Source organism: Hyphomonas sp. KY3 (assembly GCF_017309975.1).
Lineage (GTDB): Bacteria > Pseudomonadota > Alphaproteobacteria > Caulobacterales > Hyphomonadaceae > Hyphomonas.
In genome coordinates this window covers 1,807,781-1,863,947 of record NZ_CP022271.1, presented here as the reverse complement: position 1 = coordinate 1,863,947, position 56,167 = coordinate 1,807,781, and the positions used below count along the sequence as shown (strand labels likewise).

The following is a 56,167-nucleotide window of genomic DNA, read 5'->3' as shown; positions in this document are numbered from 1 at the left end:
ATGAAACGTTTCACTGTATTGATCGCAATTGCGGCAGTGCTGGCCATTGGCGCTGGTCCTTGGGTTTGGAACACCTTCATCTCGCCGCGCCCTCAACTCGAACTGGATCCTCTGAAATATGCAGAGGATTCAAGCTGGTCTGCCCTCCCGGTGGAGGAGACGGCCCCTGTCTGGGTGGATGGTTGGGGTGTCGACGTGTTCCTCGTCAGTGAAGATTCGGCCCTCAAGGGCACCACGCAATCGGAATTGCAGAAACGTGAACTCAGAGGGCGTCGTCAGGCCCAGTCACTGAAAGACCCCCTCGGATTGATTGGTGAGGTCTATGCCCCCCTCTATCGAGACAATGCGACTCATGACGACCTGACCCGCGCTTTCGAGTCCTATCTCCGACGCGACAATCGTGGTCGTGCTTTGGTCATTGCTCATGACCGCCCATTGCCGGAATCTATCCTTGCCCGCCTGGAACAAGACTCGTCCCTGCGGGAACGCTTCGGCGGTTTTCTGTCCATTTCAGACACCAAGGATGGAATTCCCCCGTTGGCTGTTTCAGGCGAACCTGCATCTGTCGATGAACCGCTTCCCTATTGCAGCGATCGCCTGAACGATGCGGCGAGTTGCCAAATTGTCGTGCCGGCGCACAAGGAAAAAGGTCTATGGATTCTGACTAGCGAAGATACACCCGGAGGCGACCTCATTGCGACATTTCCAACCTGGCTCGACGAGAATGTCGGCAAGATGGCAGAGCCTCTCGGTGACTTCGAGGAGGTCGAGATCGTCGACATTCGTCGTCCCGGTGAGACCGATGATGAACGCGATGGTGAAGAGAACTAGGCTTCAGGCTTTACAGGAACAGCCTTCTTGAAGGCTGGCAATGCCAGGCACTTCTCCGCCATTGCCATCAAGGCCGGATATGCTGACAAATTCATGTCGTATCGCTGGGCATTGTAAATCTGCGGAATGAGCGTGATTTCCGCGAGCCCGGGCGTTTCGCCAAAGAGAAAGGCTTTCGGCGCCCACTTTGCGACCTGCAATTCCAGGGCATCGAAGCCCCGCCGGATCCAGTCATGATACCATGCGCGTACACCCGCATCATCAGCGCCATAATTGACCCTCAACTCTTTTAACACCGACAAGTTGTTCAATGGGTGGATGTCGCAGGCAATCGTGTCGGCAAATGCGCGGGCCTCGAGACGCTCGATCGGATCTGTCGGCAGAAGGGATGGTCCCGGCAATGCTTCTTCGATCCACTCCAGTATTGCCATGGACTGGCCGATGATTTGCCCATTGACCTCAATGGCCGGCACGCGCATTTGCGGATTCACTCCACGATAAGCGTCACCAAGCTGCTCATCTGCACCCGGAGCGATGTTCACCTGAATGGTCTCGTATGAGGCGCCCTTCAGATTCAGCGCAATTCGCAGCCGATAGGACGCCGAAGACCGCCAATACTCATAAACTCGGATCACTAGCAGAGCCCTTCCAGATCAAGCACACCCAACAAGGCCTCCCGGGCTTCTCGACACTCATTTGCGAACAAGGGATCGGCCAGATCCGCAGGGGCCAAACGGTCCCGATAAGTTCGTCGGACAACCTCCTGCAACTCGTCGATGGTTTCCTCATCCATCAACACGCCCTGGTGACAGGCATCGATCTCACCATCGGTCATGACAACCCGAAGTCTGAGACAGGCTGGACCGCCGCCATTCCGCATGGATTGTCGGACGTCGGCGTAGATAACCTTCCCGATTGGTCCATTGCTTTCGACAAGGCGTTCGCAATAGGCGCGCGTCGATTCAGTATTTTCCGTTTCTGTAGGCGCGACCAGCACGAGGCGATCTTCTTCGGGCATCTTCAAGAGCTGAGAATTGAATAGATAGGCGCGAATGGCGTCCTCAATGGGTACTTCTGCAAGTGGAACCATCACGGGCTTGAAGTCAAACAGGCCGGAAGACGCGCGTCGAATAGCATCCAGCGCGCCATTTCTGTCCTCGAATGCAAGTTCATGGAAGAACAGTGTATCCAACGCACCGACCGATACGACATCATTGTGGAACGCTCCGGCGTCGATTGCCGCACGGGACTGCCGAATGAAGACACAACGCTTGGATTTGAGCCCGTGCCCACGGGCGACCGATTCACTCGCCAACTTTGACTGACGCGATGGGAACCCGATCGTACTTTCACCTGCTTCGCGGCCATAGACGAATAGTTCTACCCCCTCTTCCCCATGAGACGAACATAGGCGGACATGATTGGCTGCGCCTTCATCCGAAAAATCTGGATGCATGGGAAGCGCACCATGGACCGCAAACTTCTCATCATTTGAAAAGATCGAGATCAGACTCGCGGTCGTGTCCGGATGTTCCTGCGCGCGGTGCAGCATGGTCGACAAGTTCGCCGTCGTCAGATGCAATCGGCCGTCTCTCGTATCTGCCGAAGGCGAGACAGTTGCGGCATTGGCGGTCCACATGCTCGAGGCTGAATACGCTGCCTTCAGCAGTCCGGGCGCCGTTCTCGAAGCCGCTTCAATGATCTGAGCATCCGTTCCTCCGAAGCCCGCCGAGACGAGAAGATCAAAGTTCGGTCGTGGCAGAGGCGGAAGCACACCCTGAACAAGACCGTGTGCGATCAGCATCCGCATCTTTTCCAGACCCTGCAAGGCGGCCTCTCGCGGATTGGCTATATCACCCGCATTCGCCGCGCTCGCAAGATTTCCGTCAGACAGACCTCCGTAATTATGACTGGGTCCGATCAGTCCGTCGAAGTTTACTTCGTGCGCCACGCTCACAATCCTTCGTTCTGTTCTACTTTGGGAAACCTTGCGCGGTCATCCGCGTGGCAGTCTGAGATACCTGGCTGGCTTGTGGCCAGGCACTGTAATCTGCAGCATAGTAGGCACCCGGACGGAAATTTCCTGAGAGACCGGGCCCACCAAAAGGCATCGCGCCGCTGGCACCGGCAGTCGGGCGATTCCGATTGAGTAAACCTGCCCGCATTTCCGAATGCGCCTGGATCCACAGCGCATCATCGTCGCTGATTAATCCGCCTGACAGGCCGTAGCGTGTTGCATTTGCACGTTCCAGAGCACTATTGAAGTCGGGTACACGAATAATCTGCATCAATGGACCAAACAATTCTTCATCCGGGATGTCCGTGGCATTCGTGACGTCAATCACACCTGCAGTCACAAAACCGCCGCCCCGATCCATCCGTTTCAGGCGGCGCAGGCTTTTCCCACCTTTCTTGGACAGCATCATCTGGAATTCGACTGCATTTGTGGCGGCTTGCTCGGAAACGAGTGGCCCCATGAAGATATCGTCTTCATCCCACGCTCCGATTTTTAACTCCTTGGCACGGGCTACAATGGCCTCAATCACAGCGTCCCCGAACGCCCCTTCCGGCAAGATCACCCGGCGCGCACAGGAACACCGCTGTCCAGTCGTAAGAAAAGCAGACTGAGCCGCGATGTCAGCGGCGGCGTCCACGTCTGCGGGGTCCCATATGATCAAGGGATTATTCCCACCCATCTCAAGCGCAAGAATGACTTCAGGGCGACCCGCAAAATGTTTGTGAAAGAACACGCCCGTATTGGCAGAACCCGTAAATAACAATCCGTTGATATCAGCGTTCAACAACGCTCCGCCCGTCTCACGACCACCCTGAACTATGTTTAGCACGCCAGCGGGCAGTCCTGCCGCAGCAAATGCATCCGCCATGATGGCTGCGACGCTGGGCGCAAGTTCGGAAGGTTTGAACACGCAAGTGTTGCCGGCCAAAAGCGCGGGCACAATATGTCCATTCGGCAAATGCCCGGGAAAATTGAATGGACCGTATACTGCCATTACCCCGTGCGCACGGTGAGTCAGGTGCATGGAACCAAATGCAGCTTCCTGGACTTTCCCGCCTGCGCGCTCCACCTGAGCTGCAATCGAAACAGCCACCTTGGCCTTCATAGTCGCAGCTTCACCGCGCGACTCCCAGAGGGCCTTACCCATATCCTTGCTGATGGCCTCGGCAATCGCATCGGTGCGCTTGCCAATCTCGTCCGCATAAGCCTCAAGGATTGCTGTGCGCTCGCTTTGCGGCATTCTAGACCATCCGTGAAATGCACGGCGTGCGCTTTCTATGGCATCATGTACGTCATCGGCCGTCGCGGAAGCACCTTCCCAAGCCACACCACCAGTTGCTGGACAGTAATTCTGGAATACGTCTCCGCTTCCACGCCTCCAGCTCCCGTCAATCCAGACGGCGTCGTTCATCACTAACTCCTCACCCAGATTCGGGTTCTTGCTCCAGGCTTGATCTGAAGCTTTTCAAAAGTGTCTGCAGTCGTGACCACAGTCTGATCGTCGCGCATTGCAATGGCAGCCTGGCACACGCGAAAGTCGGGCAACTCGTCGGTCGAAACCAGTCCTTGCTTGAATTCTGGTGCCCCTGCATCATTTGACACCTCCAGACGCACCTCCTGGCTCTCACGTATCGTCCGCAAGTGTCGCTTCTGCGTGGCGACCAATGGTCCACCATCAAATATGTCTACGGTGCGGTCGAATTCGAAGCCTTCCCACTGCAAGAGCTTGTACGCGCCTACGCCTTCAGAATGGCACCGCCCAATTACCTCACGTGCCTCTGGCGGCAACAGGTCCACGTAAATTGGGTATTTCGGCATCAAGTCACAGATGAACTGATTGTCCGTGGTCGCAGACAAGCGGTCAGCCTCGTCAAAGTCCATACGAAAGAAATGACGACCAAGGCACTCCCAGAAAGGCGAAACACCATTCTGATCAATCACGCCGCGGAGTTCCGCGAGCACATTGGTCCCGAAACGCGCGGGGTCGGTTGCCATCAACAAATAGCGTGATTGCGCAGCAAGACGACCTGCCCCACCCCCGCGATGATTTGCTTTCAGAAATAGCGTACCAACTTCCGTATACCCAACATATTCATTTGTCAGCACCAGTGCATCCATGTCGAACCGCATATTGCCAGCAGCTTGGCTGGCTTGAGACAGTGTGATGATCCGATAGTTGAAGAAAGGCTGGTCAATTCCTGTCCCAGCTTTTACCGCTGAACATCCGACCACCTCGCCCGTGTCGGCATCCTCCATCATCAGGAGGTACTTTCCATACTCGATCCGGTCCAGACGCCCTGCAAACGCCTTCTCGGACTTTGAGAGTCTCTTTTCCAGAATACTCTCGTCGACTGGTAGGCTGGTAAACCCTGGGCCTGACAGTTCAGCAAGTTCCATCAGAGCTGGCAGATCCTCCAGCTTCGACGGGCGCATGACATAGGGTGTAGACATTTTACTGACCCATGAGTGATTTGATCCGGCGTGCATCCAGACGGCCATCTGCGAGTCGATTCAACAAAAGCGCTGACAGCGTCGCCCGCTCAGCAAAACTATCCGTTACCACATATTCTTCATTGGAATGAATGCGACCACCGCGAACTCCGAGAGTATCGACATTTGGGACGCCAGCAGCAAAGATATTGTTGCCCTCGCACACGCCCCCCGTATCGACAAATTCCAGTTCGAGGCCGATTGCCTGCCCAGTCGCATGTACCGCATCGAACAGAGCCTGCTGCGCGGCATTTCTGGGTTTTGGAGGACGGTAAAAGCCCCCGTGAAGATGACCGCTGATGCCATCGCGCGCGATCGCACGTTCAAACAGCCTGCGAACTTCAGACGTCGTCCACTCAGCACTCTCTGCATCCGGCGCGCGCGCGCCAAACCGAACAACTGCGAGATCTGGCACGATATTGACGGCGGACCCACCGTCAATTGAGCCGACATTCAGGGTAACACCGTCGCGTGTGCCATTCATCGCCTCCAGCCCGAGCACCAATTCGGCTGCTGCCTCTATCGCGCTGCGCCCCTCTTCTTTCGCGCGGCCAGCATGCGCCGCTTTACCGTGCAGCACGATGTCAAAAACAGCCGACCCCTTGCGGCCGCCCGACATGGCGCCGGTCTCCATGGCGGGTTCATACGTCATACCGATCATCGCACCGGACTTGGCGGCCCGGGTCAGATATTCAGCACTCGCAAAATTTCCGATTTCTTCATCCGGCGTCAGAACGATCTTGTATCCTAGTCGGTCTCGCAAAGATCCGGCTTCAAACGCTTTCAGCGCTTCCAACATCACGCACAGGCCACCCTTCATGTCCGCCATGCCGGGACCATTGAGACGCCCGTCCCCCAAGTCGGTCACCCCCTCGAAAGTGTCTTCCGGAAACACCGTGTCATAGTGCCCGGACATAATGACCTGTAGGTCAGCTTCTGGCCGCGCGGTGACTTCAATGACAGGTCCTGTCATTTGAACTTCCGTCTTGCCGCTATCGGCCACGGCTTCGAAACCCTCAGTTTCGATGACATCAATATGGGCCTGCAGTTCTGAAAATGCTCCGGCCAGAACAGGCGCGAAGCTTTTAAGACCTGCTGTGTTCCAGCTACCCGTATTGATGTCAGACCAACTACAGGTGCGCTGCACCATGTCTTCGCTCGCGCTATTGAGACGCTCACGCGCGGCTTCATCTTCGCGGCTGAGTGATTGCAATGTATCCATGGTCTCTTGGTTTCACAGGAAACTAGGCCCGGCAAGTGGGATCAACACGGCCCCATACAAAAACGGCCCGGCAGATAACTGCCGGGCCGTTTGATGAAAGTGTCAGTGACTACTGAACAGTGATCACAACTTCCGAACGACGGTTCAGAGGCTCACGAACACCATCGCGGGTCGCTTTTGCAAGATCCGTTTCGCCCTTGGCTTCTTCGGTGATGATCGACGAATCGATACCACGGGAAGCGAGCGCACTTGCCACGATGTCAGCACGACGCTGGGACAGGCGCTGGTTGTATGCGCTTGCACCGGACGTATCCGTGTGGCCTGCGATCGAAACAGTGTTCGGTGCACAACCGGCTTCGCCATTAATGTTAGCGACCGCTTGGTCGATAACGGCAGCCGCCTGGCTCGTCAGATCCGCACGATCCCACTCGAAATACACCACGAATTCCTGGTTGAGGCTGGAGCACACAACTTCAGGGGCATCCGTCGTCGTCGTCGGTGGTGGCGGCGGTGGCGGAGGCGGTGGTGGAGGTGGTGGTGGCGGAGGAGGTGGTGGTGGCGGAGGCGGTGGTGGTGGTGGCGGTGGCGGTGCACCAAATGCGAAACGCATGCCTACAGTTGCCAGGTGAGCCTCGTAATCGGCATCATAGTTCGGGCCGCCATGAACGCCACCGAAGTCAAGACCTTCAGCAACTTTGTAGCGATAGCCCAGATCCAGCGTCAGCTGATCAGATACTTTGTAACCGAGGCCAAGCAGACCCTGGTAAGCAAAGCCCGTGTCGCTGTCGGAGAAACCGTTAGCAGCGGAAACGTCGGTACCGTTGGTGAAAACAAGGTTATTCGCTTTGGCATTCGCGCGCAGGACACCAAGACCCAAGCCGACATAGGGCTGGATCTCGCCTTCGCGGTTGAAGTCGTAAATGCCGTTCAGCATGAGTTCCATGGTCTGCAGGTTACCAGCTGTGGCTGGAACCGCACCGGATGGAGCGCCATTGTAGGAAGCAGCCGGAACGCTCAGGTCGTCATCGCCATAGCCGCCGACACCTTCAAGGCGGAAGCCGTTGTCGAAGCCGTAACCAAGACCGAGATCGAAACCGATGGTTTCATCAGCGTCGGACGTACCGCCCATCGTACCGACGACATCGCGGTCGGCAGGATCATGGTCGAATTGGCCCGAAAATCCGTAAGTTGCGTCGGCGCGGGCGTACCACCCGTCCTCAGCATGTGCGACAAAGCCGGCAGACGCAAATGCGGCCGCGGCTGTCGCGCACATAAGAGTTTTCTTCATACTCAATCCCCTTTTGTGTGCCGAATGACGGGATTGTCCTCGGCCGCAGGTTCATACGGGTCAAACCACGTATGGTTCCTGAATAAACTCATTTATCAGATACTTCGAGCCCTATTAGAGTCGCGTATCAGTTGAATAGCGGCATTTTTTATAACCGCGACCCAATTGCAACAGATTGTTGCCGACTCGTCAAACTTTTGGAACTTGCAAATTGCCAATGTTTTCAATGGTCGGGAACAATTGACAAGAAAAAATGGTACCGCCTCCCCGGCTCGAACGGGGGACCCCTAGATCCACAATCTAGTGCTCTAACCAACTGAGCTAAGGCGGCACGATGAGCGGGAAATACCGCTCAATTCGTTTTGTTTCAAGCAAAACCCGGTAGCGAACTGCGCTCTACCTGATTCGTCTGGCAAATCAGACTTTAGCGACTTGCTCGAACTCGAGATCGACCGGTGTTCCGCGGCCGAAAATGGAAACCGTGACCTTGAGGCGACCGTTTTCCTCATCGATTTCTTCAACAGAACCTTCAAAGCCCTGAAACGGGCCATCGTTGACCTGAACCTGTTCGCCGATTTCGAAGGAAATCTGCGGACGCGGACGCTCGGCAGCTGAATCGGTAGAGGAGCCAAGAATGCGATCAACTTCACGCTGGCGAACTGGAAGGGGTTTCTTGCCACCTTCTGCGCCGAGGAAGCCTGACACTTTCGGCGTGTCTTTTACGAGGTGATAGACATCATCCGTCATGACGGCCTTCATAAGGACATAGCCCGGGAAGTACCGGCGCTCGACGGTCTTCTTCTTACCGCGCGCGACTTCGACGACTTCTTCGGTCGGCACCTGCATGTCTTCAATCAGGTCTGCCAGTCCTTTGCGTTCCGCTTGTTCGAGAATGGTCGAAGCGACCTTCTTCTCGAAGTTGGAATAAGCATGGACAATGTACCATTTGGCTTCAGCCATGAGGCCTACGCGCTCCCTAATGAAATGTTGACGGGCCGTTCTGGTCTCAGAGGCCCGTTATCGCCTTAACGGCCAAATTGATGACGAAATCGGCTAAGAACAGAAAAAGGGCGATCAGGATAGACATGATAACGACAAAAATCGTCGCCTGGATCGTTTCCTGACGGGACGTCCACGTCACCTTGTTCCCTTCAGCACGAACCTGCCGAAAGAAGGTAATAGGACCTACGCGTTTCTTTTTCACCTTATCGGCCATTCCGACTCTCTCTTGAAAAGCGGGGAGTTAGCGGTTTTGAGCCGCCACGTCCACGGTTAAGTACACTGCTGGCATTGTCTAGGCTAGGTGGTGTCTTGTGCAGGTCCTGCAAGGGAACGCTTGAACTCAAAGCGGTTTGCCAAATTCGCGAGGCGGCAAACCCGGAACATCCACCCGAATCGCAAACAGGCTGCCTGATAAGGGTCGGGCATCCAGCTGCGGAAAGGACAAGCCGGATCGCGCGGTCGTTATGAACAGCGTCTTCAAGTCGTCATCTCCAAACGCCACGCTGGTTGGGCGTGTTGCTGCAAGAACGATAATCCGGTCAATCTCTCCATCCGGGGTCAGTCGAATGACTCGAGATGCATCCCACAGGCAGGTCCAAAGACAGCCTTCCGAATCAATGGCCGAACCATCTGGATAGCCCGCTAACTCGAAAGTATCAGATAAAACCTTTCGCCCGGACAGCTTGCCGGTCTCTAGATCATGATCAAAAGACAGAATTTCCTGTTCTGCAGAATCGCATGTGTAGAACTTCCGTCCGTCTGGAGAAAATTGGAACGTATTGGTAATTAGGACCGATGGCAGGCGTAGCGCGTCAACTGACCCATCCAGGCTGAATTTGTAGTAGCCACCCTTCGGTTCCTTTTCGGATTCGTCCATTGTACCGAACCATAGGGACCCGTCCGGCGCGATGCCGCCGTCATTCGTGCGATTTGTTTTCGGCTCCTCAGCCAGCACGGCAAGTCGATCATAGGCTTCGGTCGACGGGTCGTAGACTCCGATTTCCCGGTCACCGGCCATAAGTATGCTACCATCATACAGAGCAAGCGTACTGGCTTTTATGGGCAAGTCATAGCGTCGTGTATTGCCGGTTCTTGGATTGAATCTGTGCAGTTTCGCCCGCTTGATATCCACCCACCACAGGAAGCCTTCCGATGGGCTCCAGAGCGGCCCCTCACCTAGCGTGCATCCTGTCGGCGCAACACATTCGGGCGTCATGAACATCAGGCATCCTCGTTTTGGCAGATTACGCAAGTCCGACTCATCGTAGCGACTCGTTCGTCGACAAACCAGAAAGCTTTGCAATCGGCGGCGCACCTTGGTCTAAGGCGTCCTTGGCAGACTGAACCGGAGCCCAAGCGCCAGGCGCATGCGATGCCACACTGATGTACCCGCCCATTCAGGTCACGCGACATCGACAAATTGTCAATCAATCAGTCGATTCCGCAGGAGAGTCAGGCTAGTCGGTTTCAATGACCGACGACATCAATTCCTATTCGCCTGCTAGCGAAGCCATGGCTCGCTTGATCGACATCATGGCGAAACTTCGAGACAAGAACACGGGCTGTGCGTGGGATGTTGCGCAGAACTTCTCGACGATTGCACCTTATACGATTGAGGAAGCCTACGAGGTGGCCGATGCAATTCAGCGCGCCGATATGGATGAACTGAAGGAAGAACTGGGTGACCTGCTCTTTCAGGTCGTTTTCCACAGTCAGATGGCCAGAGAAGCTGGCGCCTTCGAGATCACGGATGTGGTCGAGGCGATCAATGCCAAAATGATTCGCCGCCATCCGCACGTGTTTGGCGATGAAAGCTCAAGAACCGAGGATCAACAGGTCGTCGCGTGGGAAGTGATCAAGGCGCAGGAACGCGCTGGCAAAGGACAACCCGAAGACCCCGCCAGCGCGTTGGATGGCGTTGCGCTCGCACTGCCAGCTCTGCTACGCGCCGAGAAACTCCAGAAGCGGGCAGCGCGAGTGGGTTTTGACTGGACCGAGGCTGACGACATCTTCGATAAGCTGGCTGAGGAAACCGGCGAGGTACGCGAAGCCATCGAAACCGGCGACCCGGACAAGATAGAAGACGAACTGGGCGATCTACTGTTCGTTGCGGCCAATCTCAGCCGCCGCCTCAATGTGGATCCGGAACAGGCCCTGCGACGCGCCAATGCCAAATTTGAACGCCGCTTCCGCGCCATGGAAGGACTCGCTGAACAGGATGGTCAGGACTTTGCAGCGCTCGATATCGACGCGCAGGAATCTCTATGGCAGCGCGTGAAACAGCAGGAGCGCGTCAGGCAGGATTAAAGTCTGGAAATTCGGAATAGAATTGACCCAGCCTGTCATTGGGCAGGCGCGCTGTCATCACAACGTTCCCGCTGTCCAATGTCGTCTCCGAAAGGACTTCCCCGTTGCGGTGCAACCAGGCCCGGGCCCGCCCGTCCTTTGTCCCCAGCTCCAACTCGATCTCGGTCGCGCCCTTCAACAGAACGGCCTCAATGAGATCGAGCAATTCGTTGATCCCTGTTCCCGTCAACGCCGAAACAAGCACAGCCGGTGTATCGAGTGGCCCACGCGCAGAGAAGGCGAGCGCCTCGGCACGATCATCCGGAAGCAGGTCGGCCTTGTTCCAGACCTCAATCATGGGCGGCAATGGCAGACCGGTCTCGGCCTCCAATTGCTCCAACACGATCATCACATCTTCGGCCTGTTCCAGATCTGCCCGGCTCGACCGGTCGCGCACATGGACCAGGAGGTCTGCCTGCATGGCCTCTTCCAGCGTCGCCTGGAAACTGTCGATCAGATGGGTCGGCAAATCTGTGATGAACCCGACCGTGTCGATCAGGGCCGCTTCGCCGAGGGTCGGCAGGTCAAACCTGCGGATCGTGGGGTCGAGCGTCGCGAACGGCATGTCCCGCGCGAATACGTCAGCGCCGGACATCTGGTTGAACAGGGTCGACTTGCCGGCATTGGTGTAGCCCACCAGCGCAATCACGGGCTTTCCGCTCCGCTTGCGCCCTGCCCTTTGCACGGCGCGCGTGCGCTTCACATCGTCCAGATCACGGCGCAGCCGTAGGATCTTGTCGTCCAGCATCCGCCGGTCTGCTTCGAGCTGGCTTTCACCGGGGCCAGACAGGAAGCCGCCACCGCCCCTCTGGCGCTCAAGGTGGGTCCAGGTCCGCACCAGTCGTGACCGCTCGTAAAGGAGACGGGCCAATTCGACCTGAAGACGGCCCTCCTTGGTCCGGGCGCGCAAGCCAAATATTTCGAGGATCAAGCCCGTCCGGTCGATGACCTTCACTTCAAGCTTTCGCTCGAGGTTGCGTTGCTGAACCGGTGTCAGGTCACCGTCAACGACGGCTACGGTGCAATCATTCTGGCGGAGGTCTTCGGCCAATCGATCAAGAATACCTCCCGACAGCAAGACCGATGAGTTTACCTTGCGAACATGTTCAGCACGCAGGAAGGCCAAATTACAGCCAAGCGCTTCCACGAGGCCTGCCGTTTCTTGCAGACGGTCTTCGGTGGGTCTGTTTGCAGGTGTAAACCAAGGGATAATCACGCCAGCCACCTCGGGCACTGGCGTGCGATCAATCATCCTGTCAGTCAAAATGGCCTAGTCCGCATCCATTTCCTCATCAAACAACTGCACCGGGGCGCTTGGAGCAATTGTAGAGATGGCGTGCTTGTAGACAAGCTGTGGTGGGCGTCCGTCACCACGAAGCAGAACACAGAAATTGTCAAACCAAGTCACCACACCCTGAAGTTTAACGCCATTGACCAAGAAGACTGTCAGGGGGGTCCGGGACTTCCGGACGGCATTCAGGAAGGTGTCTTGCAAATTCTGTTTTTTGTCGGCGGACATGACGGGAATCCAATCTGGCCTGTTCTTGTTATGTGTCGCGCTAACGGGATTACAGCTTCAGTGCAAGTGCGAACAGCCGTTACCCCCTCCAAAAGCTGAGGGAAAGGGCTGGAATCAGGGCTAAAACCTCCAATCGCCCGAGAATCATTGAAAAAATGATCAATGCTTGCGCAGGCCCAGTTAAGTCCACCGGATAGCTCCCCAGTACGGCTGCTGAATTGGTCAGACCGCCAATAGAGAGACGTATAGCCGGGATGAAATCCAGCCCCAGAAAGGCAAATCCGGACATGAGCAGGAATATCGAGAGTACGTAACCGATCAGATAAACCCAGACCCCTATCACGCTTCGTTCGTTCAATTCTCGATCCCGGAAACGAAATCCCAAGACCGACTGCCGATATCCGAGTTGACGGAATTCCTGACCAGCCCTTCGGGCCAGCACAATGAAACGCGCAATTTTGACTCCGCCCGCTGCAGACAGCGCCGACCCGCCGATCAAGGCCGGCAAAACCAGCACAGGGAGAGGAATGCGGTTGTAATCTGCAGGGTCAGACAGAGAGAGGCCGGACGTCGACAAAGCTGACAAAGCCCAAGACAATCCCTCGGTTACATTGAGATCGGACGCCACCGCAAAACCGACAAATACGAATAGCAATCCTACGAAAAGTGTAACTTCAGGGTCCGTAACCGCTTTGAGCGGCTTCCGGTCCTTCAGCGGCAACCAGATCGCCAGGCCCATGGCTCCAACTAGTAGACCAATGCCCAAAACGATAGATGGTCCTGTGTCCAGTGGTGCGCGCATGATGCCTTGTGGGTGCACCAGGCCAGTTGTCAGCGCACTCACCGAGTCGCCCAAGGCGCGTTCGGCCGGAACCCCCATGAAGACCAAAGCGGAGAACAGGGCGAGTATTGAAATTACCATCAATATGCTGACCACGCGGGCGACGCGCGGGACAGCATTGAAGAAGCTTGTTTCCGGCACGGTAAACAAGACGGTTCGATGAATGCCCGGACCGCCGAGATTGAGCGCAGCCAACACGCTGGCAGCTACCGTTATGGTGGCGAGTCCTCCCAATAGGTGCAGCATGCCGCGCCAGACAACCAGGCTGATTGGCCACTCATTGTTCTGGACAGAAATGACCGATTGTCCGGTGGTCGTAAGACAAGCAGTCGCCTCATGTATCGCGCTGAGAACGCTATCGTTTTCGACCCCCAGCATAAACGGCAAGCTAGTCGCCACCGGCGTGATAAACCACCACAGGATAACCGTTCCCAACGCATCGGAGGGTCGGGCCTTCCTATCCGGTTTGGGTGTGAGCAGCAGAACGCTGCTTGATACAACGACAATACACAGGACCATCGTGCCGAAGGCAAAGGTCTGGCTGTCTTCACCCGCTGCAATCGCCATGAAGATTGACGGAATGCTGGCGGCAGCGACGATCAGCAGTAAGAAAGCAAGAATGCGGACGACAGAAGCGTAGTACATGATTTAGAAAAAGTCCGGACTGACCCGGAAGTACTTTTCAACCTTTCGAACCATCTCTTCCTGATAGAATATGATCAGATGATCTTCGGCTTGGACTGTAACATCAGGTCCGGCAATGAATACTTCCTTGCCGCGTATGACAGCAGCAGCGGTCATGCCTTCCGGCAAATCATCATAGCCAAGCGGCTTGCCGATCAGCGACGACGACTCGAGCGTTATTCCCTCTGCAACTTCCGCTTTGCCATCTTCAATGGACTGAAGCCCAAGAATACGCCCCCGACGCATGCGCAGCAGGATCTGTGAGACCGTGAGGGCCCGCGGATCGAGAACAGCATCCACTCGCAGATCACGTGCCAGCCCAGCCAGCTCAGTCGCATTCACGAGTGCCAGAGTACGTTTTGCGCCCGCACGTTTGGCCAAATTGGAAATCAGCAAATTGGCCTTGTCGTCATTGGTAATCGCAACCACGAAGTCGGCTTTCGGCGCACCAGCTTCCGCAAGGATATCAGGGTTCAGCCCATCGCCCTGAATGACGATCGTTCGCTTGACCTCGGACACGACTTCATTAGCCCGTTCCACATTGTGCTCAATGAGGCGGATACGGTTCTTGCCTTCGCGCTCCAACGTGGTGGCAACATAGAGACCAACATTGCCCCCGCCAACAATCACGACATGCCCGGACTGCTCCGATTCCCGGTTGAAGATAGACGTCAGTCGGTCGGCATGTTCATCCAGAACGGCAACATAGGCACGATCTCCCACTTTCAGCACATCAGTTGCGCGAGGCGCGCGAACCGACTCGCCCCGCCCTATCCCGACAATTCTGGCTGACAGGTCGGGAAAAAGGCCCCGCAGCTGATCTACAGGTGTGTCCAATAGAGGGTTGCTGTCATCGATTTCCAGACCAAGCAGGCGTACTTTACCCTTGCCAAAGGTCGCACTCATCACTGCGCCCGGCGTGCGGAAACGCTGAAGGATTGCTTCACCGACTTCAACTTCGGGCGAAATGACCATATCGATCGGGAGGCCTTCCCGCGAAAAGACATTCTTCCACGCCGGATCGATATAGGATTGCTCTCGCACGCGCGCGATCTTGTATGGAACGGAAAAAAGCGTGTGGGCGATTTGGCAAATCACCATGTTGATTTCGTCGAAATGCGTCACCGCGATAATCATTTCGCAGTCAGCAGCGCCTGCCTTTTTCAACACATCGGGATGCGCGGCATGGCCCGTGAAGCCACGCACGTCCAAATCCGTAGACACCTGGTCCACCAAGTCCGGATTTTCATCGATGATCGTGATATCATGCTTTTCGCGAGCCAAGCGCCGAGCAATTCCGTGCCCCACGCGGCCCGCACCGCAAATCAGAACATGCATGGTCTACAGCCCCTCAACGGCCTCAGCCGTCCTGACGAGTAAGATTCGAGTTTACGCCTAAAGCCTTTAATTTTCTGTGCAAGGCCGAACGCTCCATACCGATGAACTCGGCAGTACGAGAAATATTGCCATTGAATCGGGTGATCTGAAGCGCAAGATACTCTCGCTCAAACTGTTCTCGCGCATCACGCAGAGACAATCCGACAAGCTCTGCCGATCCGCTTTTGCCAACATCCCCCGGAATACCGGACGATTCGCGCGGCAGCTCATCAACACTTACCGGACGGCTGGAGTCAGATGGCGACAGGATCAGGATTCTTTCCACCACATTACGCAACTGCCGGATATTGCCAGGCCAATCCATCGATTGAAGAACAGCCATGGCCTCCGCTGAAAACGTACGAGGCGTCAGGCCAGAAGAATCAGCGATCCGGTTGGTAAAGTATGTGACGAGGTCCCCAATATCGTCTCGCCGCTCTGCAAGCGACGGCACCCGCAACGGCACGACACTCAACCGATAGAACAGATCTTCACGAAAGCGGCCTTCCGAGATTTCATGACGAATATCCTTGGTGGTGGCCGACATGACACGAACATCTACGGTCACGTCCGACTTCCCGCCTACCCGTTGAAAGCGCTGCTCTGTCAGGACCCGCAAAATCTTGTTCTGGGTCCCCAGTGGCATGTCAGCCACCTCATCAAGCAACAGTGTACCGGTATGAGCTTTTTCAAAGAGGCCAATTCGGGTTGTCCGACCCTGGGAGTCCTCTTCGCCAAACAGGGCGCTCTCCATCTGGTCCGGCGCTATGGTGGCCGCGTTCACAACAATGAAGGGGCCATTTTCGCGCAAGGAATTACGATGGATGAGCCGCGCGGCAAGTTCCTTGCCGGACCCGGCTGGCCCGGAGATCATCACTCTGGAATTCGTTGGCGCTACCTTCTCAATCGAAGCTCGTAATGCCGAAGCCGCCTGACTGTCTCCGATCCATTCTTCATTGTCACCGGCTCTGTTCTTCAGCGCAGCATTCTCGTATTTCAGCGCCGCGGACTCGATTGCGCGCTCCACCATGTGCAATAGACGATCAGTCTTGAACGGCTTCTCGATGAAGTCATAGGCTCCACGCCGGATCGCCGCGACGGCTGTTTCGATGTTGCCGTGACCGCTTATTACGATGACTGGAAGAATTGGATCAATCGACTTCAGGTATTTGAGGAGCGACAGCCCATCCATTCCACTGCCCTGAAGCCAGACATCCAACACCACGAGCCGTGGCGTTCGTGCACGGACTTCCTCAAGAGCGCGTTCGGCGGTGTCGGCCGTACGGGCTGAATAGCCTTCATCTCCCAGCACACCCGCAATCAGTTCACGGATATCTGGTTCGTCATCAACCACAAGAATGTCCAAGGCCATAACGCAGGCTCCTCTACACTAGTCCGGCACGTGCCGGTGATTCATCTGTTTCTTCTTCGGGCGTCACTTCAAAAGCGTCGTGCACCCGCATCGCATTGTGTGGCAGCCAAACGCGCACTCGCGCCCCGCGCATCCCATCAAGCCTGTTCTGAAGCGAGATAGACCCACCATGATCAACTATGATCCGATTGACGATGGCCAGACCAAGTCCGGTCCCCTTTTCGCGCGTCGTGACGTATGGCTCCAGCAAGCGGTCGCGTGCGTCCTCTGGAAATCCGGGACCATTGTCTTCGATGGTAATATCAACGCCCTTGTCGGTATCCGAGAGCACAACTCGAATTTGGCCACGCACCTCAGCCTCTTCCGGCATGCCCTCGATCGCCTCTGCAGCGTTCTTGAGCAGATTGCCCAGCGCCTGACCGATCAGGCGTTCGTCGCCAAGATAGGGGACCTTTTCAAGCTCTGATTCAAACTCCACGACAATATCCGGCGTAACCATGCCTTGAGAAAAGCTGGTCGCTTTCAACAGGGACGTCATATCGAACTGGCTGGCATTCGGCTTCGGCATGCGAGCGAATGAAGAAAACTCCTCAACCATTCGACCTATGTCGCCTACCTGACGCAGAATTGTTTCGATGCACCGGTCAAATACGCCGTCAGTATCATCAATCTTGTCGGCATAACGCCTCCTCAGGCGTTCCGTGGACAGCATAATAGGCGTCAGTGGATTGCGAATCTCATGCGCGATGCGACGGGCGACATCTCGCCAGGCCAGCTGTCGCTGCGCATTCACAAGCCGCGTTGTATCATCGAAGGTCAAAACGCAGCCGCCTGCCGGATCTGGCGCTGTCTTGAGCCTGAAGTGTCGTATGGCACCGTTGCGATTGATGTCGATAGACGCATCGACCGGAGAGTTCTGCTGTAATGTATCGTGAGCATATCGAACGAAGTCAGGTGCCACCGCGCCCAGGCTCTCACCGTCTTCAATCGCATCAATCCCGAGCAGATCTCCGGCGGACCTGTTGGCAAGCGTGACAACCATATTGCCATCCATACGGATAACGCCCGCGCTGACTTCCGCTAGCAATGTCTCGACAAAGCGCCGACGGTCTTCTTCCACTTCGCGCGCCTGGATGAGCGCATTTCGCTGTTCTGACAATTGCTCTGTCATCGCATTGAACGACTGGCTCAGAGCATAGACCTCGTCCTTAGCACCCGTCACAGGAACGCGAACAGTGAGATCTCCGTCGCGAACGGTGTGAGCTGCAATTGCAAGGCGACCAATGGGGCCGGTCACCCGACCAGCTGCTTCGAGGCCCAGTCGACCAGCGAGCAGCAGAACCAACGCCGCGATTTGCGCGTAACCAATGGCAAAAATCGTCTGCAACCGACCACCCTGCCGCTTGGCATTATTGTATTGAATGATCTCGGCTTCGGCTTCGCGGAGACGCACGGCAGCGTTCCGATCAAAATTCTTCACCGCATAGATGTATCCATCCAGCGGTTCCGTAATATGGATCAGGGCTGTTGCGATGCCTCGATTTTCATAAAGCGTGGTCGCAATCTCGCCCCGGTCCGCCTCTTCAAAGGCAGGCGCCGGGGGCGGAATCAGGATCGCATCCTGCACGCTCTCCTGAGCAATCAGTTCGACACCATCGGCCCCCAAAATGGCGATGGTAAGGAAATCGCGAAAGGCGAGTTCCGAACGCAAGCCTTCCGAGAATGCGAGGGACGCTTCAGATGACAGGTTTCTGGCGGCTTCTGCGTCTGTGAGATTCGCCTCAACTTCACGCGCGAAGTTTTCAACATCAAGCGCGGCGAGGCGCACATCCACGTCAAACGTAGTCTCGAAATTATCGACATAGGTACGAAAGATTTCAGCGTTCTTTTCCATGACGGAATCGACGCGCTCTCCAAGCCAGTTATCCAGGCCTTGGGTAAAAATGGCTCCCAGAAAAACCGCGACGATGGCCGATGGAACAAGCGCGGAGAAACCGAACAGCATGACGAAACGGCGGGCCAGCCTGCCGCGTCCTTCACTCTCGCTGTTTGACTGGATCGTCAGGTACTCACGAACAATGATGGTCGCGAGCACAATAATGACGACAAAGTTCAGTCCGAGCAGCCAAGGTGTGGCGCCGGCGGTCGGATTGTCAGGATCGACTCCAGAGATGGCAATGAAGGTCGCAAACACGGCGACGAGAGCCGCAATGATAAAGAGACCTTCAAAGAGTGCCCAACTGGCCTTGGTGGCTTGCTGGCTCAGTACATTCGACAACGATACACCGCTCTACACATGGCCGCCCCGGCCCAGTTGCGCTTAAGTCACACATTCGTGCCTCAAAAGCAACAGTGGTGCAGTAAAGCCACAGTCGTCGATGCAGTCAATCACTCTTCTGCAATACCCAATGCATTGATCTTGGCTCGCAATGTGTTGCGGTTCATGCCCAGCAATTGTGCCGCCTTGACCTTGTTGCCCGCAGTCACTGAGAGAGCCAACCGGATCAGAGGCCGCTCAACCTGATCTATGACGTTGGAATACACGCTTGAATCCTCATGGTCACCGCTCGCTATGAGGTCGCCCATCACATAGCGGTGCAACAGGGTTTCGATGTCTTTTTCAAAGCCGGCACTCGATCCCTTCTGCTCGCTTGCGCCGGCGCGCAGCTCCCGCTCCACATCGCGCAATGTGATCGTCTCGTCGGGACAAAGCACCGCCAGCCGCAAGACGAGGTTTTCAAGTTCACGCACATTGCCCGGCCAATCATAGGCTGTGAGCAGATCAAGCGCTGATTTGTCGAGCGTCTTCGCGGCCAGACCCTGTCGCTGCGCCCGGATGAGAAAAGCCCGAGCGAGTTCAGGAATGTCCTCCTTGCGAAGCCGCAGGGGCGGCATGGTCAGCCGCACCACGTTCAATCGATAATAGAGGTCCTCGCGGAACTTGCCGTCATCAACCAGCCTACCGAGGTTTCTGCGGGTGGATGCAATGATCCGCGCGCCACTTGAATCTCGCATCAACTTCACAAGCTGCGTCTGCGCTTCAGCGGGAAGATCACCAATCTCGTCCAGATAAAGTGTGCCGCCTTTCTGGTGGACAGCGCCTTGTTCGCCATTGTGGCCAAATAGCTGACGATTGATTTCCGAAGCAGGTAGTGCCGCAAGATCCAAAGCGACGAAGTTTCCATTTTTCGCGTCACCAAGTTGATGGATTGCACGCGCCGCCAGTTCTTTGCCGGTCCCGCTCTCTCCCTCAATCAGCACAGTCAGATCGGTGTTCATCACTTTCGCGATGATCCGATAGACTTCCTGCATCGCGTCAGACCGCCCAATCAACGGTAGACCGGCGTCGCTGATGGCCTTTTGAGATTCAGGATTGATCGCGCGGGCCGAAACTTTCGGTTGTGATTTCAAGGCGCGCTGGACAAGCCCGGACAGCGTGTCGATGTCGAATGGCTTGGGCAGATAGTCAAACGCACCATGCTGCGCAGCCGAGGCTGCCGTCAGGATTGTATTCTGGCCACTCATGACGATGAAGGGCAGATCAGGCCTGGCGAGCTTCAGCGAAGGGAGCAGATCAAAAATGGAGGCGTCCCCAAGGAACACATCCGAGACGACCACGTCGCCCTCCCCGTTACGCACCCAGCGCTCCAAGGCCTCAGGGGAACTCGTCGCCCGGACCTCATAGCCCGCAGCCACGAGGGTCTGGTTCACAATCAATCGAATGCTTGCATCATCTTCTGCAAGCAGAACGGTTTTCTCAGCCATCGGTCTTTTCCCCAGTACCAAGCGGTAACAACACTGAAAAGCGCGTCGAGCCCGGCACGCTGTCTACACGAATCTGGCCGCCATGAGCGGTCACGACTTCCTTTACAATCGACAGTCCAAGCCCACGGGCCCCAGACTTGCTGCTTTGGAAAACTTCAAAAATGGTATTCTGGCGATTGCGGGCTATGCCCTTGCCGGTGTCTTCTACCGAAACCAGCATTGCGCGGCGAAGACCTGCACCCAGTCGCGCCTGGCGGAAAGAAAGACCGGCGGCATAGGAGGTTCTTACCGTCACCTTGCCCGGCGTGTCGCCGTCCATCGCGGCTTCCGCAGCATTGCGGATGAGATTTTGGAAAGCCTGCTGCAGATGATCAGAATCCCCGATCACTGGTGGAAGGGATGGATCAAAGTCCCGTTTGAATTCCACCTTGCTCCCCATCGCGGCACGTTCCGAGGCCAAAACGCGCTCCAGGAGAGCGTGGATATTGAAAGGCTCCATGTGCGGCGCTGAAAACAGCTCGAACGCCGAAAGGCGGTTCACCAGTCGCTCGATGCGCCGGGCCTCTTCCTTGATGATTGACAACAACTCGGACTGGCCATCGACCGATTGGCGTTCGAGCAATTGCGCGGCCCCGATAATGCCGCCGAGCGGGTTTTTCACTTCATGACCCAGAATGCGGCCGAAACCAGCAACACCGGCGGCAGACTCATTCACGTCCCGCGTCGCGGCTTCACACATCGCGATCATGAAACCATTGTCGTCAGTTGATCTGACCCAGATATCGCAGATCTGTCGCGACATAAGACCAGGGCCGGTGATCGGAGTCCCCGGCGCAGTAATATCGCCCACGGTTCGATGGGCCCGGTCAAGCAGTTCGAAGACCGGGGAGTCGTGATAGACTATCTCGCTGAGAGGTTTGCTGCGGAGGCCCCGACGAGACAGCTGCAACAGGCTTTCCGCTGCTGCGTTTACCTCAACAACTTTCCTGCGTGAATCAATCAGCAACAACGCAATAGGAGACAGATCTCCCAACCGCGGAGCTGACATGGCGACGTCGCTGGCCATCAGGCGGCCTCCATTTCTCTGGATCTTGAGTAGACGGCACGAAGCGCCGATTTCAGTTCTTCGAAATCGGCGATTTGACAGAGCCGTGAGCGAAGCCTCCGCCGCTCATCAGATTCGAGCGGAAGTTGGACAGCATCAATCGCCGCCGAAACGTGCTTGCGTACCGTGCGAAGACCGAGAAACTCTCCGTAGAGTTCAACACTATCCGAAACCTGCTCAAGCAGACTATCAATCTGCTCTGAAAGGCCAGGCATCTGAAAGGTTAGACCTTCGAGATGAGCGTTGATTTGACCCGGCAGCCAGGGACGCCCCATGGCGGCGCGACCAATCATGACGCCATGTGCCCCCGACTGAGCCAGTGCAACATCAGCATCTTCGGGCATCTCTATGTCGCCATTCACGATCACTGGCAGGGATACAGCCGCGACCGTGTCAGCAACCCGCGCCCAGTCGGCATTGCCTTTGTAGAATTGGCATCGCGTCCTGCCATGCACGGTGAGCATACAAATTCCCATCCGCTCAGCGGCGACCGCGATCTCCGGCGCGTTCAAGCTCTGGTCGTCCCAGCCAAGGCGCATTTTCAATGTCACGGGCAGGCCGTCTGCACCATCGAGGGCAGCTTGAATGATTTCGAGCGCCAGAGGCACATCCCGCATCAGGGCAGAACCTGACTGCGCGCCCGTCACCTGACGAGACGGACACCCCATATTGATATCGATCACGTCGACGCCGGTCTCACGCAACAGTTGCGCCCCCCTCAGCATCGCCTCAGGACGGCTGGCCGCGAGTTGGACGATCCAGTGCCCCTGGCCATCATGACGACATGTGCGACGCACCACATCCGGACGAGCTGCAGCGAGCATGTCACCGGCAACCATTTCTGACACGACAGCAGGTGCGCCAAAGCGACTTGCTTGACGACGCATCGGCGCATCTGTCGCGCCGGACATCGGCGCGAGCCATACTCGAGGTGCCCGAAAATTGGTCATTCTACTATCTTTCCGTTTTTTTAGACTTTCGCAAGTGCACAATATGCAAGCAGTTTTCCGCGAATGTCGCCACAATCACCTGTAGCCAACCTTTGCGACCTCCCATAAAAAGCGTCGTATGAACAAGGTGATCGCCATCATAGTCGCCGCAGGCCAAGGTCGACGGGCAGAGAGTGCACGTGCGAAACAGTGGTGCGATCTCAATGGCCGACAAGTCATCGAGTGGTCAATTGAGGCTTTCAGGACACACCCTCGTATTGATGAGATTATTGTCGTTACAGGTTCGGATGTCCCGGAGGATTTCACTCCAACACACTGCCTATGCGTATCCGGTGGAGCCACTCGCACACTATCCGTCCGCAACGGGCTCAATGCGATCAATGCCCCGCAAGACGACGCAATCGTCCTGATACATGATGCGGCAAGACCGGGGCTGACCCATAAGGTGATCGATGTTCTATTGGACGCCCTGAACACACATGCTGCTGCAGCACCTGCCCTGCCCGTCCAGGATGCGTTGAAACGACAGACGGACAACACCCTGGAGACCGTCTCCCGCGAGGCCCTGTTCCGCGTCCAGACCCCTCAGGCCTTCCGGTTTGGCGCCATATCGCACGCACTCGAAGAGGCGAGTGATGATCTGGTTGACGACCTAGCAGCGGTTGAGGCGCAAGGCATCGAAGTAAAACTCGTGCGCGGCTCGGACCGTCTGCACAAAATCACCTATCCCGAGGATTTCGATATGGTTTCGAGGCTCATGGCACCGCCAGTCAGTCATATGCGTATCGGAAAGGGGTTCGACGTCCATGCTTTTGAACCGGGAGATCATGTCACTCTATGCGGCGTAAAAATCCCGCACTCCGCATCGCTGAAGGGGCATTCTGATGCAGATGCTGCCTGGCATGCCCTCACCGACGCAATTCTGGGTGCGGCTGCACTTGGCGATATTGGCGATCACTTTCCGCCAAGCGATGACCGGTGGAAGGATGCCGATAGCGGCATGTTCCTCAAGCATGCCCAACGGCTCGTCGGCGAGCTGGGGCTAGCCATAGGAAATTGCGACATCACCGTGATCTGTGAAACACCGAAGGTGAAACCGCATCGGGAAGGTATGCGGGTTCGGACCGCGGAGTTGCTCGACCTGCCTCTGGAAGCAGTGAGCGTGAAAGCAACGACAACCGAAGGGCTTGGCTTTACCGGTCGCCGGGAGGGCATCGCCACCGAGGCCGTCGTCACGCTTTACCCAACGACGACCGAATGAGGCTCAAATCTGCTCTTCACGGCAGGCCGAACTCCACATATCGTGCGCCACATGTTTCCAGACCGACTCCGAAATCTCGCAATGTTGATCCTCGACGACGCGGCTCAAGCTCGCCTGCGCATCTGCACGGCCGAAAGCTGCACAGGTGGCCTTCTTGCAGGCTTGCTGACAGACATCCCCGGCAGCTCCGCCGTGTTCGAACGGGGCTTCGTCACCTATTCCAACCGCGCCAAAGAAGAAATGCTGGGCATCGCTGGCGATGTCATGGCTGACTATGGTGCCGTGTCCGAGCCCGTTGCGCGCATGATGGCAGAAGGCGCGCTGGACGCCAGCCGCGCTAATATCTCCGTTGCCATCACAGGCGTAGCTGGCCCCGGTGGTGGCACCCCCATGAAACCAGTGGGGACCGTCCATGTGGCGTGTGCGCGCGAAAATCGCGCCGTCATTCATGAAATGCTTCAGGTTGGCGATATCGGACGTGAGCAGATTCGTCTCGCGGCAATGGAATGCGCGCTGAAACAGATCCAGATGCAGATCGCCTAGGCTGAACCGCCATAACGCCGCTCGGCCTCGGCCAGGAAAGCCGAGAGGATCTTGTTGACCGCAAGCTCCTGATTGGCGGCGGCCAGCATGCCGATGAACGGATTCCGAAAATCATAATCGATTGAAAGCGAAATATCAGAGCCATCCTGGCTCGATGCGAGAATCGTCCACTCGGCTTTCAGCTTCCGAAATGGCCCTTTGACCAGGGACGCAACCACATTGCCGGCATTCGGGTCGGCCACGACTCGCGTGGTGAACCGCTCAACGAACCCCTTGAAGCCAACGGCGGCCTCTCCGATACAGGTAAAGCTGCCATCCTGGCGTGCCGTCATTTCGGACACGCGCATGGCGGTGATCCACTTGATGAAGTTCGGATACGCCGCAATGTCGGACACAAGCTCGAAAGCCTGCTCCCCACTATACGGAACACGAACAGATTTCGAGAAATGCGGCATGCCTAAACGGCGGCAGCGGCCATCTTGGCCTCACGCGCAGCCCGCAACCGGGCAAAATCTTCGCCCGCATGGTGCGACGACCGGGTAAGAGGTGAAGCTGACACCATCAGGAAACCTTTGGAGCGGGCGATTTCCTCATATGTCTTGAACTCTTCCGGCGACACATAGCGATCGATCGCGGCATGCTTGCGAGTCGGCTGCAGATATTGGCCGATGGTCAGGAAGTCGATTCCCGCTGACCGCATGTCGTCCATGACTTGCATGACCTCTTCCTTGGTTTCACCCAAACCCACCATCAAACCAGATTTTGTGAATTGGGTCGGATCACGGTCCTTCACTTTCTCCAGAAGTCTGAGGGAATGAAAGTAGCGCGCGCCCGGCCGAATGGACAGGTACAGGCGAGGCACCGTTTCGAGATTGTGATTGAATACGTCCGGCTTGGCGTCGATCACCAGATTTTCGGCACCGTCCTTGCGCAGGAAATCTGGCGTCAGGATTTCGATTGTGGTTCCGGGTGACATCGCCCGGATTGCCTGAATCGTGTTGACGAAGTGCATCGCCCCGCCATCGGACAGGTCATCCCGATCTACCGATGTGATAACAACATGCTGCAAGCCCATTTCGGCGACGGCCTCTGCCACACGGCGCGGTTCATCTTCTTCTACCCGGCCCGGAGTCAGTGGCTTGCCTGTGGAAACATTGCAGAAACTGCATGCCCGGGTGCATATCTCACCCAGAATCATCATCGTGGCGTGTTTCTTGTCCCAACACTCTCCGATATTCGGGCATCCGGCTTCTTCACAAACAGTGACCAGCCCTTTCGATTTTACGATCTGGCGCGTTTCAGCATAGCCCTGCGAGGTCGGCGCTTTAACACGAATCCAATCAGGTTTGCGCAGGAGCGGCGTATCCGGCCGCGACTGCTTTTCCGGGTGTCTGTGCTTACGCGTGCTCTGCGTCAGATCGATGAGATTTGCCATGGTGTGAAAATGGACGTGACCAGCTGTTTCATCAAGGGAAATACACTGCAGAGTGTTTATGCAATCTTGCATTAGGGGTTGCGACAGTGTCGATAAATGACAGATTGTTACAATAAACATGAGGCAACGCCTCGGAGGAAACGAAGGCCATCATGACCGGACAGACCATCCCGGCACCTTTGCCATACCAGCCATCTCGCACCAGAACCGACCTTTTCAGCGCGCTCTTTCGCGCGAAAAAGGAATTCGGCGCGGACAAGACGATTCTCGTTGATGGCGACGACCGGCAACTCACCTACAAGGATCTTGTTCAGGGGTCCCTCGCCCTCGGATCAGCGTTGCGCCAAGGAACCAAATCGGGTGAGGCAGTCGGCGTGATGTTGCCCAGCGGCGCCGGTGCCGTGATTGGGTTTTTCGCGCTCAGCGCCTTCAATCGCATTCCCGCCATGTTGAACTTTACCGCTGGCTCGCGAAACCTGAAGGCCGCGCTTAAGGCAGGTCAGATAAGCCGCATCATCACGGCTCACAAGTTCGTCGAGCTCGGCGGACTCGAAGCACTGATGGAAGAATTGTCGGGCTCCGCCGAAATCGTCTACCTTGAGGATGTGCGGGAAAACCTGACACTGGCCAACAAGCTGATAGCCGCTGTAGGGAACATCTTGCCTGGTCTTGTCCGGAAACAGTCCCGCTACAAATCCCCCGGCGTCATGCTGTTCACGTCTGGCACAGAGGGCGAGCCCAAAGGGGTCGTGCTGAGTCATGAAAACGTCATGGCAAATGTTGAACAGGTACGGGCTCATATAGGTCTCAGCCCCGATACGGACAGTCTGTTCAATCCCCTGCCGACATTTCATTGTTTCGGCCTGACGGTTGGTGCGGTCTTGCCGCTCGTGGCCGGCATCCCGGTCATATTCCATCCCTCACCGCTGCAGCCCCGTGAAATCGTGCGACGGATCCGTGCGAACCAGTCGACCATCCTGCTCGCAACGGACACGTTCATCTCTCAATATGCCCGGATCGGGAATGACGGTGACATGAGCTCTGTGCGGCTGGCTGTGTGCGGCGCGGAACGGGTAAAGGATGAAACCCGCGCCCTGGTCCGCCGCAAATTCGAAATCGAAATCCTCGAAGGCTATGGCGCAACCGAAGCCTCTCCCGTCATCGCGGCCAATAAGTGGGAAGACAATCGGCCGGGAACTGTCGGGCGTCTCATGTCAGGCATGGAGTCCAAGCTGCTGCCGGTCGAAGGCATCGAAGATGGCGGTCGGCTACATGTTCGCGGGCCGAACATCATGATGGGCTATCTGCGGCCGTCAAACCCCGGCATGCTTGAACGCCCCGAAGGCGGCTGGCACGACACCGGCGACATCGTGGCGATCGATGAAAGTGGGATCATTCGCATCATGGGCCGCGTCAAACGCTTCGCGAAGATTGGCGGTGAAATGGTCTCTCTGGCGGTGGTTGAAAACTGCGCGAGTGCGATCTGGCCCGACAATCTGCACGCAGCCGTTACGCTTCCGGATCCCCGCAAGGGTGAGCAGGTCATTCTGCTCAGCGATACCAAGGCAAGCAATCGCGAAGACATTCTCGCTTGGGCCAAGAATCACGGCGTGCCGGAATTGTCTGTTCCGAAACGCGTCTATCATGTTGATGAAATCCCGGTCCTCGGAACCGGCAAGATCGACTATGGTGCTGTGCAGAAAAAAGTAGAAGCTCTGCTGAACGACTAAGCCGACGTCGTGCGTCGCACGGGCATGTGTTTTTTACCCCAATCCTTCAGGGTCAACAGGGCTGGAGCCAATTCCTGACCCTTCTCGGTCAGCACATAGTCAAACCGTTTTGGCGTCGTTGTATAGGCTTTGCGTTCCAGCACGCCTGCTTCGACAAGCCGTTTCAAGCGGTCGGCCAGGATGTGTCGTGTCATACCGCTTGAGGCAATAAACTGTTCGAAACGGGACAGTCCCAGGAAGCAGTCTCGAAGAATCAGCATCGTCCAACGATCCCCAACCAGTGAAAGCGTTCGCGCAACCGGGCACCAATTATCGGATAAATCAGACCATTTCATGCTGACACACCTATACTGTTTTGCCATAGTTCCAAAATGAAACTCATTTGAGAGGGTCCCATGGCAGGCAAATTCGAATTCTATTTCGACTATATCAGTCCATTTTCTTACGTGGCCAATGCCGCAGTGCAACAAATATCCGCCCGTACCGGGGCAGATATCGTGATCAAGCCAATGTTTCTGGGCGCTGTAATGCAGGCTACAGACAACAGGCCGCCTGGCATGGTGCCGGCGAAGGGTGCATACATGATGAAAGATCTCCAACGCTGCACAACCCGCTATGGCTTGGACTTTCGGATGAACCCCTATTTCCCGATGGTCAGTACCCGCAATCTGTTGCGCGCAACCTGCGGACTGGACAATGACCCCACTGAGCAGAAGCGATTCATGGATGCCTGCTTCCAACATATGTGGGCGTCCCCAACCCCACTCAAACCAGATGATGACGATTCGGTTCGGGCAATGTGCGAGCAGGAAGGGTTCGACTTCCGTCAGATTCAGGAACTCGCTCAGGCAAGCGCCAGCAAGGACGCCATGAAAGCCAACACCGATTCAGCCATTGCCCGAGGAGCATTCGGCGCGCCGACATTCTTTGTCGGTGACGACATGTTCTTTGGGCATGACCGGCTCGACTATGTCGAAGAGGCTCTGAAGGCTCAGGCGTAAATGCCGGCCTGCTCGGCGAGTGTCTTGTAGGACTGTTCCGGGCGTGGTCCGAAATGCGCGATGACCTCGGCCGCAGCGATGTGACCAAGGTGCGCGCATGTCTCCAGCGGCAATCCACGAGATATTCCAAACAGGAAACCCGCCGCATATTGGTCGCCGGCTCCGGTTGTATCGAGAACCTGATCGACAGGCTCTGCCTTGACGCTGATGGGGTCACCGGCGCCGATCACGACCGATCCCTTCTCGCTGCGCGTAACCGCCGCGACGGCGGTGTCCTGTTGAAGCGCAGCCAAAGCCGCGTCGAAATCTTTCGTTTCGTACAGGGAGAGCAGTTCTTCCTCATTCGCAAACAGAATGTCGACATTGTTGCGAACCAATTGAAGGAAGCTCGCGCGATGCCGGTCTACACAGAATTTATCCGACAAGGTGAGCGCCACTTTGCGGCCAGCGGCCTTGGCTATTTCTGAGGCAAAGACAAACGCTTCCTTGGCATCTTCGCGGTCAAACAGATATCCTTCCAGATAAAGAATGCCCCCTGCCCGCACGGTGTTTTCGTCCACGTCATCCTTGGAGAACAGGACCGACGCGCCGAGGAATGTGTTCATGCTCCGCGCACCGTCTTCCGTCACGAAGATGATGCTGCGTGCCGTGGCGGGTCCGCTCTCAAGAGGTTTCGTCGCGAAGGGCACACCCGACGCGGTCATCTCGCGTGTAAACTGGCTGCCGAGTTCATCCTTGGAGACTTTGCCAATATAGGCGGCACGTGCGCCGAAGCTCGCAAGACCGGCGATCGTGTTGGCGCCACTGCCGCCAGATGTATAGAATGGGTCCACCGCGGCCTTGGTCAGGGCTTCTGCACGATCTTCCTCGATCAAATTCATCGCATTCTTGTGAATGCCCCATTTTTCGAGGAACGCATCGTCCGTTTTCGACATCACATCCACAATGGCATTTCCCAAGCCGACGACATCGAAGCGGATTTCACTCATTTCACAGATTCCCTGATTGCTCGGCGCCAATTGCCAGAGCTGCCTGCTGGACGCAACAGCTGCGCATGATAAACGCCTGCGGATGAAAATTGCATATTTGTCCTCCCAAGTTACCCAGCCCGGCTCTCCCATCCGGCGGTCCGATGCGTTCGAGCACGATTACATGATGCGCGCATTGAGACCCGAATTCTCAGAGCGTGGCATGGACATTGTGGATATCTGTTGGGACGATAGTTCTGTTGATTGGTCACACCATGACGCCGCGCTGATTGGCACGACGTGGGATTATTGGGACCGACAGGACGAATTCCTGACCACGCTTGAGACCATTGAGGCTCAGACACGCTTGTTCAATCCTGCTGCGCTGGTCCGCTGGAACAGCGACAAGGTCTATCTCAAGGATCTCGCAGCTCGCGGCGCAGATCTGATCCCGACTCTCTGGATTGATGAGATGACCGACGATCAGTACCGAAGCGCCTTTGACGCGCTCGGCGAAACGAAGCTGGTGTTCAAGCGTCAGGTCGGCGCAGGGGCGAGCGGTCAGCACTTGCTGAACTCAGATGACCCAGCCCCCAGGATGCCACACCCAATGATGGTGCAGCCCTTCCTGTCGACGATCCAGACCGAAGGCGAACTGAGCTTCATCTTCATTGATGGTGAGCTGTCGCACGCGCTGATCAAGCGCGCCAAGCCCGGCGACTATCGCATTCAGTCGACTTATGGCGGCCAGGAAGAAACGATCGAGCCGAGCCGGGCGGATCTGGACGTAGCGCGGGCGATACTCGGTCTACTCGACGACATCCCGCTATACGCCCGGGTCGACATGCTGCGCCATCCTGACGGCTCCCTGCTCCTGATGGAACTCGAATTGATCGAGCCATATCTTTATCCGGAACAGGGCGCACGTCTTGGAGGACTTATCACCAAGGCCGTGGAGACCCGTCTAAAAGCGGGTTAGGCGACCTTAATCGCCGAGCGTATAGACGAGCGAGAATTTCGTGGCGGTATCGGTTGCCTCATAGGTTGGCTGAGGCGCAGTGTCGTGGCGCACATCGAAGGACACGCGAGCCGCGAGGTGGCCATTCAGCGCGGCGGTCAGCCCGATACTGTTATTGATCTGAGTGGATTCCTGACCATAGACCACATTGGTCTTGTTGCTCAGAGACACAGCCTCATTGAAGGCATAGAAATACTCAGACTGCGCTACCGCACCCAGTGACTCTTCAGTACTCGCCGGCGTGATCGTTACAGCCCCGGTGCTATCCGTCGTGATCTGACGCTTGACTTCATCAATCTTGAAACCAGGGCCGCCGCGCACCGTCCAATGATGGTCTTCATCATCCAGGACATGCCAACCGACACCCCCACCAACAAAAGTACGGCTGTCGAAGCCGGTAAACTGGTCGACCTCATAGGAGGCCCGTCCGAAAGTGAACATCGTGTCGTTGAAGTCATGCTCCAGGTCCACCGCGCCGAAGTAGCGGTTACGGCTCTCAACGCCATCTTCCTTGCCGTAGTCCCCGGAGAGCTGAATCCCGAAATTCCAATCGCCGGCACCGCGATCAAGGTCGATGCCGAGACCGGCTTCAGACGTTTCCGTGTTCCCGGTTGTCAGTCCTGCGCTGAGGGAAGACTCCCCCGACCAGCCATCCTCAGCCACAGCTGGCAGGCCGGACAGAAGACAGAAGGAGGCTGCGCCAAGGACGAATTTTCCTATGCGGTTCATGCGGTACGCTCCATTTTTACCTGTGCGATGCGGTGTCGGTTGGAGGTGGCCGTGATTTGGTTAAATTTGGGCGAACTGGAGGCAAGCCGCGTGTAGTGCAGTCGCGACACACCCCACCCGTCAGGCTTTGGGACCAAGAGACGATACAGCGGACGGGTCAGGTGTCTTGGGTTTGAACCGGCACAAATCGGATATGGCGCAATGCCAGCATTCGGGTTTGCGCGCCTTGCAGACATACCGCCCGTGCAGGATCAGCCAGTGGTGCGCGCCCTTCTTGAAGTCGGCGGGCGTCGCACGTTCCAGCCCGGCTTCGACCTCGTCCGGCGTCTTGCCGGGGGCTAGCCCTGTCCGATTCGAGACGCGGAAAATGTGCGTGTCGACCGCAATTGTGTGGTGCCCAAAGGCTTCGTTCAAAACCACATTGGCGGTCTTTCGGCCGACACCGGGCAAGCGCACAAGTTCTTCCCGCGTTTGCGGCACGTCGCCGCCGAATTCATCCAGCAACATCTGGCTCAGCGCGATGACGTTCTTGGCCTTATTGCGCCACAAGCCAATCGTCTTGATGTGCTCCGCGACGCCGGCCTCCCCCAGCGCCAGCATCTTTTCCGGCGTATCCGCAAGCGCGAACAATTTCGCAGTGGCTTTGTTCACCCCGACATCGGTGGCCTGTGCCGACAAGGCCACAGCCACGACCAGCGTGTACGGATTCACGAAATCAAGTTCTGTGCGAGGATCCGGGCGATCTGCGGCAAGTGCCGAAAAGAGCGCGGTCGCCTTCTCGGGTCCAAAAACGCGCGGAGCGCGCTTCTTCTTGGTTTTCGGGGTGGATTTGAGCTGTGTCATTCCGCCTGTCTAATGCCCCCTCGCCTTCGCACAAGGCCATGCTATTTTAGACATATGAGCGCGCCGAACGAAATCATCTATATGGACGCCGTTCTTCGGCCCAATCAGTCGCTCAGCCAGCGCGGCTTCGCCATCGTCATGGCAATTGTCGGCGGCGTCAGCTTCCTGACGGGTATCGCCTTCATCTCGATGGGGGCCATCCCCGTGATCGGCTTCTTTGGTCTGGATGCCCTCGCCTTCTACTTTGCATTTCGCATGTCCTTCCGACAACAGCGGGAAGAAACCCGAATCGTCGTGACAGCTGAAGAGCTGCGGTTAACTCACAAAGGCGCCAATGGCAGCGAGAAGTCAGCGACTGTGCCGTCCGCCTTCGCGAGAATCGAACTCGATGAGCCGCTGAACGCAAATAGCTGGTTGCGGGTTGAATACGGCCAGACCGCCTATGTCATTGGGCGTTTCCTGACCTTGCCAGAACGAAAGTCATTGGCCCGCGCGACACGCGCAGCACTACAGAATGCAAAACGCGAACGGCATATCGCAAAAAAATGACGCCTGCGTCATAGTTTTTTCAGAATAGCCGTGTTAAGGTGACGCCGACGTCATAAATCGAGCCTGAGACAAAGGCTTACTGTCGGAGGAAAATTGATGGCTGCTGATACGGTTCACCTGCTTGATCACCCTGCCCTGGAGCGCCCAAAGATCACTCACCGTGATCCGCTCTTCGAAGGCTATCTCGAAATTGGCGAAAAGGCACCGCCTGCCAGTTCGCTGCCTCTTGCGGAGCTGCACCCCGAGGATCCGGAACTCTGGCGGCAACAGGCGATGTGGGATCGTTTCGAGCGACTGCGCAATGAAGCCCCCGTGCATTATACAGCTGACTCCTTTGTCGGCCCGTTCTGGTCGATCTCCCGCTATGAAGACATCATGGCGGTCGATACCGACCACAAACGCTTCTCTTCCAGCTGGGAACATGGCGGCATCACGCTGGGCAGCCCACCGGAAGATTTTGAGCTGCCGATGTTCATCGCAATGGATGAACCGCGCCACTCTGAACAGCGCAAGACGGTCCAGCCAGCCGTTGCCCCAAACATGCTCAAGGAATTCGAGCCACTGATCCGCTCGCGGACCCAGGGCCTGCTCGACTCCCTTCCGGTCGGTGAGCCGTTCGACTGGGTCGACACCGTCTCCATCGAGCTGACCACGATGATGCTGGCCACACTGTTCGACTATCCATTCGAAAAACGTCGCGACCTGACCCATTGGTCCGACATGGCGACCGGCATGAACAATCCGGACATCTGCCCCGGCGGGGAAGAACAGTGGAAGCGCGAAATGATGGAATGTCTCGCCACTTTCATGCAGATCTTCCAGGAGCGTGGCGCGCAGCCGCAGAAGAACGATCTGATCAGCCTGCTCGCGCATGGTGAGAAGACCCGCAACATGACGCCAATGGAACTGCTCGGGAACGTCATTCTGCTCATCGTGGGCGGCAATGACACGACCCGAAACTCGATGACCGCTTCGGTCTACGCGCTGAACAAGTTCCCAGCAGAATATGACAAGCTGAAAGCAGACCTGTCGCTGATCCCGAACATGGTCTCCGAAACGATCCGCTGGCAGACGCCGCTGGCTCACATGCGCCGCACGGCGCTCGAAGACGTCGAGATGCACGGCCAGACCATCAAGAAGGGCGACCAGGTTGCCATGTGGTATGTCTCAGGCAACCGGGATGAACGCTTCTGGGACCGCCCGAATGACTATATCATCGACCGTCCCGATGCCCGTCGGCATATCTCGTTCGGCTTCGGTATCCATCGCTGCGTCGGCAACCGTCTCGCTGAACTACAGCTGCAAATCCTCTGGCAAGAACTGATGGAACGCTTCAGCCATATCGAAGTGCTCGACGAACCATCCTTTTCTGCGGGCGGCTTCGTGAAGGGGTACACATGGATGCCAGTGGTCCTGCACGGCAAATAAGTTTTGGCTGACGCCACGCCAAGACGATAAACCTCCCATCAGACCAGATGGGAGGTTTTTTCATGGACGTATCACAGGCAGTCGCGCAGCGTATCTCCACACGGGCCTTCAAGCCCGATGCACTTTCTGAAGCCGATATCCGCGAGTGGCTGAATCAGGCCCAGCGGGCGCCCTCCGGCGGCAACACACAGCCTTGGCGAACCATTGTCGTCACTGGCGACGCCAAGGATGCCGTCATTCGCATGGCCGCGCCTGTACTGGCTGCAAATCCAAAGGGTCAGCCAACAGATCGCCCCATTTACCCGAAAGACCTCTGGGAGCCCCACGAAGCGCGCCGCCGCAAAGTGGGCGAGATGATGTACGAAACGCTTGGCATTCCGCGAGAGGATCGCGCAGCGCGCATCGCCTGGTTCGCCAACAATTTCCGTTTCTTTGACGCCCCCGTGGCGACATTCATCGTCATCGATGAGCGGATGGGACATGGTCAGTGGGGTCACACTGGCATGTACCTTCAAACCCTGGCACTGCTCGCGGAAGAGCGTGGCTGGGGGACGTGCATGCAGGAATGCTGGGGCATGCTGCGCCCCGCCCTGAAAGACCATTTCAAACTGGCCGATACCGAAATGGTCTGGTGCGCGATGGCGGTCGGAAAGCCTGATCCATCCCATCCGGTAAACACATTGCGGGCAGAGCGCGCGCCATTGGAAGAGATCGCAGAACTGCACGGCTTCTAATTTCGGCCCTATTCCTGCCGGATCGGTATGGCGCAATGAGATCATGCTCACACGTCGTGCCGCCATCTTGGGAGGTTTCAGTGTTCCGCTTGCGCCGATCCGCCTCGGGCAGAGAACGCTTCCGTGGCAGACTCGCCTCGCATTTGCTGCGAGATCCCAGATCGGGATCACACGCATGTATGACCCGGCCTATGCCCACCTCTCCTATCCGATGGGAGATGTGGAAAGATCGCGGGGCGTGTGCACCGATGTGATTGTGAGGGCCTATCGCGATGCGTTCGCAATGGACTTACAGCAACTTGTTCATGAAGACATGACCAACGCTTTCAGCAAGTATCCGACAATCTGGGGCCTGACCCGCCCTGACCGCAATATCGACCATCGTCGCGTACCAAATCTGGAAAAATATATCGAACGCCACGGCCTCGCCCTGTCAACGCCGCCAGACGATACAGGCTGGAAGGCAGGCGATCTCTATACGATGCGATACAAGGAGAGCCTTCCTCATATCGGGATTGTTTCTGACAAGACCACACGGACGGGACGCCCTCTGGTCATTCATAATATGGGTTGGGGAACGTCCGAGGACGACATTATCGGTCAGTTTCAGCATGAGCGCCGCTTCAGGCTGGCGCCTCGACCGGCTGCTTGACCCTGCCCGAAATCAGCAAGACGGTCCCGATCGCAAGTAATGGCAGTATTCGATGATGATACCGGTCGGGTGGACCCGACAGAAGGGCAAACAGCGCGTCATTGGCGATGGCGATCAATCCAATACCTATGATGGTTCTACGAATATCTGCACCAGTCCGTCTCCAACCGAAGAATAGTGCGGCGGCAAATACAAGATAGCACCCATACCTCAAGATCGTCGCGACCGACTCCACCGGCACCGCGGCGAAAAATCCCTTCGCCTGATGTGAGGCGTAGAAGCGTTCCGGAAAAGGCTCTGACAAGACAGGTTGGAAATCGAATTGGGTTGCTGGCTCACAATAGCTCAGAAAATCCAAAAAGATGGTACGGGCCAAGGGTACAGGCTCAAACATGAATGCATCCTTGAGTATGGGAAGCGCATGGTGCTCCTCAAACGTGGCCAAGTCGAATTCGCCCTCTGAGGTCTTCCAGACATCCCAGAACAGATCACGCCGACCTTTGTTCTCTGGATAGGTTTTAATCCTCGCCACTTCGTCAGCGGCTTCAGACAGAACCAGGTTTCCGGACCGGTCTGCTTCCCTCCGCAGCAATTCCGGCTGGACCGAGAACACCCGGGCGGCGGGAAACGTTTTCGAAAGTCGCGGCGTCTCAGGCATGATCATGGCATCAAGCAGCACGTTCGCACCAAATGCGATGACCGCGGCAACCAGGCCAGCCACGACTTGCCGCCTCGAACGGAAAAGCACCGCCGCCAGCACAGCGAAAACAAGAGCAAAAATCTGTCCTGATCCGTGACCTGACAAAAGCAGGCCAGCTAAAATTCCCACATATACTTCTGGAAGCTTACGTGCAGACAGGAGCAGTATGATCGCTGGAAAGAACCACGCATCGACCAGGACTGCGCTCGTATAGATCGGCTGCAGGCTGAGCACAATCAGTATACACAATACTATGCGGCTGGGGCGAATATCATAAACGCGGAACAACAGAATCCATGCGCCCGCAGCCATTGCGCTATTGAGGATTGGCATCGCCCAATACCCAACCAGTTTGTAAGGCAGCGTCAGCAGCAGGGCCGGAAACTTGCCCCTGAACCAGTTTGCCCCCTTCCCTGAATAGGCAATGGAATCAGACATCACCAGCGGGAATCCGTTCAGCACTGCAGGCAAGATCAGTACCGCGAACAGAGCGTAAAACCAGATCGCTTCCTTCGACGTAAAGCGTTGAAGGAGAGCGACAGGCATCATCCGCACCCAAGCACTATCTATTCGTCATCATCCCATGCATCCATGGGCTGCTCCGGAATACGCGGCTGCTTTGCCAGCTGGATCACGGCCGCTTTCACATCACCGCTGTCGAACTCATCAACATCAGACTGCGCACGTTCCGGTGCGCGCGTATAGGAGAACACACTGACGGAAGCATCATCTTCGCCATCGAGATCGGCCTGAGCATCAATGCCATTGTCTGACGAAGCCATTTCCAGGCTGACACCCTCATCGGTCTCTGAATCCTCGTCATCGCCTTCTTCCATGAAGTCTGTGACGAAAGATTCTGTCTCCGCGATCTCAGGGGACTCCACCTCTGGCGCTTCTTCGCCGTTCAGGGCTTCCTCGTCCGGCATCTGGAAACCGTCCGGAATAACATCCGACAATAGCCCCTCGGCTTCGAGATCGGCTTTGCCCGGCAATGTGTCGAGGCTTTCCAGCCCGAAATGCTCCATGAAGGCATCGGTCGTGCCATAGGTGATTGGTTGACCCGGGGTTTTGCGGCGGCCCTTGATCTTCACCCAGCCGGTTTCCAGCAATGTATCGATTGTTGTCTTTGACACCGCAACGCCGCGCACTGCCTCAACTTCAGCTCGCGTGACCGGCTGGCCATAGGCAATAATCGCCAGCGTCTCGAGCGTCGCCTGGCTCAGTTTTTTCTGAACCTGACGCTCTTCCACAAACAAATAGGAAAGATCGGAAGCCGTCTGGAAGCGCCATTTGCCCGCGACTTCGACCAGATTGACCCCACGGTTCACATATTGTGCCCGGAGCGCCATCAACACTTCGGCCGCTTCGACGCCGTGCGGCAAAGTCTCGGCAATCTGCTCGGCGCTCAGCGGCTCGCCAGCGGCAAACAGGATGGCTTCAGCACGGCGGATACCCTCGACCAGCGCTTCGCTGGCGCCTTCGGTCAGGGCCTCTTCGGAACGACGATAGGCAAACGCCAACTGCGCAACCGCGTCGCGTTCTGTTTCAGGAGTGTCGTCAGTCATCAAGTACTTCTCAAGCGGTTGCATCTCTGCCCCCTTCCGGTCTGATACCCGCATTGCGCAGGTAAAGTGGCGCAAAGTGCTCGTCCTGGCGCACATCGACTTCGCCATCGCGGGCGAGTTCCAATGCAGCCGAGAAGACACTTGCGGTGACAGACCGAGGCGGCAATTCCGGGTCCACGTCTGTCATGGTTGAGCGGATCTCGTCCAGCGAAGACCACTGCTCCAACTGTTGCCTGAGTGCGCGCAGTGTTGTTCGCGCCAGTTCCAGCGGCAAAACAAGCTGTTGCTCAATCGTGTGCGGGCGTTCCTTTTCGCGGCGATCGCGAATCGTCCCGAAGGCTTGTGTCAGCTCGTACAGCGACGCTTTGTATTCAGTGTGCTTGACGACTTTGGGCTGTACCGGCGCACCGCGCAGGAAGACCACATTGTCGAGAATAGGCCCCGCTTCGAGTTCTTCGACGGCCCCGCGCATGGCATCAAGCCGCTTCAGGCGAAAGGCCAGCCGCGCTGCCATTTCTTCGCCAGTTGGTTCGTCTTCCGCGGCCTTTTCCGGCTTCGGCAACAAAAGGCGCGATTTCATGAAGGCGAGCCAAGACGCCATCAGAAGATAGTCGGCCGCCAGATCGATGCGCTGAGACTTCGCCTCTTCGATGAAGTCGAGGTATTGCTCTGCCAGCGACAGGATCGACAGATGCAGCAGGTCGACCTTCTGCCGGCGGGCAAGCTCCAGCAACAGATGAAGCGGGCCTTCATAACCGCCAACATCGACCGTAAAGAGATCGCCGGCTTCGGCCTCCTGCGCGTCTGCAGACAGCGCATCAATCGAGATCATTTCGGAGTTCATGCCGCCCCCGCCAAATGAGGAAAATATGACTGGAATGTCTGCCAACCCTCAACGAGGTCAAACTCCTCCTGATGGGTCGAGAGTGCTTCAGCACGCAGTGCCCGCTCCAGTGGCCGTCCCGTCAGTTCTGGCGAAACAGCTGCGACTTCAGCCATTTCTGAATGGATCGCAAGTGGATCAGAAAGAAAGCCGGAACAGTGCAATAGCACGTCACAGCCCGCAGCAATCGCCGCTTCGCCCCGCTCGCCCAGGCTACCGCCCAGCGCCTGCATCCCGAGATCATCCGTCATCAGCAAGCCATCAAACCCGATTCGCGCGCGGATCACGTCTTGAATCATGATTTTTGACAGAGTGGCGGGGACATTGGCGTCAAATGCATCATAGGAAATGTGCGCTGTCATCGCCATTGGCGCATCGGCGAGACGGGCAAAGGCATCAAAATCTTTCGCCAGTTCCGCTTCGCTCGCCGCTACGCGCGGCAGCTCCAGATGGCTATCGGACATGGAGCGCCCATGACCCGGAATATGTTTGATCACGCCGGCAACACCGCCGGATGCGAGCCCTTTCAGAGCCGCGCCCGCGAGACTTGCGACCGTTTCGGGATCAGTGCCAAAAGCCCTGTCGCCAATTACGTCATGTGCGCCCGGAACCGGCAGATCGACGACAGGCGCACAATCTGCATGAATCGACAGGGCAGCGAGTTCTGCGGCGATGAGCCTGTGGCCGAGCCAGGCAGCGGAAAGTCCCCGCTCACGATCATTGGCAAAAATATCTGCATAGTCCTGACCACGCGGAAAAAGAGGCCATTCAGGCGCCTTCAACCTTGCCACACGTCCACCCTCCTGATCGATAAAGATCAGGCACGGCCGATTCATCGCGTTCCAGATGTCATCGACGAGGCTTCGGACTTGGGTCCGCGATACGCAGGAGCGGCCCATCAGGATGACCCCCCAAGGCTGCTCGGCGGCGAACAGTGCCGCTTCCTCCTTCGTGAGCACAGGCCCCGAAACGCTGAGGATGCAAGCCTTGATCACTATCCTGTCACCACAATGCAATTGTCACCGCCGGCCTTCACCGCATCACAGAATTTCGATGCTTCAGACCGTTCCGCAAAGCTGCCGACGCGCAACCGATAGAAGACACCCTTGGCTCCAAGATCGGCTCGTTGAATACGCTTCTGAGCACTCCGGTAGAGGCCGGGCTTTGTACTGTTCATTTTCGCCCAGGCGGTTTCAGCGGCGTCTTGTGAGCGGAAAGCTGCCAACTGGACGAGGTAAATACCATCATCGGTAAAGGCAAACTGTGAGGACGCTTCCCTGGCGGCCGGCGCCTTCCGCGGCGCGGGAGCAGGCGCCTGCACCACCGGATTCGTTGGCACGACACGCAGGGTCTCTTCCTCATCCTCTGGCATCGCCTCCAGGTCAGCCAGTGCGCGTACTTGCGCATCATCAGGCTCGATGCCTTCCCGGCCTGGCCTGAGCTCAATTGGGGGGCCGCCTTGCAGCGCATCACCACCTTCAGTGCCATTTGCAGCGAAGTCGGTGCCCGGCTCCACTATACGCTCGGAGTCATCCATCTGATCGTAGAAGCGCTTGTCAGTGTCTGGGACTGCCAGGCCTTCTCGATCTTCCGGCGCACGCTTGTAGGGCTCTTTATCGGCAATTACGCTGGGAATACCGGCGCCATTGTCCCGGATACCCTGACGATATGTGTTCCAAACAACTGCGCCGAAGACGAGCAAGACCCCCACGGCAAGCGCCAAGATGAGCGGTCCGCGCGTGGAATCGTCCTCGCGAACATCAAATCCGCGGTAATCGTCTTCGAACGGGGAATAATCCCGCTCGTCGTCCCGATATCGCCCCATGGAATCATCCTCAGACTAGGTTCACAGAGTTAAGATTACGGCGTGTTTCGTTAACGACACTTGAATATTCAAGAGCTTTCACAGGCCTCGGCGCCTGCAACGCTTTAAAACCGGTAAATGTGATGACAGTGCGGCTAGCGCAGTACATCCGGATGATAAAGGCGCCGGTGTTCCTCGATTGCGTAGGAATCTGTCATCCCGGCGATATAGTCACAAACAATGCGCGCGCGGCGCGCTTCGTTAGCCTGCGACGCATCTTGCCGCCACGGGCTCGGCAGCGTGTCAGGCTCACTCAGGAAAATCTGAAACAGCTCGGCGAGCATGCGTTTGGCTTTGCTGCGCATGCGGTTGACTGTGTAGTGTTTGTACATCCGCTCATACAGAAAGGCGCGCAGCGCCCGCTGACGGCTTTCCAGCTCCTCCGAAAATGCAACGAGTGGCACATCCATGGCGCGCACTTCCGCGGCGCTCTGTGGCGCGTACTGCTTCGCGCGCCGGCCCGTCTCGGCGGTAAGATCGTTGACCCACAGGCCGATCAGGCGACGAACCGCCTCATAGGAGACCATCCGGTCGCTTAAATGCGCATATTCCAATTTCACCGCGCGGAACTCGTCTCCGACAATCGGCAAATCCATCAGATCGTCAATCGTGAACAGGCCAGCGGCGATACCGTCATCAATATCATGATTATTGTAGGCGATGTCGTCTGACAGTGCAGCCACCTGCGCTTCCGGACCTGCAAACTGGTGCGGCTCCAAGTCCATGAAGTTCGCATATTCCCGAAAAGCGGCCGGTAGCGATTCCACGGGTGTATCGCGCGTCACCATCGGGCCATTGTGCTTTACGAGGCCCTCCAGCAGCTCCCAGGTCAGGTTCAGGCCCTCAAAATTGGGGTATCGGACCTCCAGCTTGGTAACGATGCGCAGCGTCTGGGCGTTATGGTCAAACCCCTCATAGTCCGCCATGCACGCGTCCAACTGGTCCTCGCCCGCATGCCCGAAGGGCGGGTGGCCCATATCGTGGGCGAGCGCCAACGCTTCGGCGAGGTCTTCGTCCAGACCGAGCGTACGGGCAATACTGCGGGCAATCTGGGCCACTTCGAGTGAATGCGTCAGGCGGGTGCGGAAATGATCGCCCTCATGTGCGACAAACACCTGTGTCTTCTGCTTCAATCGCCGGAAGGCGGTCGAGTGGATAATCCGGTCTCGATCACGCTGGAAAGGCGTTCGAGTCGCCGATGGCGCCTCCGGGAAATACCGGCCGCGGCTATCTTCGTGCCGGGTGGCATACACTGATCTCTTTTCCATTGGCTCGGGAATCCCTATGTTGAGGTCATGAGCACGACAACTGCCCCCGATGTGACCCTTACAGCCTCGGCTGCCAAGCGGATTAATGCGATTCTGGCCAAACAGGACGGCGTTGATTTTCTGCGCGTCTCCGTCGAAGGCGGCGGATGTTCAGGCTTTTCCTACAAGTTCGACTTCGACCAAGCGGCCAAGGAAGACGATATCGTCCTGGAACGCGATGGCGCAAGAGTGTTGATCGACGAAATGAGCCTCGAATTCCTGAAGGGCTCACAGATCGATTTCACGACCGAGCTGATTGGTGCTGCCTTCAAGATCAGCAACCCGAATGCTACGGCGGCTTGCGGCTGCGGAACCAGTTTCTCGATTTAACTTGCTTCGCCCCACGGCATGTCCGCTAGCTGGATGACACCCTAGCGAGGAGACAAACATGCCGACCGCTCAGCCCTTCCGCATCGACATTCCCCAGGAAAAGCTCGACGCCATCATGGCGCGGGTGAAAGCCTATGACTGGTTTCCAGCCCCCGCCAATGAAGAAGGCTTTGCCTACGGCATGTCCACGCCGGTGATGAAAGACATCCAGCGCTATTGGATTGCAGGCTATGATTGGCGCAAATCAGAAGAGATCCTGAACAAGTATCCCAGCTACAAAGTCGAGATCGATGGTCAGATGATTCACTTTGTCCATGTCGTGGGCGAAGCTGGCGGGCGGCGCCCCCTGCTCATCACGCATGGATGGCCAGGTTCAGTTTTTGAATTTTGGGAAGCGATCGCGCCCCTGGCCTTTCCATCCCGCTATGGCGGCAAGGCCGAAGATGCTTTTGACCTGATTATCCCTTCCCTGCCCGGTTACGGATTTTCAGGGCGGCCAAAATCCCCGATCGGTCCCCGAGGCACGGCCGCGCTTTGGGACACGCTGATGCGCGACATACTGAAATATGACACCTATCTCGCTCAGGGCGGCGACTGGGGCAGTATGGTGACCTCCTGGCTCGGCTTCAATCATGGCACAGTCGATGGCAAGGGCGGTTGCCGCGCGATCCATCTGAACATGGTCGGCTTCCGCCCGACACCCGCCACGCCGCAGACCAAGGCCGAAGGCGAATGGCTCGCCGCGTCGCAGGGCGCCATGCAGCGCGAAGGCGCCTATCTGATGCAGCAGATGACCAAGCCCCAGACGCTGGCGATGGCGCTAATGGATTCCCCGGTCGGCACTGCTGCGTGGATCATCGAGAAATTCAATGGCTGGTCAGACCTGTCCGACGGCGGACTTTTGGATACCTACTCAAAAGACCAGCTGCTCACCAATGTGATGATCTTTCTGGTCAATGATGCCATCGCCACCAGCGTCTGGTTCTACAATGGCTTTGCGCAGGAAGGTGGCAATGCCCTGCCAGAAGGCGTCCGGTGTGAAACGCCGACGGCGTTTGCGAACTTCCCCGGCGAGCCCGTCTACAAACCCGCGCCGCGGAGCTGGTTCGAGAGAGCCTACAACCTCACCCGTTGGACGGATTTGCCGCGCGGCGGTCATTTCGCAGCGATGGAAGAGCCCGAACTATATGTCGAAGAGATCCGCGCCTGGGGTAACAGCGTAACTGAGCCTGAGGGCTGATGGCTGCCTGTCCGCAGGGTGATCCCAACCGAGCCGGGCGATGGCGCGTCACCAATCCGACCGCCGGGTGAAGCCGTTTATCTTGGCCGGGCTGCGGGGCTTTCGTCTTCTTCCGCAGCTAGGTCTGATGAAATCCAGCAGTCTGGTCTTGCAACCAGTTGAATTTCACTGCGCGGATGGGACGGGCCCCAATGCATGGGGGCACCTACTATCCAGTAATTTGACTAATCGTCCTCGTGACAGCGGAGCCCTGCTCCCATCCGCAAGGACCGATCCCTGCACAAACCGGATGGCATCCGCCAGTCCGGCTATTTGCGCAGGTCCTTGGCCAGATTATCCAGCACGGCATTGGCAAATTTCGCTTCCTGCTCGTCGAAGAAATCATGCGCCAGCGACACGTACTCATCGAGGATGATGGCGTTCGACAAATGTTGGTGCGCGATGAATTCAGCGGAACCCGCGCGTAAAAGCGCGCGCATGGTTGCATCGAGCCGGGTCAGCTTCCATCCGTTTGCCAGCCTCCCAAGGATCGCCTTGTCGATGGCTGCCTGATGATCAACGACCGCGTTCACGATAGATTTGAAAATATCGGGATCGGCTTCCTCGATCGGTTCTTCATTCGGACCAATGCCGAGCCGGTCTTCCATGAAGGCGCGAATGGTCGCGCGGGCCGACTTGCCGGTCTGCTCCATCTCATAAAGCGCCTGAACGGCTGCGAGGCGCGCTCCCGCCCGCCTCGCCCGTGTAACCTCGAAGGGAATATTCTGGTCGTTCACCGAATGAGTTCCTTGCGGAATTTGATCATGGCCAAACAGGCGTCTGCGGCATCCTTGCCCTTGTTTCCGCGCTTGCGGTCAGCGCGGGCGAGCGCCTGCTCTTCATTCTCGACAGTCAGGATGCCGTAGCCAATCGCCTGACGACGCTGCACGATCAGATCCATCAGACCGCGGGCGCTTTCACCACAGACATAGTCGTAATGGCTGGTTTCGCCCCGGATCACGCAGCCCAGTGCCACAGCGCCGTCAAACCGGCCACTGTCGGCCGCCATGGCAATCAGGCCCGGCAGCTCGAACGCGCCCGGCACTTCCATGACCGTCACAGTCGCGCCAGCAGCTTCAAGAGCTTCCAGTGCGCCAGCTTCCAGCTCATCGGAGATGTGCTTGTAGTATTTCGAAATGGCGACAAGAACGCGGTCTGCCATCAGTTGTTCTCCTCATGAAGATTGCGCCACCCCTCTATCGTCAGGCCGTAGCCGTCAAGGCCTGCCAAGCGGGTGGGCTGCGTTCCGGACAGGTAGATCATGCGACGTACGCCCAAATCCCGCAGAATTTGAGCACCGACACCGTATTCACGAATAGGCGCGGTCGGATCGGGGGCCACTGAGGGCTTCAGGCCGAGCCGTTCGGCAATGATGTTCGGCCGCATCGTGTTCACGAACACGACCACGCCCGGTTCTTCAGCGTCAGCAATCACGCGCATCGCGCGCTCAACCAGGCCGTGTCTTGGGCCGTTTTCTCCCAGCACGTCCGACAGGATGTCCATCCGGTGCACCCGCACCAGCGTTGTGCTGTCCGGCGTGATATCCCCGTGAACGATGGCGATATGTTCCGAATTGTCGAGCGCGTTACGGAAACAGACCGTCCGGAACCCTTCCCCGTAACCGGAATCGAGCGGCGCTTCGACGCGGCGCTCCATGAACCGGTCATTCTTTCGGCGCCAGGCGATGAGGTCGGCAATCGTGCCGATTTTGAGATTGTGCAGCTGGGCGAACGCGACCAGTTCGGGAAGGCGGGACATGGTGCCGTCTTCATTCATGATTTCGCAGATCACACCGGCCGGATAGAGGCCGGCCATGCGGGAAATATCTACCGCCGCCTCTGTATGCCCGGCGCGGACGAGTGTGCCGCCTTCGCGCGCAATCAGCGGGAAGACGTGTCCGGGTGATACAATGTCCTCATGATCCTTGGTCGGGTCGATGGCGACGGCGATTGTCCGGGCACGATCATGGGCCGAAATACCCGTCGTGACGCCGTCTTTCGCTTCGATCGAGACCGTGAAGGCCGTTCCCATGCTTTCCCGATTGTTCCGGGTCATCATGTCGAGATTCAGCGTATGCGCGCGCTCCTGACCCATCGCCAGGCAGATCAGGCCCCGACCGTGACGCGCCATGAAGTTCACATGTTCCGGCGTGGCAAAATTGGCCGGAATGATCAGGTCGCCCTCATTCTCCCGGTCCTCTGCGTCGACCAGGATATACATCCGGCCATTGCGGGCATCTTCGATGATCTCGTCAATCGAGGAGATTGCTTGATGAAATTCGCTGCTCATATCTGCCCTTATCCCTTCGGCGCATCCGCGCCGATCATCCGCGCCACGTAGCGTGCCAACATGTCGATCTCAAGATTGACGCTGGAACCGGGCTGCAACTGGTTGAGTGTAGTCACCTCCCAAGTGTGGGGAATGATCGCCAACTCGAAATCACCATTCGGCAGGGCTTCAGCCACGGTCAGAGACACACCATTCACCGCCGCGGACCCCTTGGTCGCGAAGTAGCGCGCGATCTGTTCAGGTGGCCGTATGGTCAAACGGTAGCTTTCACCTTCCGGTTCGACGGAAACTACCTGACCGACACCATCAACATGGCCAAACACGAAATGTCCGCCCAACTCGTCGCCGAGTTTCAGGCTCTGTTCCAGATTGACGTGAGATCCAACCGTCCAGTCACCTAGAATCGTCTTGGAAAGTGTTTCCGGCACGGCTTCGGTGGCGAACCACGCGCCGCGCTCGCCCTGCCCCATATCCACGACCGTCAGGCATACGCCCGAATGCATGATGGACGCGCCCAGGGTGATATCTTCCAGTTTGTAACGGCTTTCGACCTCAAACCGGCGAAGCCCATTGCGGTCCTCCACGGATCGGACGGTCCCGACATCGGTAACGAGGCCTGTAAACATTTTCCTGCCCTTAGTTTCTTATTTAGACCCTTACATAGGTGTCCAGGACATCAACCCCAATCCGTTCCGTAGCGATAGCGCGCCAACGTGACGCTTCGCCCAGATTGGAGAGTCCCAGGGCGGCGAGCGCTGGCAGGCCGTCTCCTCCGATCAGGATGGGGGCGCGAAACCAGGCAATTTCGTCCACAAGCCCTTCCCGAATGAAGCTGGCCGCCAGCGTGCCGCCCCCTTCTATCAGGAGAGATGCAATTCCTTCGATCTCAGCGCGATGAAGGAGGTCATTCACGTCCACGCGAATGCCTTTCCCGCAGCGCCAGATATCCACGCCGCTCGCTGCGAGGATATCCTGCGGCTGGCCATTGGTTGCGACAACAACGCGTCCGGATGAAACAGACTGGACCAGTCTGGAACTGCGCGGTGTGCGACCTTGAGAATCTGCGACGATCCGGATGGGTTGGGTTTTGGGGAGCGGGACTGTCCGCGCGGTCAGCAACGGATCGTCGGCAAGTACCGTGCCCACTCCAACCAGAACCGCATCATGCGCGGCGCGCATCTCATGTGCCCGTGCGCGTGACTCGCTGGTCGTGATCCACTGGCTCGTCCCATCGGACAAAGCTATGCGGGCATCCAGCGATGTAGCGATCTTAAGGGTGACTTTCACCCCGCTCATTCAGGATCGCTCTCTTCTTCCAGCGATGTCTGCTCAATGAATTGAGCGAAATCGTTCGGATCCCTGAAATCCTTGTAGACACTTGCGAACCGCACATAACCGACCGGATCGACTTGCCGCAGCGCCTCCATGGCAAATTCGCCCACTTCATTGGACGTCACCTCGGTTTCGCCACCGCTTTCCAGCTTGCGCGCAATACCGGACACCATCTGGTCGATCTGTTCCCGATCCACGGGGCGTTTCCGCAAGGCGATGGTGATCGAGCGCGTCAGACGGTCCCGGTCAAACGGCACGCGTTTGCCATCCCGCTTCACCACCATGATCTCGCGCAACTGAACACGTTCAAACGTCGTGAACCGCGCACCACACGCCTCACATACACGCCTGCGACGGACAGCCGTGTTGTCTTCAGCCGAGCGGCTGTCCTTCACCGATGTATTCTCGGAACCGCAGAACGGACATCGCAAGGTCTATCAGCCTCCCAATCCATTATAGATCGGGAACTGCGCCGTCAGGGCTTTCACCTCTTCGCGCACCTTGTCTTCTGCTGATGTGCTTTCGCCGGACGCAACCGCGTCAACAATCTTGCCAATCCAGTTACCGATCTGCGTGAACTCATCTTCGCCGAAACCGCGAGTCGTACCGGCTGGCGAGCCCACACGAATACCGCTGGTGATCATCGGCTTTTGCGGGTCGAAGGGTACGCCGTTCTTGTTACAGGTGATGAAGGCACGCTCGAGCGCATGCTCAGCGTCGCGACCGGTCACATTCTTCGGTCGCAAATCGATCAATGCGACGTGCGTATCCGTACCGCCAGAGACAACGTCCAGCCCGCTGGATTTGCAAGCCGCAGCCATAGCGCGCGCATTTGCAACAACTTGAGCCGCATAATTCTTGAATTCTGGCTGAAGCGCCTCTCCGAAGGCTACCGCCTTGGCTGCGATGACATGCATCAGCGGTCCACCCTGAATGCCGGGGAAGATGGCTGAGTTGATCTTTTTCGCGAGCGCTTCGTCATTGGTGAGGATCATGCCGCCACGCGGGCCACGCAATGTCTTGTGCGTTGTTGTCGTCGCGATATGCGCATGGTCCAGTGGGTTCGGATGCGCGCCGCCGGCAACGAGACCCGCAAAATGCGCCATGTCCACGAGGAACAACGCCCCAACCTCATCAGCGATTTCGCGGAATCGTTTGAAGTCGATCTCACGAGGATAGGCAGAGCCACCCGCGATGATCAGCTGCGGGCGGTGCGCCTTGGCAAGGCGCTCCACTTCCACGAAGTCAATTCGATCATCTTCCCGACTCACACCATACTGAACGGCGTTAAACCATTTGCCGGACTGGTTTGGCTTGGCACCGTGGGTCAGGTGACCACCTGCGTCCAGGCTCATGCCGAGGATCGTATCGCCCGGCTTCAGCACCGCATTGAACACACCCTGATTAGCCTGGCTGCCGGAATTCGGCTGCACATTGGCGAATCCGCAATTGAACAGCTTCTTGGCCCGCTCAATCGCCAACTCTTCCGCAATGTCCACAAACTCGCAGCCACCGTAATATCGCTTGCCTGGATAGCCTTCAGCATACTTGTTCGTCAGCACCGTTCCCTGAGCCTCCAGCACGGCTTTGGAAACAATATTCTCTGACGCAATCAGCTCGATCTGCTGCTGCTGACGGGTACGTTCCTTCCGGATCGCATCGAACAGCTCGGGATCACGATCTTCCAGAGATTGGCTGAAAAATTCCGTGGTATCAAACCGGGCGGGCTGGGCTGTGTCTGCCATGGGCGAATCTCCTGCTGGGTCTTGCGCTATTTACGCTCAGGCGGGTCCCGCCGCAACCGCCGGTGCGTGCTGGGCCCACAATATCGCACCCTGCATGCACAATTTGAGAGATTGTGTCGGGATTGTCGTGCAAATACTTGAAGAACTATGGTATTTAGCAGTTTAGTTGGGGCGCGATTGTGCAGCTGAATATCCAAATACCTGACAGAGTCTTGGTGGGCCATGAGTGAATACGAGTCATCTGACCTGCTCGACATGACTGCCGAGATTGTCTCGTCATATGTGTCGAACAACCAGGTCGAAGCAGATGCGCTGCCACAGCTCATCACGAACATCTATGAGACGGTTTCCGGGCTATCGAAAGGCGCGGAGCCTGCAGCAGATACTCAGGAACCAGCAGTTTCAATTGCGAAATCCATCACACCGGACTTCCTGATCTGTCTCGAGGATGGCCGGAAGCTCAAGATGCTGAAGCGATATCTTCGATCCAAATTTGACATGACGCCCGAAGACTACCGCGCGAAATGGGGATTACCATCCGACTACCCGATGGTTGCGCCAAACTACGCAAAGCTGCGCTCAAAGCACGCCAAACAGATCGGGCTTGGCAAGAAGGCACCGCCCGCACCCAAGAAAAAAACCAAATAGTCGAAAAACCGGATCAGGCTGCCTTGTCGAGGCCGAGCTGCTTCCAAACAGCCAGGATCGCAGCCACCAACTCATCCATCATGACTTCGTCATGCACAGGGCTCGGCGTGAAGCGCAAACGCTCCGTACCCTTCGGGACAGTCGGGTAATTGATCGGCTGCACATAGATACCGAAATCGAACAGCAATGTATCGGACAGCGCCTTGCAGCGCTCCGGATCTCCCACCAGCAATGGTACGATATGCGTGTCAGTGTCGATCATAGGCAGGCCGGCATCGCGGAATTTCTGCTTCAGCTTGGCAGCGTTCGCCTGATGGGTCCGGCGCAATTCCCGTCCCGCATCCGTCCGCAGTTTCTGAATGCTGGCCAGCGCACCCGCCGCCATTACGGGACAAGTGGATGTCGTGAAGATAAAGCCTGAAGCCATTGAGCGGATGGCGTCGACCACGGTCTCGTGGCTGGCAATGTAGCCGCCCATGACACCATAAGCCTTGCCAAGCGTGCCCTCGATGATGTCGATCCGATCCGCCAGACCCCACATCTCCGCAACGCCGGCGCCATTCTGGCCATACATGCCAACCGCATGCACTTCGTCCAGATAGGTCATCGCATCGAATTCATCGGCCAGATCGCAAATTTCTTCCATCCGGCCGAAATCACCGTCCATGGAATAAACGCTCTCAAACGCGATCAGCTTCGGGCGATCCGGATCATCATTCGCCATCAGCGCCCGCAGATGATCCACGTCGTTATGCTTGAAGATGCGACGGTCTGCACCTGAGCGACGAATGCCTTCAATCATCGAAGCGTGGTTCAACGAGTCGGAATAAATGATCAGGTCAGGCAAAATCTTGCCCAAGGTCGACAATGTCGCCTCATTGGAAACGTAGCCGGATGTGAACAGGAGCGCTGACTCCTTGCCGTGCAAATCTGCCAGTTCGCGCTCAAGATCGACATGGTAACGAGTCGTGCCGGAGATGTTACGCGTGCCGCCCGAACCTGCACCGAAACTATCGATGGCCTCATGCATGGAATTGATGACGTCTTCGTCCTGGCCCATGCCAAGATAGTCATTGGAGCACCAGATGGTGACTTCGCGCTCGCCGTCCTCGAACCGCGCCGTCGCCTTTGGAAACCTGCCCTTGTGACGGTGCAGGTCTACAAATACGCGATAGCGGCCTTCGCCGTGAATCGAATTAAGCGCGTCCTCGAAGGCCTTCAGATGCTTCATCTGTTTCGTTCCTGATCTTTTCCGAGCCTACATAGTGGCCAAAATGACGATTGATAATGGCTCCATACGTCGCGGACCGCTTTTGTCGCATACGGGATTACCCCTAGGCGTCATAGCCCGGCATTTCGCGATCCAGCTTGCGAAGCAGCGCCGGCCAAACCAGTTTTTCCGTCACCATGTTCATGCCGGAACTGTGTTCTGTCATGCCGCCCTGCCCGGCAACCTTCTGCTGAAGATCAGATTCGCACTCCAACACACCATCGCGCCCAGCCGAAAGCGCCATGATCTGCATGTTGCAGGCACGCTCCAGAAAGAACATCCGCGTAAATGCAGACGCCGCCGTGTCGCCGACCGTCAGCGTACCGTGGTTGCGCAGAAGCATTGAATGTTTCTTGGGGCCCAGATCAGCGACGAGCCGCTCACGTTCGTCCAGGTCCAGCGCGATACCTTCATAATCATGGTAGGCGATGTCCTCACGTACAATCATGGCGGTTTGGCTGAGTGGCATCAGGCCTTCCTTCTGCGCCGAGACAGCAACGCCCTGATCGGTGTGGACATGGATCACGACCTGCGCATCGTCGCGCGCATCATGGATTGCCGAATGGATGGTGAAGCCGGCCGGATTGATAAAGCTATCCGTCTCCTGGACGACGTTGCCTTCCAGATCGACTTTCACGAGCGAAGACGCCGTAATCTCCTCGAAGAAATAACCATATGGGTTGATCAGGAAGTGATGGTCCGGCCCAGGAACGCGATGAGAAATATGCGTGAAAATCAGATCGTCCCAGCCATGCATCGCGATCAGGCGATACAGCGCAGCGAGGTCCACGCGAGCCTGCCACTCTTCTGCGGATACAGAGGAACGAATATCTAATTTGTGCGCGCCGTCGGCCATGATTGAATCTCCCAGATATGTTTTGCTGGCAAACTAGCGGAAAATCCGATCACAGGCCAGAAAAAGCTGACACCCGCGTCAACTTGGTGGACTCGCACTATCCGGTGCACGCGGCGGTATGCCAGAATCCGCCTTGACGCTTCCACCCTTCGCAAAGCAGATGGGCCACCATGAGTGGTCTACGTCTGCACTTTTACGCTTCCAAGCGCCCAGAAGCCCAGGACGCGCTGTCTGTCCTGACCAAAAAGTACGGCCAGTGCAGCGAGGATGATGCCGATGTGATCGTTGCGCTCGGCGGCGATGGGGCAATGCTGGATTCGTTGCGGCGTCAGTTTGAAGGGGGTCAACCGGTATACGGCATGAACCGTGGCACGGTCGGCTTCCTGATGAACGAATTCAACGTCGACAAACTCCCCGACCGTATCAACTCAGCCGAACGCGCCGTCATCTCGCCCCTGCGAATGACCGTTCGCGACGTACATGATCACGAACACCGCGCCCTTGCGATCAATGAAGTATCGATGTTTCGCCAGACGGCGCAGACGTCGAGGTTCAAGATCACAATCGACGGCAAGATGCGGATGGACGAGCTGGCCTGTGACGGTTTGATGGTCGCAACGCCAGCGGGATCCACGGCCTACAACTTGTCCGCACATGGCCCGATCCTGCCGATCGGAGCTGGCCTGCTCGCCCTCACGCCTGTCAGCGCCTTCCGGCCGCGCAGGTGGAAAGGCGCCCTACTTCGGCGCGACGCGCATGTACGTATTGATGTGATCGCTCCGATCCTGCGTCCGGTTGCCGCTGCCGCGGACAATCAGGAAGTGCGCGACATTGTCAGCGTGGACGTTCAAGAGGACCGGCGTCGGCTTACCATGCTGTTCGATCCAGGGCATGCGCTTGATGAACGCATCTTGCGGGAACAGTTTGGTTTCTGAAGCGATTTCAAAGACCTTCGGTCAGGAAAACGTTAAGGCTTGGACGATACGATTACCCGAACGATAGGGAATCGCGATGCTCAAGGCTCTGATAAACAAACTGAAACCCAATGCTGGCGCGAAGAGCGACCAGCCAGCTACCTCAATAACTCCGGATATCAGCCGAGTGATAAAGATGGCCCCCGTTGCGCCAGTAGGTGATGCCGCTGTTGCTGCATCGGACGCCGGTCACGATCCGGACGAGCTCGGGGATAGAGCAGAAGCCGCGGTCGAAGACCTGTCATCTCGTTTTGACGCGTGGATGCAGGCGGACCTTGATCGTTTGAAGAATGCCTGGGGAGCCGCCAAGACTTCCGGTGCCAGCCATGCGGACTACAAATTACTCGAAACCTGCGCGCACAATATTCGCGGTGTTGCCACATCATACGGATATCCCGCGGTGTCGCGCCTTTGTGGGTCGCTCTGCAGGTTGCTGTCTGAAACTGAGCCAGGCGAGAATTCTGCGCTGATCAATCTCCATGTCGAGGCCTGCATGGCCGCTTTTGGATCGATTGGCCGGGGTGACGCAGCCCAATCGGTCGCTAACGCAGTGTGTGATGCCCTTGAAGAGCGGGTCGCCGTGAAGACAGCAAAGACCTGATCAAGCCGCAGCTTTCGGCTCACTTTCTGACCTGATCAGAAATTCCCGTATCAGGTCGGCGGTCTCTTCAGCGCGTGTCACAAGAAACAGATGCCCCCCGCCCTCAATGACTTTCAGCTCAGCGTCAGGCAGTGCCACCCGTAATATATGGCCATTGGCGACAGGCACGATCGTGTCCCGATCTCCCATCAAAACCAATGTCGGCATTGTCAGAAAGCGGATGAATGGCAGACTCGACCAGCCGACAAAGGCCAGCAACTGGTAGATATAACCTTTGGGGTCTGGCGGCAGGAGATTGTCGATATGGCTGCCAGCCTCTCCATCGACGGCTTCGCCATAGAGCGACTCGAAACTCTTCCGCATGAATTCCGGGTCCGAGTAGCGTCGTGTGTCCACCATTTTGGAGAGCGACTTCGGGTGGCCCGGAATCATCGTCATCCCGGCTGTGGTCGCGCAAAGCACCAGTTTTCCGACGCGGCGGCGATACTGAAAGGCGAATTGTTGCGCCATGGCCCCGCCCCAGGACACGCCCATCACGTCCACTTCTTCAATATCATGCAAATCCAGAAGCTTGCGGGCCCAGCGTGCCAGCATCCAGGGGCGATAAGGCCAGCTGGTCACGGGACTCAAGCCAACGCCGGGCACATCAAAGGTGATGATGTCCCGGTCTGGAAACATGTCGCCAAGACCGAGCGTCAGTTCCAGATTGGCTCCAATGCCATTGAAGAACAGCAAAGTCGCCTGCCTCGAATTGGACGCCGATGTCCATCGCGCTGTGCGCAATTCGATACCGTCTACGTCTTGTGTCTCGATGATCGGCATGCGTTTCGGCGACGTCATGAAGGCTCCCGTGAGATTTTCGGCCTATTCGTCAAACACGTAATGGCCCGGCGCGTCATAGAGAGCCGGGAATGCCTCACCACCGCAAGCGCGGGGCGCAGCTTTCAATGTCCCCGAGCGCTCTTTTAGCCAGTCGCCCCAGACAGGCCACCAGCTGCCAGCTTCTTCTGTTGCCTTTGCCGCCCAGGTATCGGCATCCGCGTCCAGGTCCGGGTTGCGAAGCATCTTCGCCTTCGGATTGCCTGGTGGATTCAATAGGGACTGGATATGTCCGCTGGAAGACAACACGAATTTTATACTCTGTGATCCGAGGAGTTGAGTTGTGCGGTAACACGCCTTCCACGGGGTGATGTGATCGGTCAGGCCCCCAACCACAAAAGCGTCGGCTGTCACTTTCGTCAAATCAACTGCGTGGCCAGCCACTTCAAACTCGCCCGGGTGACTGAAAGGCTGGTTCAGCCCCATGTCGAGATAGTCCGAATGCAATTGCGCCGGCAAGTTCGTGGAGTCGTTGTTCCAGAACAGGATGTCGAAGGGCGGCGGATCTTCGCCCATCAGGTAGTTATTCACCACATAGTTCCAGACAAGATCATTCGGACGCATCCAGGCAAACATGCGTGCCAGATCATCGCCTTTAAGGATGCCTTTGCGTCTGGAATATTTCCGGGCGACCTCTAGGCTCTGATCAGACACAATCTGCCCCATCTCACTATCTTCCCGCTGGGGATCCAGGACACATACCATGAAGGTCAGCGAGTTGATGCGGTCGTCTCCTGCTGCTGCGAACAGACTGGCCAATGTCGCCGCCGTGATACCGCCCGAACAGGCGCCGGCGATATTTATTTTCCTGGATCGCGTGACCTTGCGGATAACTTCGCTCGCCTGGATCAAGCTGTCGATATAGGCGCTCATGCCCCAATGCGCGTGCTCTTTCTGAGGATTGCGCCAGGACACAACAAAGGTCTGCATTTGCTGAGCCATCAGGAACTGGACCATTGAGATCGCGGGAGACAGATCCATCGCATAAAACTTGTTGATCTGTGGTGGGACGATCAGAACTGGCGTGCGGTGAACCTTGTCGGTAATTGGCTCGTACTGGATCAGTTCCAGCATCTCATTTTTCCAGATCACCTTGCCGCGCGACATTGCGAGATTCTTGCCGACCTCGAAGGGTCGCTTGTCTACCTGACTCGGCAAACCACCATTTTTTGTGACGTCCGTATACGCATTCTTCAGCCCCTTCAGCAGGGACATGCCTCCTGACTCCACCACTTTCTTGCTGGCGGCCGGATTGCCGAGCAGGGTGTTGGTGGGTGCCAAGGCGTCAGTAATCATGCTGGTCAGGAACTTCGCCCGCGCATGTTCCAACTCCGTCATGCTGAGATTGGCCACCCAGTCATTCAGATGCTCCTGAGTCGACAGATAAGCTTGCATACCGCGCTTGTAGAAGGGGCTCTCAGACCAGGTCGAATCCTTGAAACGGCGATCGCGAGGATCTGCCGCCCGATCGGACCTGCCCATCAAGATCTTCGCGCCGTCAGCTGCCATCCGGCTGGCAGCTTTCGCTGTAATGGCGGGATTTTTCATGGTCGAGCGCAACATCATGGCTACTGCGCCGACCATCTCCTGCGGGTCGGAACCGGACAAGAACGGGTTCACGTCCTTGAATGCCGTAGCCGCCTTGTTTGCGTAGTCTTTCTTCGGGCGCGTCATGCCCCTCTCCCCTTGGGTCTGCCCAGTCATTCCCACCAAACGTGGCGACTGGATCTTTTATTGGGCCTCTTTCGCATTCGGAAAAAGGTTACATCAAAATTTCAAATAAAATTCGTTCCATAGTGAGAATTGCGTGTCAAACACCATATCAGACCATGAAAACACGCGATCGCATACTTCACGTTAGTTTGCTTCTCTTCAATGAAGAAGGAGAAGCCCAGCAGACGGCTGTTGATATTTCGAATGCGCTCGATATCAGCCCTGGCAACCT

Annotated in this window: 58 protein-coding genes and 1 tRNA gene (1 of these 59 only partly in view); 17 read left to right on the top strand and 42 right to left on the bottom strand. The window is 56.9% G+C overall.

The genetic code is table 11. From position 1 onward, the window contains the following. Positions 1 to 831, top strand: coding sequence for a hypothetical protein (locus CFA77_RS09205; protein WP_206990446.1), 831 nt, complete (start codon positions 1 to 3; stop codon positions 829 to 831). On the opposite strand, the gene maiA is transcribed toward CFA77_RS09205, so the two are convergent. The 10 genes from maiA to CFA77_RS09155 all read right to left on the bottom strand — a co-directional run bounded on the left by maiA (position 828) and on the right by CFA77_RS09155 (position 10,066). Then, positions 828 to 1,466: a maleylacetoacetate isomerase gene (gene maiA, locus CFA77_RS09200; RefSeq protein WP_206990445.1), complete on the bottom strand. Its 639-nt coding sequence runs from the start codon at positions 1,464 to 1,466 to the stop codon at positions 828 to 830. The two genes, CFA77_RS09205 and maiA, sit on opposite strands and share 4 nt — an antisense overlap. Then, a complete protein-coding gene (locus CFA77_RS09195; protein ID WP_206990444.1) occupies positions 1,466 to 2,788 on the bottom strand; it encodes an N-succinylarginine dihydrolase in 1,323 nt (440 codons plus the stop codon). The genes maiA and CFA77_RS09195 overlap by 1 nt, the downstream gene beginning before the upstream one ends. Before the next feature lie 16 nt (positions 2,789 to 2,804). Further along, the gene (gene astD, locus CFA77_RS09190) at positions 2,805 to 4,259 is read right to left on the bottom strand and encodes a succinylglutamate-semialdehyde dehydrogenase (protein WP_206990443.1); all 1,455 of its coding nucleotides are present in this window, start codon (positions 4,257 to 4,259) and stop codon (positions 2,805 to 2,807) included. A 2-nt stretch (positions 4,260 to 4,261) separates the two neighbouring features. Next, positions 4,262 to 5,299, bottom strand: coding sequence for an arginine N-succinyltransferase (locus CFA77_RS09185; RefSeq protein ID WP_206990442.1), 1,038 nt, complete (start codon positions 5,297 to 5,299; stop codon positions 4,262 to 4,264). 1 nt (position 5,300) lies between these two features. Then, complete coding sequence (locus tag CFA77_RS09180) at positions 5,301 to 6,560, bottom strand: hydrolase (protein ID WP_206990441.1); 1,260 nt, start codon at positions 6,558 to 6,560, stop codon at positions 5,301 to 5,303. Between the two features lie 109 nt (positions 6,561 to 6,669). Beyond that, on the bottom strand, positions 6,670 to 7,848 hold the full coding sequence (locus CFA77_RS09175; RefSeq protein ID WP_206990440.1) for an OmpA family protein: 1,179 nt from the start codon (positions 7,846 to 7,848) through the stop codon (positions 6,670 to 6,672). 254 nt (positions 7,849 to 8,102) lie between these two features. Next, a tRNA-His gene (locus tag CFA77_RS09170) sits at positions 8,103 to 8,179 on the bottom strand. Positions 8,180 to 8,265: 86 nt separating this feature from the next. After that, the gene (nusG, locus tag CFA77_RS09165; protein ID WP_034812852.1) at positions 8,266 to 8,808 is read right to left on the bottom strand and encodes a transcription termination/antitermination protein NusG; all 543 of its coding nucleotides are present in this window, start codon (positions 8,806 to 8,808) and stop codon (positions 8,266 to 8,268) included. Positions 8,809 to 8,854: 46 nt separating this feature from the next. Then, positions 8,855 to 9,064: a preprotein translocase subunit SecE gene (secE, locus tag CFA77_RS09160; protein ID WP_034812848.1), complete on the bottom strand. Its 210-nt coding sequence runs from the start codon at positions 9,062 to 9,064 to the stop codon at positions 8,855 to 8,857. A 126-nt stretch (positions 9,065 to 9,190) separates the two neighbouring features. Continuing rightward, on the bottom strand, positions 9,191 to 10,066 hold the full coding sequence (locus tag CFA77_RS09155) for an SMP-30/gluconolactonase/LRE family protein (protein ID WP_206990439.1): 876 nt from the start codon (positions 10,064 to 10,066) through the stop codon (positions 9,191 to 9,193). Positions 10,067 to 10,320: 254 nt separating this feature from the next. Between CFA77_RS09155 and mazG the strand changes: the two genes are divergently transcribed. Further along, positions 10,321 to 11,157 carry a nucleoside triphosphate pyrophosphohydrolase gene (gene mazG, locus CFA77_RS09150; RefSeq protein WP_206990438.1) on the top strand — a complete coding sequence of 279 codons (837 nt, stop codon included), beginning with the start codon at positions 10,321 to 10,323 and terminating at the stop codon, positions 11,155 to 11,157. On the opposite strand, the gene hflX is transcribed toward mazG, so the two are convergent. From hflX to CFA77_RS09105, 9 genes are all read right to left on the bottom strand, one after another. Beyond that, the gene (gene hflX / locus CFA77_RS09145; RefSeq protein ID WP_206990437.1) at positions 11,144 to 12,460 is read right to left on the bottom strand and encodes a GTPase HflX; all 1,317 of its coding nucleotides are present in this window, start codon (positions 12,458 to 12,460) and stop codon (positions 11,144 to 11,146) included. The genes mazG and hflX overlap by 14 nt on opposite strands. A 6-nt stretch (positions 12,461 to 12,466) precedes the next feature. Next, the gene (gene hfq, locus CFA77_RS09140; RefSeq protein ID WP_034812840.1) at positions 12,467 to 12,715 is read right to left on the bottom strand and encodes an RNA chaperone Hfq; all 249 of its coding nucleotides are present in this window, start codon (positions 12,713 to 12,715) and stop codon (positions 12,467 to 12,469) included. 79 nt (positions 12,716 to 12,794) lie between these two features. Next, positions 12,795 to 14,201 (bottom strand): TrkH family potassium uptake protein, encoded by a 1,407-nt coding sequence (locus CFA77_RS09135; RefSeq protein WP_206990436.1) that lies wholly within the window; start codon positions 14,199 to 14,201, stop codon positions 12,795 to 12,797. Positions 14,202 to 14,204: 3 nt separating this feature from the next. Next, on the bottom strand, positions 14,205 to 15,578 hold the full coding sequence (gene trkA / locus CFA77_RS09130) for a Trk system potassium transporter TrkA (RefSeq protein WP_206990435.1): 1,374 nt from the start codon (positions 15,576 to 15,578) through the stop codon (positions 14,205 to 14,207). A gap of 22 nt (positions 15,579 to 15,600) precedes the next feature. Next, entirely contained in the window at positions 15,601 to 16,989 is a 1,389-nt protein-coding gene (locus tag CFA77_RS09125; RefSeq protein ID WP_206990434.1) for a sigma-54 dependent transcriptional regulator, read from the bottom strand. 13 nt (positions 16,990 to 17,002) lie between these two features. Continuing rightward, positions 17,003 to 19,267: an ATP-binding protein gene (locus CFA77_RS09120; RefSeq protein ID WP_206990433.1), complete on the bottom strand. Its 2,265-nt coding sequence runs from the start codon at positions 19,265 to 19,267 to the stop codon at positions 17,003 to 17,005. 110 nt (positions 19,268 to 19,377) lie between these two features. Further along, on the bottom strand, positions 19,378 to 20,754 hold the full coding sequence (locus tag CFA77_RS09115; RefSeq protein WP_206990432.1) for a sigma 54-interacting transcriptional regulator: 1,377 nt from the start codon (positions 20,752 to 20,754) through the stop codon (positions 19,378 to 19,380). Further along, positions 20,747 to 21,820, bottom strand: a complete 1,074-nt coding sequence (locus tag CFA77_RS09110; RefSeq protein ID WP_084333139.1) for a nitrogen regulation protein NR(II) — start codon at positions 21,818 to 21,820, stop codon at positions 20,747 to 20,749. Before CFA77_RS09110 ends, CFA77_RS09115 begins: the two co-directional genes overlap by 8 nt. Next, positions 21,820 to 22,809, bottom strand: a complete 990-nt coding sequence (locus CFA77_RS09105; protein WP_206990431.1) for a tRNA-dihydrouridine synthase — start codon at positions 22,807 to 22,809, stop codon at positions 21,820 to 21,822. Before CFA77_RS09105 ends, CFA77_RS09110 begins: the two co-directional genes overlap by 1 nt. A gap of 118 nt (positions 22,810 to 22,927) precedes the next feature. Between CFA77_RS09105 and CFA77_RS09100 the strand changes: the two genes are divergently transcribed. Both CFA77_RS09100 and CFA77_RS09095 read left to right on the top strand, forming a co-directional pair. Beyond that, positions 22,928 to 24,070, top strand: a complete 1,143-nt coding sequence (locus CFA77_RS09100) for a bifunctional 2-C-methyl-D-erythritol 4-phosphate cytidylyltransferase/2-C-methyl-D-erythritol 2,4-cyclodiphosphate synthase (protein ID WP_206990430.1) — start codon at positions 22,928 to 22,930, stop codon at positions 24,068 to 24,070. A gap of 51 nt (positions 24,071 to 24,121) precedes the next feature. Next, entirely contained in the window at positions 24,122 to 24,613 is a 492-nt protein-coding gene (locus CFA77_RS09095; RefSeq protein WP_034812824.1) for a CinA family protein, read from the top strand. Here the strand turns inward: CFA77_RS09095 and CFA77_RS09090 are convergent. Next, positions 24,610 to 25,068 carry a type II toxin-antitoxin system RatA family toxin gene (locus tag CFA77_RS09090; protein WP_034812822.1) on the bottom strand — a complete coding sequence of 153 codons (459 nt, stop codon included), beginning with the start codon at positions 25,066 to 25,068 and terminating at the stop codon, positions 24,610 to 24,612. The genes CFA77_RS09095 and CFA77_RS09090 overlap by 4 nt on opposite strands. Positions 25,069 to 25,070: 2 nt before the next feature. After that, positions 25,071 to 26,048: a lipoyl synthase gene (gene lipA, locus CFA77_RS09085; protein WP_034812819.1), complete on the bottom strand. Its 978-nt coding sequence runs from the start codon at positions 26,046 to 26,048 to the stop codon at positions 25,071 to 25,073. 152 nt (positions 26,049 to 26,200) lie between these two features. Between lipA and CFA77_RS09080 the strand changes: the two genes are divergently transcribed. Continuing rightward, on the top strand, positions 26,201 to 27,778 hold the full coding sequence (locus CFA77_RS09080; RefSeq protein ID WP_206990429.1) for an AMP-binding protein: 1,578 nt from the start codon (positions 26,201 to 26,203) through the stop codon (positions 27,776 to 27,778). Here the strand turns inward: CFA77_RS09080 and CFA77_RS09075 are convergent. Further along, positions 27,775 to 28,113 (bottom strand): helix-turn-helix domain-containing protein, encoded by a 339-nt coding sequence (locus CFA77_RS09075; protein WP_206990428.1) that lies wholly within the window; start codon positions 28,111 to 28,113, stop codon positions 27,775 to 27,777. The two genes, CFA77_RS09080 and CFA77_RS09075, sit on opposite strands and share 4 nt — an antisense overlap. A gap of 60 nt (positions 28,114 to 28,173) precedes the next feature. Here CFA77_RS09075 and CFA77_RS09070 point away from each other — a divergent pair, with 60 nt between their 5' ends. Next, positions 28,174 to 28,779, top strand: coding sequence for a 2-hydroxychromene-2-carboxylate isomerase (locus tag CFA77_RS09070; protein WP_206990427.1), 606 nt, complete (start codon positions 28,174 to 28,176; stop codon positions 28,777 to 28,779). Here CFA77_RS09070 and CFA77_RS09065 read toward each other — a convergent pair. Further along, positions 28,770 to 29,768 carry an adenosine kinase gene (locus CFA77_RS09065; protein WP_206990426.1) on the bottom strand — a complete coding sequence of 333 codons (999 nt, stop codon included), beginning with the start codon at positions 29,766 to 29,768 and terminating at the stop codon, positions 28,770 to 28,772. The two genes, CFA77_RS09070 and CFA77_RS09065, sit on opposite strands and share 10 nt — an antisense overlap. 82 nt (positions 29,769 to 29,850) lie before the next feature. Between CFA77_RS09065 and CFA77_RS09060 the strand changes: the two genes are divergently transcribed. After that, complete coding sequence (locus CFA77_RS09060; protein WP_206990425.1) at positions 29,851 to 30,726, top strand: RimK family alpha-L-glutamate ligase; 876 nt, start codon at positions 29,851 to 29,853, stop codon at positions 30,724 to 30,726. A gap of 6 nt (positions 30,727 to 30,732) precedes the next feature. Here CFA77_RS09060 and CFA77_RS09055 read toward each other — a convergent pair whose 3' ends face one another. Then, positions 30,733 to 31,494, bottom strand: a complete 762-nt coding sequence (locus tag CFA77_RS09055; RefSeq protein ID WP_206990424.1) for a YdiY family protein — start codon at positions 31,492 to 31,494, stop codon at positions 30,733 to 30,735. Between the two features lie 120 nt (positions 31,495 to 31,614). Further along, positions 31,615 to 32,337: an endonuclease III gene (gene nth / locus CFA77_RS09050; protein WP_206990423.1), complete on the bottom strand. Its 723-nt coding sequence runs from the start codon at positions 32,335 to 32,337 to the stop codon at positions 31,615 to 31,617. A 54-nt stretch (positions 32,338 to 32,391) separates the two neighbouring features. Between nth and CFA77_RS09045 the strand changes: the two genes are divergently transcribed. From CFA77_RS09045 to CFA77_RS09030, 4 genes are all read left to right on the top strand, one after another. Continuing rightward, positions 32,392 to 32,886 (top strand): DUF2244 domain-containing protein, encoded by a 495-nt coding sequence (locus CFA77_RS09045; RefSeq protein ID WP_206990422.1) that lies wholly within the window; start codon positions 32,392 to 32,394, stop codon positions 32,884 to 32,886. Positions 32,887 to 32,982: 96 nt separating this feature from the next. Beyond that, positions 32,983 to 34,314, top strand: a complete 1,332-nt coding sequence (locus CFA77_RS09040) for a cytochrome P450 (RefSeq protein ID WP_206990421.1) — start codon at positions 32,983 to 32,985, stop codon at positions 34,312 to 34,314. A gap of 62 nt (positions 34,315 to 34,376) precedes the next feature. Then, on the top strand, positions 34,377 to 35,048 hold the full coding sequence (locus CFA77_RS09035; RefSeq protein ID WP_206990420.1) for a nitroreductase: 672 nt from the start codon (positions 34,377 to 34,379) through the stop codon (positions 35,046 to 35,048). A gap of 43 nt (positions 35,049 to 35,091) precedes the next feature. After that, complete coding sequence (locus CFA77_RS09030; RefSeq protein ID WP_206990419.1) at positions 35,092 to 35,700, top strand: DUF1287 domain-containing protein; 609 nt, start codon at positions 35,092 to 35,094, stop codon at positions 35,698 to 35,700. Here CFA77_RS09030 and CFA77_RS09025 read toward each other — a convergent pair. From CFA77_RS09025 to CFA77_RS09000, 6 genes are all read right to left on the bottom strand, one after another. Beyond that, positions 35,672 to 36,949 carry a hypothetical protein gene (locus CFA77_RS09025; protein WP_206990418.1) on the bottom strand — a complete coding sequence of 426 codons (1,278 nt, stop codon included), beginning with the start codon at positions 36,947 to 36,949 and terminating at the stop codon, positions 35,672 to 35,674. The genes CFA77_RS09030 and CFA77_RS09025 overlap by 29 nt on opposite strands. A gap of 17 nt (positions 36,950 to 36,966) precedes the next feature. Then, complete coding sequence (gene scpB, locus CFA77_RS09020) at positions 36,967 to 37,965, bottom strand: SMC-Scp complex subunit ScpB (protein ID WP_242517292.1); 999 nt, start codon at positions 37,963 to 37,965, stop codon at positions 36,967 to 36,969. Positions 37,966 to 37,975: 10 nt separating this feature from the next. Then, a complete protein-coding gene (locus CFA77_RS09015; protein WP_206990416.1) occupies positions 37,976 to 38,809 on the bottom strand; it encodes a ScpA family protein in 834 nt (277 codons plus the stop codon). Then, on the bottom strand, positions 38,806 to 39,846 hold the full coding sequence (nagZ, locus tag CFA77_RS09010) for a beta-N-acetylhexosaminidase (protein WP_371822989.1): 1,041 nt from the start codon (positions 39,844 to 39,846) through the stop codon (positions 38,806 to 38,808). The genes CFA77_RS09015 and nagZ overlap by 4 nt, the downstream gene beginning before the upstream one ends. After that, positions 39,843 to 40,673, bottom strand: a complete 831-nt coding sequence (locus tag CFA77_RS09005) for an SPOR domain-containing protein (RefSeq protein ID WP_206990415.1) — start codon at positions 40,671 to 40,673, stop codon at positions 39,843 to 39,845. Before CFA77_RS09005 ends, nagZ begins: the two co-directional genes overlap by 4 nt. 134 nt (positions 40,674 to 40,807) lie before the next feature. Then, positions 40,808 to 41,980, bottom strand: coding sequence for a deoxyguanosinetriphosphate triphosphohydrolase (locus tag CFA77_RS09000; protein ID WP_034812792.1), 1,173 nt, complete (start codon positions 41,978 to 41,980; stop codon positions 40,808 to 40,810). 27 nt (positions 41,981 to 42,007) lie between these two features. Between CFA77_RS09000 and erpA the strand changes: the two genes are divergently transcribed. After that, positions 42,008 to 42,349: an iron-sulfur cluster insertion protein ErpA gene (erpA, locus tag CFA77_RS08995; RefSeq protein ID WP_206990414.1), complete on the top strand. Its 342-nt coding sequence runs from the start codon at positions 42,008 to 42,010 to the stop codon at positions 42,347 to 42,349. A gap of 58 nt (positions 42,350 to 42,407) precedes the next feature. Further along, complete coding sequence (locus CFA77_RS08990; protein ID WP_206990413.1) at positions 42,408 to 43,589, top strand: epoxide hydrolase family protein; 1,182 nt, start codon at positions 42,408 to 42,410, stop codon at positions 43,587 to 43,589. A 308-nt stretch (positions 43,590 to 43,897) separates the two neighbouring features. Here the strand turns inward: CFA77_RS08990 and nusB are convergent, their stop codons facing one another. Genes nusB through glyA form a run of 7 tightly spaced genes read right to left on the bottom strand, consistent with a single transcriptional unit; the run spans position 43,898 to position 48,994 of the window. After that, a complete protein-coding gene (gene nusB, locus CFA77_RS08985; protein ID WP_206990412.1) occupies positions 43,898 to 44,365 on the bottom strand; it encodes a transcription antitermination factor NusB in 468 nt (155 codons plus the stop codon). Next, positions 44,362 to 44,790 carry a 6,7-dimethyl-8-ribityllumazine synthase gene (ribH, locus tag CFA77_RS08980; RefSeq protein ID WP_206990411.1) on the bottom strand — a complete coding sequence of 143 codons (429 nt, stop codon included), beginning with the start codon at positions 44,788 to 44,790 and terminating at the stop codon, positions 44,362 to 44,364. The genes nusB and ribH overlap by 4 nt, the downstream gene beginning before the upstream one ends. Beyond that, the gene (ribB, locus tag CFA77_RS08975) at positions 44,790 to 45,917 is read right to left on the bottom strand and encodes a 3,4-dihydroxy-2-butanone-4-phosphate synthase (protein WP_206990410.1); all 1,128 of its coding nucleotides are present in this window, start codon (positions 45,915 to 45,917) and stop codon (positions 44,790 to 44,792) included. The genes ribH and ribB overlap by 1 nt, the downstream gene beginning before the upstream one ends. Positions 45,918 to 45,925: 8 nt before the next feature. Beyond that, positions 45,926 to 46,543 carry a riboflavin synthase gene (locus CFA77_RS08970; protein WP_206990409.1) on the bottom strand — a complete coding sequence of 206 codons (618 nt, stop codon included), beginning with the start codon at positions 46,541 to 46,543 and terminating at the stop codon, positions 45,926 to 45,928. Between the two features lie 22 nt (positions 46,544 to 46,565). Further along, positions 46,566 to 47,213 (bottom strand): RibD family protein, encoded by a 648-nt coding sequence (locus CFA77_RS08965; RefSeq protein ID WP_206990408.1) that lies wholly within the window; start codon positions 47,211 to 47,213, stop codon positions 46,566 to 46,568. Then, positions 47,210 to 47,680: a transcriptional regulator NrdR gene (gene nrdR, locus CFA77_RS08960; protein ID WP_206990407.1), complete on the bottom strand. Its 471-nt coding sequence runs from the start codon at positions 47,678 to 47,680 to the stop codon at positions 47,210 to 47,212. Before nrdR ends, CFA77_RS08965 begins: the two co-directional genes overlap by 4 nt. A gap of 6 nt (positions 47,681 to 47,686) precedes the next feature. After that, positions 47,687 to 48,994 carry a serine hydroxymethyltransferase gene (glyA, locus tag CFA77_RS08955; RefSeq protein ID WP_206990406.1) on the bottom strand — a complete coding sequence of 436 codons (1,308 nt, stop codon included), beginning with the start codon at positions 48,992 to 48,994 and terminating at the stop codon, positions 47,687 to 47,689. A gap of 222 nt (positions 48,995 to 49,216) precedes the next feature. Between glyA and CFA77_RS08950 the strand changes: the two genes are divergently transcribed. After that, positions 49,217 to 49,642: a MucR family transcriptional regulator gene (locus CFA77_RS08950; RefSeq protein ID WP_206990405.1), complete on the top strand. Its 426-nt coding sequence runs from the start codon at positions 49,217 to 49,219 to the stop codon at positions 49,640 to 49,642. A 13-nt stretch (positions 49,643 to 49,655) separates the two neighbouring features. Here the strand turns inward: CFA77_RS08950 and hemA are convergent, their stop codons facing one another. Both hemA and CFA77_RS08940 read right to left on the bottom strand, forming a co-directional pair. Continuing rightward, entirely contained in the window at positions 49,656 to 50,873 is a 1,218-nt protein-coding gene (gene hemA / locus CFA77_RS08945; RefSeq protein WP_206990404.1) for a 5-aminolevulinate synthase, read from the bottom strand. Between the two features lie 103 nt (positions 50,874 to 50,976). After that, positions 50,977 to 51,768, bottom strand: a complete 792-nt coding sequence (locus tag CFA77_RS08940; protein ID WP_206990403.1) for a class II aldolase/adducin family protein — start codon at positions 51,766 to 51,768, stop codon at positions 50,977 to 50,979. Between the two features lie 170 nt (positions 51,769 to 51,938). Here CFA77_RS08940 and CFA77_RS08935 point away from each other — a divergent pair, with 170 nt between their 5' ends. Together CFA77_RS08935 and CFA77_RS08930 are read left to right on the top strand one after the other, a co-directional pair. After that, the gene (locus tag CFA77_RS08935; RefSeq protein WP_206990402.1) at positions 51,939 to 52,703 is read left to right on the top strand and encodes an NAD kinase; all 765 of its coding nucleotides are present in this window, start codon (positions 51,939 to 51,941) and stop codon (positions 52,701 to 52,703) included. A 175-nt stretch (positions 52,704 to 52,878) separates the two neighbouring features. Further along, a complete protein-coding gene (locus CFA77_RS08930) occupies positions 52,879 to 53,343 on the top strand; it encodes an Hpt domain-containing protein (RefSeq protein ID WP_242517544.1) in 465 nt (154 codons plus the stop codon). Here CFA77_RS08930 and CFA77_RS08925 read toward each other — a convergent pair whose 3' ends face one another. Together CFA77_RS08925 and CFA77_RS08920 are read right to left on the bottom strand one after the other, a co-directional pair. Continuing rightward, entirely contained in the window at positions 53,344 to 54,183 is an 840-nt protein-coding gene (locus CFA77_RS08925; protein WP_206990400.1) for an alpha/beta fold hydrolase, read from the bottom strand. It abuts the gene before it with no gap. 24 nt (positions 54,184 to 54,207) lie between these two features. Next, positions 54,208 to 55,896 (bottom strand): alpha/beta fold hydrolase, encoded by a 1,689-nt coding sequence (locus CFA77_RS08920; RefSeq protein WP_206990399.1) that lies wholly within the window; start codon positions 55,894 to 55,896, stop codon positions 54,208 to 54,210. 155 nt (positions 55,897 to 56,051) lie between these two features. On the opposite strand from CFA77_RS08920, the gene CFA77_RS08915 reads away from it, so the two are divergent. Further along, positions 56,052 to 56,167, top strand: the beginning of a protein-coding gene (locus CFA77_RS08915; protein ID WP_206990398.1) for a TetR/AcrR family transcriptional regulator. Its footprint extends 517 nt past the window's final position; the window shows 116 of its 633 coding nt (coding positions 1-116); its start codon is at positions 56,052 to 56,054; the stop codon falls past the right edge of the window.

Excerpts from the sequence above, each read along its gene's own strand:
- CFA77_RS09060 (WP_206990425.1), top strand. The coding sequence starts at position 29,851 with ATGAAAATTGCATATTTGTCCTCCCAAGTTACCCAGCCCGGCTCTCCC.
- CFA77_RS08970 (WP_206990409.1), bottom strand. The coding sequence starts at position 46,543 with ATGTTTACAGGCCTCGTTACCGATGTCGGGACCGTCCGATCCGTGGAG.
- CFA77_RS09115 (WP_206990432.1), bottom strand. The coding sequence starts at position 20,754 with ATGGCTGAGAAAACCGTTCTGCTTGCAGAAGATGATGCAAGCATTCGA.
- CFA77_RS09135 (WP_206990436.1), bottom strand. The coding sequence starts at position 14,201 with ATGTACTACGCTTCTGTCGTCCGCATTCTTGCTTTCTTACTGCTGATC.
- CFA77_RS09205 (WP_206990446.1), top strand. The coding sequence starts at position 1 with ATGAAACGTTTCACTGTATTGATCGCAATTGCGGCAGTGCTGGCCATT.
- glyA (WP_206990406.1), bottom strand. The coding sequence starts at position 48,994 with ATGGCAGACACAGCCCAGCCCGCCCGGTTTGATACCACGGAATTTTTC.
- CFA77_RS09185 (WP_206990442.1), bottom strand. The coding sequence starts at position 5,299 with ATGTCTACACCCTATGTCATGCGCCCGTCGAAGCTGGAGGATCTGCCA.
- hfq (WP_034812840.1), bottom strand. The coding sequence starts at position 12,715 with ATGTCCGCCGACAAAAAACAGAATTTGCAAGACACCTTCCTGAATGCC.
- CFA77_RS08965 (WP_206990408.1), bottom strand. The coding sequence starts at position 47,213 with ATGAGCGGGGTGAAAGTCACCCTTAAGATCGCTACATCGCTGGATGCC.
- CFA77_RS09090 (WP_034812822.1), bottom strand. The coding sequence starts at position 25,068 with ATGCCGCATTTCTCGAAATCTGTTCGTGTTCCGTATAGTGGGGAGCAG.
- hemA (WP_206990404.1), bottom strand. The coding sequence starts at position 50,873 with ATGAAGCATCTGAAGGCCTTCGAGGACGCGCTTAATTCGATTCACGGC.
- erpA (WP_206990414.1), top strand. The coding sequence starts at position 42,008 with ATGAGCACGACAACTGCCCCCGATGTGACCCTTACAGCCTCGGCTGCC.
- CFA77_RS08990 (WP_206990413.1), top strand. The coding sequence starts at position 42,408 with ATGCCGACCGCTCAGCCCTTCCGCATCGACATTCCCCAGGAAAAGCTC.
- CFA77_RS09180 (WP_206990441.1), bottom strand. The coding sequence starts at position 6,560 with ATGGATACATTGCAATCACTCAGCCGCGAAGATGAAGCCGCGCGTGAG.
- CFA77_RS08930 (WP_242517544.1), top strand. The coding sequence starts at position 52,879 with ATGGCCCCCGTTGCGCCAGTAGGTGATGCCGCTGTTGCTGCATCGGAC.
- CFA77_RS09000 (WP_034812792.1), bottom strand. The coding sequence starts at position 41,980 with ATGGAAAAGAGATCAGTGTATGCCACCCGGCACGAAGATAGCCGCGGC.
- CFA77_RS08925 (WP_206990400.1), bottom strand. The coding sequence starts at position 54,183 with ATGACGTCGCCGAAACGCATGCCGATCATCGAGACACAAGACGTAGAC.
- mazG (WP_206990438.1), top strand. The coding sequence starts at position 10,321 with ATGACCGACGACATCAATTCCTATTCGCCTGCTAGCGAAGCCATGGCT.
- CFA77_RS08935 (WP_206990402.1), top strand. The coding sequence starts at position 51,939 with ATGAGTGGTCTACGTCTGCACTTTTACGCTTCCAAGCGCCCAGAAGCC.
- CFA77_RS09100 (WP_206990430.1), top strand. The coding sequence starts at position 22,928 with ATGAACAAGGTGATCGCCATCATAGTCGCCGCAGGCCAAGGTCGACGG.
- CFA77_RS09070 (WP_206990427.1), top strand. The coding sequence starts at position 28,174 with ATGGCAGGCAAATTCGAATTCTATTTCGACTATATCAGTCCATTTTCT.
- lipA (WP_034812819.1), bottom strand. The coding sequence starts at position 26,048 with ATGGCAAATCTCATCGATCTGACGCAGAGCACGCGTAAGCACAGACAC.
- CFA77_RS09155 (WP_206990439.1), bottom strand. The coding sequence starts at position 10,066 with ATGACGCCCGAATGTGTTGCGCCGACAGGATGCACGCTAGGTGAGGGG.
- CFA77_RS09015 (WP_206990416.1), bottom strand. The coding sequence starts at position 38,809 with ATGAACTCCGAAATGATCTCGATTGATGCGCTGTCTGCAGACGCGCAG.
- CFA77_RS09075 (WP_206990428.1), bottom strand. The coding sequence starts at position 28,113 with ATGAAATGGTCTGATTTATCCGATAATTGGTGCCCGGTTGCGCGAACG.
- CFA77_RS09110 (WP_084333139.1), bottom strand. The coding sequence starts at position 21,820 with ATGGCCAGCGACGTCGCCATGTCAGCTCCGCGGTTGGGAGATCTGTCT.
- CFA77_RS09005 (WP_206990415.1), bottom strand. The coding sequence starts at position 40,673 with ATGGGGCGATATCGGGACGACGAGCGGGATTATTCCCCGTTCGAAGAC.
- CFA77_RS09080 (WP_206990429.1), top strand. The coding sequence starts at position 26,201 with ATGACCGGACAGACCATCCCGGCACCTTTGCCATACCAGCCATCTCGC.
- CFA77_RS09095 (WP_034812824.1), top strand. The coding sequence starts at position 24,122 with ATGTTTCCAGACCGACTCCGAAATCTCGCAATGTTGATCCTCGACGAC.
- ribB (WP_206990410.1), bottom strand. The coding sequence starts at position 45,917 with ATGAGCAGCGAATTTCATCAAGCAATCTCCTCGATTGACGAGATCATC.
- CFA77_RS09055 (WP_206990424.1), bottom strand. The coding sequence starts at position 31,494 with ATGAACCGCATAGGAAAATTCGTCCTTGGCGCAGCCTCCTTCTGTCTT.
- nusG (WP_034812852.1), bottom strand. The coding sequence starts at position 8,808 with ATGGCTGAAGCCAAATGGTACATTGTCCATGCTTATTCCAACTTCGAG.
- CFA77_RS09040 (WP_206990421.1), top strand. The coding sequence starts at position 32,983 with ATGGCTGCTGATACGGTTCACCTGCTTGATCACCCTGCCCTGGAGCGC.
- CFA77_RS09105 (WP_206990431.1), bottom strand. The coding sequence starts at position 22,809 with ATGACCAATTTTCGGGCACCTCGAGTATGGCTCGCGCCGATGTCCGGC.
- trkA (WP_206990435.1), bottom strand. The coding sequence starts at position 15,578 with ATGCATGTTCTGATTTGCGGTGCGGGCCGCGTGGGGCACGGAATTGCT.
- CFA77_RS09045 (WP_206990422.1), top strand. The coding sequence starts at position 32,392 with ATGAGCGCGCCGAACGAAATCATCTATATGGACGCCGTTCTTCGGCCC.
- astD (WP_206990443.1), bottom strand. The coding sequence starts at position 4,259 with ATGAACGACGCCGTCTGGATTGACGGGAGCTGGAGGCGTGGAAGCGGA.
- secE (WP_034812848.1), bottom strand. The coding sequence starts at position 9,064 with ATGGCCGATAAGGTGAAAAAGAAACGCGTAGGTCCTATTACCTTCTTT.
- CFA77_RS08920 (WP_206990399.1), bottom strand. The coding sequence starts at position 55,896 with ATGACGCGCCCGAAGAAAGACTACGCAAACAAGGCGGCTACGGCATTC.
- CFA77_RS09175 (WP_206990440.1), bottom strand. The coding sequence starts at position 7,848 with ATGAAGAAAACTCTTATGTGCGCGACAGCCGCGGCCGCATTTGCGTCT.
- CFA77_RS08950 (WP_206990405.1), top strand. The coding sequence starts at position 49,217 with ATGAGTGAATACGAGTCATCTGACCTGCTCGACATGACTGCCGAGATT.
- ribH (WP_206990411.1), bottom strand. The coding sequence starts at position 44,790 with ATGGCAGACCGCGTTCTTGTCGCCATTTCGAAATACTACAAGCACATC.
- scpB (WP_242517292.1), bottom strand. The coding sequence starts at position 37,965 with ATGACTGACGACACTCCTGAAACAGAACGCGACGCGGTTGCGCAGTTG.
- CFA77_RS09065 (WP_206990426.1), bottom strand. The coding sequence starts at position 29,768 with ATGAGTGAAATCCGCTTCGATGTCGTCGGCTTGGGAAATGCCATTGTG.
- nth (WP_206990423.1), bottom strand. The coding sequence starts at position 32,337 with ATGACACAGCTCAAATCCACCCCGAAAACCAAGAAGAAGCGCGCTCCG.
- CFA77_RS09025 (WP_206990418.1), bottom strand. The coding sequence starts at position 36,949 with ATGATGCCTGTCGCTCTCCTTCAACGCTTTACGTCGAAGGAAGCGATC.
- CFA77_RS09030 (WP_206990419.1), top strand. The coding sequence starts at position 35,092 with ATGCTCACACGTCGTGCCGCCATCTTGGGAGGTTTCAGTGTTCCGCTT.
- CFA77_RS09035 (WP_206990420.1), top strand. The coding sequence starts at position 34,377 with ATGGACGTATCACAGGCAGTCGCGCAGCGTATCTCCACACGGGCCTTC.
- CFA77_RS08940 (WP_206990403.1), bottom strand. The coding sequence starts at position 51,768 with ATGGCCGACGGCGCGCACAAATTAGATATTCGTTCCTCTGTATCCGCA.
- CFA77_RS09125 (WP_206990434.1), bottom strand. The coding sequence starts at position 16,989 with ATGGCCTTGGACATTCTTGTGGTTGATGACGAACCAGATATCCGTGAA.